Origin of the sequence: Fibrobacter sp., from assembly GCA_024399065.1 — a bacterium.
Lineage (GTDB): Bacteria > Fibrobacterota > Fibrobacteria > Fibrobacterales > Fibrobacteraceae > Fibrobacter.
In genome coordinates this window covers 173,015-230,685 of the sequence record JAKSIB010000001.1, presented here as the reverse complement: position 1 = coordinate 230,685, position 57,671 = coordinate 173,015, and the positions used below count along the sequence as shown (strand labels likewise).

The following is a 57,671-nucleotide window of genomic DNA, read 5'->3' as shown; positions in this document are numbered from 1 at the left end:
TTGTCCGGGAAGTTCTTGACGAGGCGATCACGAAGCTTGAATGCCTTTTCGTCTTCACCGGAAGCTTCCTGCACAGCAGCAGCCTGGTAAATAACGGTCGGAGTCTTGGATTCCTTCGGATACTTATCGATGTATTCGAGGAAGTAGCCGAGAGACTTCTTATGGTCAGCCTTCGGGAGCTGGTCAATGTTAGCGCACTTTGCCGGCTTGTTATCACGGTCTGCGCACCATGCTACGTCTTCTTCGTACTGAGCGTTCTTGTCCAAGAACTGCTTTTCTTCCAACTGGAACTGATAGTGACCGAGCTGCTGGAGAGCGGAAGCGCAACGTGCGTTCTGCTTACCCTTACAGTTGTTCACCTGCTTTTCCCACTGGGCGATAGCCTGACGCATACCATCTTCGTCAAGACCACCAGAACGGCAAGCCTGTTCGGCCTGGTTCTTCAAAACTTTATAGGAGCCAGCACACTGGGTCTTTTCGGGGCCCTTAGGCATAGCCTTACATTTTGCAGCCAACTTCTTGGCTTCGGCTACTTTGTCTTTACAAGGGTCGGACGCTGCAAAGGAATTACCAATCAGCGAGCAAACGATTGCACCAACAAGCATTAATTTTTTCATCTTTCTCTTTCCACCTAATAATTTAAAAAAAGGGGAAGACCTAGAGAACTAAGTTCTCCAGGTCTAAGCTTCATTCTTTTATTATTCCAGATCTAAGTCGTCATCCAAAGCGTCGAGTTCTTCAGCAGCCTGAGAACTACCAGCGCCCTGACCCATCTTGGTCTTAACGGTTGCCAAGGTAAAGCCTGCGTCATCAAGGATACGCTTACGGTTGGATTCAAAGCGGTCACTCTGAATTGCCTTGAGGTTGAAGGCAGCGTAACTTTCGATAGCGGCGTTAGCCTTATCAAAGGACGGCTTCAAAGCTTCACGCTTGCTCTGCACACGCGGAGTGGGGAGCTGACGAGCGAGATCCAAAGCCTTAGTCTGGACAGAATCAAATTCATCCTGCATGGAGTCGTATGCCTGGCGAGCACTGTCACGAGCAGCAACAGAGACAACCGGCTGTTCGGTGCGCTTTTCAGCCTGTTCAAGAGCCTTGACAGCACCGTTGTAATCCTTCTTCATGAAGTGGCAGTAACCAACCACCAAGTAAGCTTCAGAAACCAGGAAGGATTCCGGAAGGTTCTTGATGATCCACTGAGCCGGCTTCATAGCATCGTCCGGCTTGTTAACCTTGAGGAAGGACCATGCAATACCGAGCATAGCTTCATCGTAGACCGGAGAGCCAGCCTGAACCTGTGCGTACATCTGAGCTGCAGCACTGATGTCAGCCTTTTCACCAGAGAAGAAGATATGACCGAGCTTGACCTTAGCGGCATCCTGCAAGTCACGTTCAGACTGGTTGGAAACCGGCTGTTCGGTAATGTCGCGGAAGCTGTTTTCAGCTTCGTCCCACTTACCAAGGCGGCTATAAGCGATGCCCATGGTATAGCGAGCATAGAAGTAGTTTGCGTTACCCGGAAGGATTGCTGCGAGCAGGTCAACTGCTTCCTGGTAGAGGCCCTGTTCAAACTTGATCTGACCAGCAACGTAGTCAGCGTCAGCCTTAACGTCGCTTTCACCGAACTTCTGAGCAATGTTCTGGTACTTGGACATAGCTTCAGTGTACTTGCCTTCCTTGTAGTCGATGTTCATCAACTGGAAGTGGTACTTAGCACGCTGGTCACTCTGCGGATAGCGCTTGATAGCGTCTTCGTAGACAGACTTTGCAGCCTTGTGCATACGGAGGTTTTCGAAGGACTTTGCCTTATAGAAAGCAGCCTGGTCAACAAGGTGGAATGCGGGGTACTTGGTCTGAACCTTACCGAAAGCATAAGCTGCTTCGAGGAACTGACGGTTCAAGTAGAGACGCATTGCAGCACGGTAGTCGTTTTCAGGTTCGATCTTCAAGCGACGATAACGTTCTTCACCGATCTTTTCTTCACGAGTGTCACCGAAGCGGGAAGTAATCTTCACAGCCCAGATGAAGCCACGATTCTTCTTAGCATAGAGGTCATCGTGAGACATTTCGAGATCGAGAGCGAGGTAACGGAAGATGCTAACATCCTTGACGTTCACAGTAGCACCAGCAACCGGGTAGCCTTCCTTTGTGAAGCGGAGACGGACACCAAGGTGCGGGGAGAGGAAGTAGGTCAAGGTAAGGCTGAATTCCGGATTAACGCCGCTACCACCTTCTTCATCAGCATGGAAGATGTCGATGAGGGAGATTTCTGCCTTGGCTTCGAGAGTACGGTTGAGGCCGCGGTAGAAGAAGGAGACGTTGAGGTTACTCGGGATGTTGTAAGCATCGCTGCTACCACTACCGAAGAAACCCGGAACAACAAAAGTAAAGCCATCAACATCAGCAGTGCTGATACCCGGCTGAGCAACGTTCTGCAAAGCAAGGCCGATCAAGAGGTAGCCGTACTTGGAAGAAGAGAGTGCATTGACGGTAACACCGAGGTCTGCACCGAAGGTCAGCTGAGTGGTTTCATCGAACTGGTTGATGTAAAGGATAGAGAGGTCAACACCAAGGGAGACGAACTGCATCATGTTGTAAGCATAGCCAACCAAGATAGAGTATTCGCCGTAGGACTTGCCACCTTCGATGGATGCACCGTTTTCGAAAAGAGACACGCCCAAAGTGTGCTTGTAATCCCAAGGATAAGTTACACTGACATATTCCTGGCTAGCTTCACCACTAATGGAGCTGAAGAATGCAGCGCTGACTTCGAGCTGTTCGGTTTCAGCGATGCCTGCCGGGTTGACGTACATAGCGGTGTTGCCACCAAATTCTGCAAACCAGTCGTTCTGCTGATACTTATGGGGAGAATAAGTTGCATCAGCAAACAAGGAAGTGCTAGCGACGGAGAGTCCGAGAACTGCGGTTTTAATAAAATTAGAACGCATCACCTACTCCTTTACTTCATATCCGTGCGGATGAACTCGATACGACGGTTCTGAGCACGACCTTCAGGGGTTTTGTTAGAAGCAACCGGCTGAGAATCACCCATACCGTCAGTGACAATTCGGCTTTCGTCGATACCCTTTTCGACGAGGAAGTTCTTCACTGCGGCAGCGCGGTCAGCGGAAAGCTGCTTATTCTTGTCCTTGTTACCAACGTTATCGGTATGGCCGACAATCTGGAAGGTAGCATCGGTAAAGGTTTCCATGATGTCCACAACCTTCATAAGAGAGATGTAGGAGTCCGGAGTAATGGTTGCCTTACCAGATTCAAAGTTCACACCTTCAAGAACGAAGCGCTTCTTCGGCGGCTGCGGAACTTCATCCGGGCAACCATCATCGTCCTTATATTCGTTCTGGGTTTCTGCCTGTTCCGGGCAGAGGTCAACACCCTTACAGATGTGAGCGAAATTGGAGAGCATGCCCTTGGCTTCTACCCAAGGATCGCAGAGACCGTCACGGTCGTTATCGGCATCCGGGCAACCATCGTCGTCCTGATAGCCATCGAAGTCTTCAGCTTCTTCCGGGCAGTTGTCGAGACCGGTACAAATGGATGCGTACTTGTCTGCAACGCCTTCTTCAGAAACCCAAGGATCGCAAAGGCCGTCGCCATCGGTATCCGGATTACGGGTTTCTTCAACAGCTTCATCTTCCTTCACCAGTTCGGTAGCAGTCAAACCGATGTCCATCTTACCCTTACCGCGCTTGAGCATCGGAGAGGTAGACTGGCAGTAGAAGTTCGGCTTGGAAAGAGAAGCATTCATGAACTTCGGATCCAAGGAAACGTTCGTACGGTTAACCTTGATGAACTGGTTGAACGGATAATAGTTCTTGTAGATGTTGTTGTATTCCACCTTCGTCTGACCGGCAGCCGGGTCAGCAAACACACCGTAGTAGTGGTTTTCCATGAAGATGTTGTTACGGGCGACCACGTTGGTCGGTCCCTTCAAAGCAAGGCCAGAGTAGCCGTTGCGAAGGACAACGTTCTGTTCAATGTAAGCATCGAGAGACTTAGCGCCCCATGCGAGGATGCCGGACCAGCGGTTGCCGTACACCACGTTGTTGCGGAGGTGAGGCAGAGAAATGAATGCGCCGATACCAGTTGCATGGTTGTCCATCACGTAGGTGTGGTGGATGTAGGGAGCAGCGTTTTCGCAAAGAATACCTTCAAGACCGTTTCTCACAGTGAAGTGAGACATTTCGGCGCCAGAAGTACCCATGACGGTCGGACCGCGACGGCCACCATCGATGATGGTAGTGAGCGGATCTTCGCCCTTAAGTACAACACCCATGATCAAGGTGATGTTTTCGTTATAAGTACCGCGCTTAACGAAGATGGTATCTCCGGCGTCGGCGTTACCGAGAGCGTCTGCAATCTTGCTGTAATCACCAGGCACATTGATATTCTTGGCCATGGCGGTTCCGGTAAGAAGCATTGCCCCGGCCGTAATTAAGACCAGTTTCTTTAGGGTCATACTGCTACGTTTCTCCAATCATAGAACACTTTAAATTCTTCAACTTATACGCCACCCAGTTCGGGCGACATAAAATCCAAATGGGAATATACCTTCAAAAAGGGCTTTAGTCAAACGATTTTCGCAAAAACGGGCAAAAAATGTTGTGATTTTAGCACTTTGGGAGGTACCCGAAGGTTAATCTTCGGAGGCCGGTTCAGCCTTTTCGTCCTCTTTCTTAGCTCCTTGGATAGATACACGGATTTCCTGGCAGGTCTTCTTGATGTCCTGCAGGATCTTGCGAGCACGAGTTCCGGCAGACTTGTTGCCGCGAGAGAACTTGTCGTATTCGCGCTTGAAATTTTCGACTTCTTGGTCCAGATCGTTCACTAAGCTCATAAGTAAACTCCACTTAAAATATGCAGTATGGAAAATAAATAAAGTTTTTTGAAAAAATTCGCCATTTTGTAAAACAACGTTTACATTTCCATAATATTACAATAAAAATGTACAAATTCACAGTTTATTCACAATGTGATAACCGCCACAGGTTTTCTAGAGCGGCCCAACCCCTCTCCCCCACGTTTTCGGAGAAGTCATTGACGAACATATTGATGTGATCTTCCATCACCTTTTTGTCCTCGATTTGAGCCTTTTCATCAATGAAAGGTGTGACAAGTTCAGAACGACCGCGAGCAATTTTCAGACTTTCACGAATTTCATTTTCCACCAGCGCAATGGTTTCGTCGCCAAGGGAACGGCGGGCAACAGAAATGCCAAGGGGTATGGGAGTTCCCGTTTCCTGTTCCCAGAAGGCGCCAAGGTCCTGTAGCAAATGGAGGCAGTCCCGCTTCCAGGTGAAGCGATGTTCGTGGATGGTCACACCTTGTACGTAATCCTTGGAGAGGAGACCTTCGTAGACCTGATTGAACAAAGCGAACTGGAGGTCAGGTTTTCCACCAAACTTCTTCTGATACCAAAACTTGAACAACAAGGCGGCAGTGGTGTTTGCGCCCGGCAGAACCGTAGGGGCGTTTCCGTCAAAGGAATCGGCGCTAGAGGAAAGAAGCAACGGGCCGCACCCATAGCCAATAGCTCCGCCACAGCCGAGGCAACGGTAATCCTTCTCAATTTCGGGATATACCTGGGCACTAACCTTTGCCACATCCAGCTTTCCCGCCATGATCCATTCGTTCAGGGTCTGGACATCAGCAAAATGGACATCCCATTCAAAGGGAGAATTTTCGAGGCCATGAACGAGGGCTTCGTAAATGTAGGTGTCGTTGGGACAGGTGGAGATTCCGAGAGACAAGCGCATGGTTCTAGTTACGAGGTTCGAGGTTCGAGGTACGAGGTTCGAGGTACGAGGTGTGAGGTATGAAGTATGAAGTATGAAAAATTTGGGGCGATTTATTGTTGCGGCCTAGGACTGCAATTCTAGTAATTCGTAATTGGTTATTCGTAATTGAAAAGCTCCCTGAGCTTTTCTAGGGCTTCGGCGATTTCCCACTGGGATTTGTCGCGGGTCCCCACAAAGTTGCTGACAGCGCGAATTTCGTAGGCGGGAACAGCAAAGGCATTGCAGATGGAGAAGCAGGCGGCGCCCTCCATGGATTCCACGTCGGCATTGAACAAATGAGCGCGGACACGGGCGGTGGCTTCGGTTCCGGTACAGCAGTTGACGGAAATGCCCGAGGCGCCCCGCAGGTTTCGAATCCAGAGGGGAGCGGAAGACGGGTCGGCGGCATCGTACTTCTTGACTTCGCCGGAAATTTTAGACCAGGCGGTAAAGGAGCCATCAGCCTCTTCCACACCCAAGTCGCCCACCATTTCAGAGTCTACGCGGACGACATCACCCACTTGCAGGTCGCGGTCCTTAAAGGCGCCACAAATCCCCACTAGTACAACCGACGTAATTTCAAGTTCATTTTTGCGATTAAGCAAGGCGGAAAGGTTTGCAGAAAACTCCACAAGTCCCACGCCCAAGATTGCGGCGCAGCCTAGGTTCTTGCCACCCTCGGCAAGAGAAATTACTTTATCCGTAATATTGTTTGGATTTTCCGGAATAGACACTTCCGGAAACATTTTTGAGAATTCCAACGTTGACGCAAAAGCAAACAACGTCATTCGGAATTACTCCAGCTTTTCGACAGCTTCGGAAAGGGATTTTTCCAATTCGTCTACGCGATCCAGCTTGAGGTTCCAGGGACGTTCCACTTCGCAACGGGCCACAGCCACTGCAGTTGCCTTCACTAGACGTTCCTCAAAGGAAAGGTTCTGGGAATCAGCCAGGAGCCAGCCAGCAAAGAAGGAGTCGCCTGCACCGATATCGTTCTTCATCTGGATGGTCGGCGGTTGGAGCTGAATGCCCTGGAACTTGCCTTCCACAAGCCTAAAGGCGCGGACCGGAGCATCTTCATCGGTCACCACCAGATTCTTGATGGGGAGACGTTCCAGCACCGTGGTAGCGGACATCTTCCAGAACTGGGGACTGCTCATCACCAGAGGAATGCCCATACGTTCGCAAAGCTTGCAGTATTCGTCGAGGTTGATCTTGAGAAGTTCCACACCCTTGGCGAGCCAGGCGTCGATGCCTTCGATAGCGTCGATAAAGACCTTCTTGCCCGTGAAGTCCAGGGAGTTGATCTGGTCCACGTCAAAACCCTTGGGGAAAGAACCGCAAAGGGCAACGCTCTGGGTGGAAGCCCAGTACTGGTTCAAGGTCTGGATGAAGTCTTCGTTTTCCACTTCAGAAAGGAGCGGAGACGGTTCAATAAGTTCTGTAGATTCGCCTTCGCTGACGATGGTGGTGCAGATGCGGGTCGGTTCCTTGATCCACACCGGAGCCTGCTGGATACCGCAGGCAGACAGTTCGTCAAAGATTCGGGAGCCGTGCTCAGAACCCAAGAAATGCATCAGGAGCGGAGTACCGCCAAGCAACTGCAGCACGCGGCCGCAGTTGATGCCCTTACCGGAGGCGTAGGATTCCACCTTGCTAATGCGGTGGACTTCGCCCAGCGTGAACTTGTCCAGGAAGAACAAGCGCTGCCATGCCGGATTCAAACCGAGAATGAGAATTTCCTGAGCCATATTTCCCCAATCCTTGATGAACTTAGAAGTTCACCTTGTAGAACTTACGCTTACCCACCTGGATAACCATCTGGTCGCCGCCCTTGATTTCAATCTGGGCCTGAGGATCAGCCAGCTTTTCGCCACCGATCTTGACGCCACCGTTCTGGACCATGCGGCGGGCTTCACCCTTGGAGGCGAAAGCCTTGACTTCCACCAGGAGGTCGAGGGCACCGTAGGAACCGGCAGCAACAGAGCATTCGGCAGCATCGCTAGGAATTGCGTTACCGCTATGGATTTCCTTTTCCTTGGCAGCGGCTGCTTCTGCAGCTTCGGCGCCATAGTACTGAGTCACGATGTCCATAGCCAGACGATGCTTTGCTTCGTTGGGGTTCATCTTGCCGGAAGCCACGTCAGCCATCATCTGCTTGATTTCTTCCATGGGGATTTCGGTCAAGAGTTCGAACCAGTTTTCAACGATGCTGTCAGCCAGGCTGTAGATCTTGTGGTACATGACGTCGGCAGGCTCGTTGAGGCCCACGTAGTTACCGATGGACTTGGACATCTTGACCTTGCCGTCGGTACCCAGGAGGATAGGCATGAAGAGGCCGATCTGGGGTTCCATGCCTTCGAAAATCTGAAGGTCGCGACCGCGAAGCACGTTGAACTTCTGGTCGGTACCGCCAAGTTCCACGTCGGACTTGATGGCAACGGAGTCGTAGCCCTGCATCATGGGGTACATGAATTCGTGAAGGCTAATGGGGGTATTTGCAGTGTAGCGGTTGTGGAAGTCTTCGCGTTCCAGCATCTGGGCTACAGTGAACTGACCCATAAGTTCGGTAACCTTGCTGAAGTCCAGCTTGGAGAACCATTCGCCATTGTAGTGGATTTCCACCTGGTCACGGCGCACAACCTTGAAGAACTGTTCCTGGTATTCCTTTGCGTTTTCCAGAACCTGTTCGTGGGTGAGGCGTGGACGGGCCTTGTTACGGCCGCTGGGGTCACCAATCTGGGCGGTGTAGTCACCAACGATCAGAACGACGGTATGACCCAGATCCTGGAACTGGCGGAGCTTGCGCATGACGACGGTATGGCCGAAATGAACGTCCGGTGCAGTGGGGTCAACACCCATCTTGATACGGAGGGGAACGCCAGTCTCGTAGGATTTCTGGAGTTTCTTTTCGAGTTCATCCTGCGGGACAATGTCGATCACGCCGCGCATCAAAATATCAAGCTGTTCTTTAACAGGACGGAATTGCATAATTTAGGGTCTAGAGACTAGGGTCTAGGGGTTAGAGGTTTACTTTTCGGAGGGAAAGATAGAAATTAGTAGGAAGTAGGAAGTTTGAAGTAAGAAGGGATTTGTGGTTAAAAAAGTGAATTCAAGTTATTCAACTACGCGAAGAACATCGTATTTGCCATACGAACCGAAATCATTCCTACGCAGGGCATAAAAATTCCCCAAAGTATCTGAAAAGGCCCTGACGTATTCAGCACCACCGCCACACTGTTCCTTAAAATCCTTACCATTCCGTGATGCAAGAACAAACCATGAGTCAGAGCCCCCGCCTTCCCCTACAACCACTAAGACTCCTTTCGAGACAGCCAACGTGCTCCCCGCAAAATTATACTTATCGTTCACCGACTTAATTGGAATCCAGTTCTTCAAATCTTTCGAATAATAAAGGTTTCCGTTTACATGATAACTTCTATCTAACGACATTATATATAGGTCATTGAAGCGGACGAGCGAATAGGATAAACCGCCCATAACGTGATTAGTGTCCCAATTATCCATGTCCTTAGAATAAAGAAGCGCAGTATAACGGTCTGCTCGATTCTCAGCAAAGGTGAAAAAAGAAACGACAATAAAATGCGCAGAATCATTGGAGAACGCATCAAAAATAGGTTCAATCATGTCGCCGAGCTTATAGTTTATCAAGGTCCAATCTTCTGCATTTTTAGAATAATACAATTTTTCATCGTCGCTCTTGTAGAAATATTCATCGTCACAAGTTAGCCACGTCTCCCCCTGGGAGGGCGTGCAATCCCATTTTTCGGCATCCGCAGAATGGCAAATTTCATATTCAGATCCATCATAACGCTTATCTGAAGATCGAACAAATGCTAAATGATTTCCAACAATACAGATTTTGTTATCCGTCGGATTGTAGCTGTCGTTTTCCAATGCATATACGGATTGCCAAGAATCATCTCCGTTCTTTTTTATATAGATAGGCGCCGAATCCGGATCATCCTCATGACCAACCAACCACCGCTTAGAGAAATAGTATGGAACGGCAATTACATTTTCCCCATAAAAGCCGATGCTGGAAAAATAATACGACGAATCCAATTCCGAATCAACTAGGATACTTTCCACATTTTCACAGGATAGCGTAGGCGGTTCGACATACTCAACGAAGATGTCGGCATCCTCTCCAGAAGACAGTTCTTGCGAAGAAGATGAAAGCCTTGCGTCGGGGCCATTAATGTCGGAACTGTCGGAAGATTCGTCAGAGCAGGCACATACAACCACGGCAAAAAAAGCAGAAAGCAACAGTGTAGTTATTTTATTCATAGAGACCTCCAAAACATTTTTCACCGTCGCAATCCTATTTTCCGAAACCAGCGAGATCTATGCCTAGCTGTTTTATTTTGTACGTAAGAATGCGGGGCGTGGTGGAGAGACTGCGGGCAGCTGCGGCCATCTTGCCCTTGGAACTCTTGAGGGCATCGCAAATGATGTCACGTTCGTAGGCTTCCACCATCAGTTTCAGGTTGCCGGACACCTGAGTGCCGGAAGTTTCTGCGGTCTGCAATGTGGTCGGGAAGTGATGGGGGTAGATGACGTCTTCATCGGTCACGAGGACCGCGCGCTCGATGGCGTTTTCAAGCTCGCGGACGTTGCCGGGCCAGGGGTAGCTCATGAGCATGTTGATGGTGGTGCGGGCCAGACGGCGCACGTTCTTACCCACGATACGGCAATAATGTTCCACAAAGTGATCAGCCAGAAGGACGATGTCCGTCTTGCGATTGTGCAGGGCGGGAACGTAGATAGGCGAAATGTGGAGCTGGTAGTAAAGGTCTTCGCGGAAGGTGCCCTCGGCCACCATCTGCTGCAAGTTCTTGGTGGTGGCGGCAATGATGCGGACGTTCACCTTCTTTGAAAAACGGGCGCCAACACGTTCCATTTCGCCATCCTGCAGCAGGCGCAAAAGTTTCACCTGAAGGTTGGGAGAAAGTTCCGCCACTTCATCCAGGAACAGCGTACCGCCATCGGCCTGTTCCACACGGCCCGGGGTTTCCGTAAGGACGCCTACCAAGGCGCCACGTTCACTTCCGAAAAGTTCACGGTCCAGCACAGACTCCGGCATGGAGGCGCAATGGACGCGGATGTAGGGATGAGTGTTGCGGTCGGAACGATAATGGATAGCTTCGGCCACAAGGCCCTTGCCGGTGCCCACCTCCCCCACGATCAGTACGGGAAGGGGATTCTTGGAAACTTGGTCAATCTGGGCGTAGACACGCTGCATTTCGCTGGAGCGCCCGATGATATTGTCGGGCTGGAAGCGGTCCTTAAGCTCCATGGTCAAGCGTTCGTTTTCCGCCTTCAGGATTTCGTTTTCTTCGCGGGCCTGACGACGCAACTTCACTGCGCCCGCAAGCATCTGGGCGATGATTTCTAACAAACGAAGTTTTTCGGGAAGTTCCGTTTCTACAGGATCCTGAACGTCAGCACTCAAGGCGCCAATGACCTCATGTTCCATGATCACGGGAACGCAGAGGAAGGCTCGGTTTTCGTCCTTACCACGGCCAGTGCGGTCCAAGAAGTTGGGGTCTTTTCCCACAGAGGGAATGATGACCGGCTTACCGGTTTCCACCACCTTACCAGTGACACCTTCGCCCACCTTGTAACGGCCCTTACGGGCCTGGCGGCTGGACAAACCTTCTGCAATTTCAATGGAGATTTCGCCGGTGTGGCGATTATACAAAGTAAGGGTGGCATGCTGCACACCCATGGTAGATTCCAACACCTCGAGAATGGGATGAGCCACATTCTCAAAATCTAGACTCTGGTTCAAAATGGAGCTAATCTTGTAGAGCAGCTCCAATTCTTGAATTTTACTTTGTTCGCCTTGAGGCATTATTACTTGAGGGCTTCCTGGACCAGGGCGCTGACGCGCTTGCCATCGAAACGACCCTTCACCTTGGGCTGAAGTTCCTTCATGATCTTGCCCATGTCCTTGGGAGAGGTAGCGCCAGTTGCAGCCTTGATTTCAGCAATCAAAGCCTTGACTTCGTCTTCGGTCATTTCGGCAGGCATGTACTTCTTGTAGATGGCGATGACAGCTTCTTCAGCCGGAATCTTGTCCATGAAGCCACCCTTCTTGAGAATTTCGATAGCTTCCTGCTTTTGCTTCACGCTCTTAGCCAAGACATCCACGCACATTTCATCTGTGATGGATTCGGTAATCTGGGCGGGGGTTGCACCGGACTTCATAGCTTCGTTCTTGATATCAGAATGAAGGGTACGAAGAACGCTGAGGGTTTCGGAATCGTGAGCCTTCATAGAGGCTTTGACATCGTCAAGAATACGAGTAAGCAGTGCACTTGCCATATTTTATTCCTTTTGTCTATAAACACCTAATGAGCCACCAACCAGACAGTTAGCGACTCACAGATTTTCATTTGCCTTGGAAATGATCACCCAGCTACGCGTAGGCTAGGTTTGACCACCTTGCATATGTCTAATCAGGATAGACCCGGACGGGCCAACCGAATTAGTACAGACGCTTACGGTTCTGGTCAGCAATTTCCTTCAAGCGCTTGCGACGAGCAGCAGTTTCGATGCGCTTCTTTTCTTCAGAAGGCTTTTCGAAGCGCTGACGCTTCTTGACATCGGAAATGATGCCGTTCTTTTCGCAAGACTTGGTGAAACGCTTGAGAGCGCGTTCGAAAGGTTCGTTGGACTTAACAATAACGCCGATCACGATAATCCTTTGGTTAATAATTAAAAATTCAAATTTGGATAGCCAAATATATTCATTCCTGTGAGTTCCGTCAAGGGTCTTAAAAAAAGAGCGGGTTTTTATTGTAATAACTTGCGGAATATCAAAGACTTATGTATATTTTAAAAAACTTACAAAGCATAGTTTATCTTGATTTTTCAACAAAAAACGGAGATTGGGATGAAATCCTTTTCAGCTTTATCTTTAGGCTCCCTCGCCCTGGCCTGTTCCTTGTTCATGGCCTGTAACGAAGAAGAAGACCTGGTTCCGCAGATGGAACCTGCAAAACCGGCCGCCCAGGCAGCAGCTCCCGCCGCAAAGCCGGCTCCCGCACCCGCAGCCGAAGCAGCAGCTCCTGCAGCAGAAGAAGCAAAGGCAGCAGACGAACCGCAGCTGGTTCCCATCCAGTCTCTTTCCGCATCCAAGGACGAAGCCGTCAAGGAAGAAGTCCCGGCAGCCAAGGCTCCCATCGCAAATGGCGACGGTCAGTTGGACAAGGGCGACTATGTAATCCAGGTTAGCATCCAGGCTTCCAAGAAGGCTGCAGACGCTATCGTGAAGAAATTGGCAGAAAACAACGTGAAGGCCTACATCGCATCCGTAGAAAACCCGGGTGAACTGGAAGGCACCTACTACCGTATCCGCGTTGGCTACTTCGCAAGCTCCGCAGACGCCCAGAACTACGGTAAGCAGACTTTGAACCCGCTGAACTACGCTTGGTGGGTGGACAAGACCAAGAACGACGAAGTCGGCAATCCTGGTGGTGGCGAAAGCAGTTCCTATAGCAACAGCGCATCCTACAGCAGCAACACCGCTTCTAACGGTAGCTGGGACGATGACGAAGAAGAGGAAGAAGAAGTCGTAGAAATTCCGGCTTCCAAGTCCGCACCTGCAGCAGCTCCTGCACCTAAGGCAGAACCTGCACCGGCTCCCGCACCCAAGGCAGAGCCCGCCCCGGCACCGGCACCTGCTCCGGCCCCCGCTCCCGAAGCTAAGCCAGCTCCCGCAGCTCCGGCAGCACCCGCTGCCCCGGCTCCCGCAGAAGACTTCGAAGACGATTGGGAATAAGGAATCAAGACTACGAAAAAAGCTCCGTTCTTTTGAACGGGGCTTTTTTTATTGTGAGAATAAACTGAAGTTATCTGTTAAAGTCCATACTTTTCAGCATACTGATCGCAAACATCTTCCCAGCCTTCCACAGCTTCTTCAATGGAGACTTCATCGTAGTCGGAGTATGTCAAGTCATGGGTCGTGCAGTTGATATTGGTATACCAGTTGCCTCTTTTCTTTTTTTCGCATTGTTCAGACGCATCGGAAGCGGACGGGTAGTATTCCTTGTAGCTGTAATAGATCCTGTCTCCCTTGAGCGTTCCATCAGCCTGGTAGGTAGCACCGTTCAAGCCCATCTTCATCGTAACGGTAGTAGAAGTGTAGGACACGTTGCAGTAATTGCCACTAGAGTCGCTGCTTCCGGTACTGCTATCGCCACAGGCTACCAAGCCCAAAGCCATAACCATCATTGCTGCAGAAAGAGCAATTTTCATATTCATTGAAGAAGCCTCCTTTTTCCTTGTACTTATCGGTATTTAAAGCTAGAAAATCAATTGCTATATTTGACGGCATGGCTACAAAAAAACCTAAGATTTTCGTTGTCCACCTGGGTTGCTCCAAGAACCAGGTCGACGCAGAACGCCTCGTTGGAGAAATGTTGAGCGCCGGTTTCCAGACCACCGAAACCGCCTCCAAGGCAGACTTCATCCTGGTAAACACCTGCGGCTTTATCGAAGCCGCCAAGGAAGAATCCATCAATGCGATTCTCGCCCAGGTGAAGGGCAAGAAGGCCAAGCAGAAGCTTATCGTGGCCGGTTGCCTTAGCAAGCGCTACGCCGAGGAACTGGAAAAGGAAATTCCCGAAGTAGATTACTGGGTTGGCACCTACAAGCCCGGTGAACTCCTGAAGAAGATGGGCATTGACCAGCCCGCAGGTTGCAATCCGGATAAGTTGCCCCGATTGAACTTGGGCGGCCTTCCCCACCATGCCTACCTGAAGATTGCCGAAGGTTGCAACCGCCGTTGCGCCTATTGCGCCATTCCCAATATCCGCGGTCTCCAGAAATCCACTCCCATCGAGGACCTGGTGAAGGAAGCCAAGGAACTGGAAGCCCAGGGCATCAAGGAACTGACCTTGATTGCACAGGACACCACCTACTTCGGCCGCGAAAAGAAGAACAAGAGCGAGACCCTCACCAACTTGCTGAAGGCCATTCTCGCCGAAACCAATATTCCCTGGATCCGCATGCTGTACTGGTACCCCGCATTCATCGATGATGAACTGCTGGACCTGATGGCAAAGGAACCCCGTCTGGTGAAGTACATCGACATGCCCATCCAGCACAGCAGCGACAGCGTTCTGAAGAACATGCTCCGCAAGTACACCCGCAAGGAACTCGTCGACATTTTGCGCAGGATCCGTACCAAGCTGCCCGACGTTACCCTCCGCACCACAGTGCTGGTAGGTTTCCCCGGTGAAACCCACGAAGACTTCGAAGACCTGATGGACTTGCTTCAGGAAATCAAGTTCGAACATCTGGGCGGCTTTGTGTTCAGCCCCGAAGAAGGCACTCCCGTAATGTCCATGAAGAAACTGGCCCCCGTAGACGAAAGCGAAGCCCGTGCCCGCTTGGACGCCATCACTGAATTCCAGGAAGAACTTGCTGCTCAGTATGCCGAAGATATGATTGGCAAGACTGTTACCGTCATCCTGGACGAAGTGGCAGAAGAAAGCGAATACCATTTCTATGGTCGTACCGAAGGCAACTCTCTGGATACCGACGACATCGTGAAAGTCCTTGAAGGCGACGGCGAAGTGGGCGAATTCAGGAAGGCCCTGGTTGTCGATGCCGAACCTCACGAATTGATTGTCCGCCTGCTTTAAGCGACCGGACTTCACTGCAAAAAAGAGCGAACCCTATGGTTCGCTTTTTTGCTATATTGCCAGCATCCGCCCGTGTATCACAATGGATAGTGTCCTCCCCTCCGAAGGGAGTTATTCCGGTTCGATTCCGGACATGGGTATGAATCGAATAAAAAAAGACCGCTGTTAAAGCGGCCTTTTTTGTTTTAAACTTTTCGCAAACTCAAGAAATTAGCGACCAGCAGCGCCAGAACGGGCTCTTGCCTTTTCACGTTCACGACGACGCTTTTCGGTATCATCCGGGAAGAGTTCCGGCAAAGCGTAACCGATAGCGATACCGAAGACAATGCCAGTCGGGCTCATGCCTTCCGGATTCACGACGCGGGAAATGTATTCAACCCGGACATCAGTTTCAGAGTTAGGCTTTTCCTTGAAGCTGGGATTTTCAGCACCAGTCTTTTTGAGAATCGGAGCATAGTACATACCGATGGAGAACTGCAGGTAGTACCATTCATTGGTGAGGTAAGAAATCAAGAGGTCTGCCTGGTAGCCATTGATTGCAATCAAGGGACGGACACCGGTAGCCTTGTCCGGTACGATGTCATGGTCAAAGTAGACAGTACCATAGGAAAGGGAGAGGCCCAGGTGGAGCGGGTTCTTCGGGAAGAGGTACATGTTCAAACCGACCTTGTAACCGGAACCACCTTCGAAGGTAAAGTTCTTAAAGGAGTCTTCGGAACCAGTGGGAAGTTCGTTGTCGGTACCCTTGGGGAGGAAGCCCACGGAACCATAAACACCGAAATGAACCGGGATCAGGATTTCCGGGAAGATGTATTCGGCACCGATACCGAAGCTCATACCCATACCGGATTCACCCATGAAGGAGTAACGGGAACCCATACCCACCTGGAGCATGAGACGGTTACGGAGCCAGTCACGACGACGCAGAGAGTTTGCGTATTCATCCTGACGCTGTTCTTCTTCAAACTTCTTACGTTCCAGCTGTTCCTTACGCTGTGCAGCGCTCAAGCCGGTTTCGCTAGCAAATTCTTCAGCGCGTTCATCAACGTTTTCTTCGTCATCAATGGAAGCTCTAGAACCACCGGACGGAGCAGAAGCCCATTCGTCGTCTTCGTCAGCGGATTGTTCAGCTGCAGCCGGAGCAGAAATGAAGCCTTCATCATCATCTTCATCATCCTGAGCCCAGGCCAAAAAAGCGGTCAAGCAAACTGTCAAAAGCAATTTTTTAATCATCAAAAGCCTCAGATTATATAATCACTTACGGAATATAACTTATTTATGGGATTTTTTAACAAAAAGTTCTTGTAAAATGTTGGTTTATAACGAATTTCACGTTATTTTGCGGAAATTAGCTTGGCTTTGATGGAACCGAGGGCAATTTCACACTCCATGAGCACAGGGATTCTACGTTCATCGTCGGTCAACCAGATGAAAATTCGGCCCTTGGACACGAAAATTCCATCGCCATCCAGTACCGGTTCCACCTTCACCGTATTCACCTCCCCCAGCACCGTCTTCAATTTTTCACGGCCGTGGGTAACGACTTTCAGTTCATAACGCTTTTTCCCACTGACTGCGGAGAACTTGGAAGTCTCCCCCACAGTCAGAGGCATGGTTCGCACCAGGTAGAAGGCGGACATGATACTATGTTCCATGCCATTGATGGCGACCACCGTATCTGCAGAACGCTTTACCTTGCGTTTCACCGGATCGGTAAACACCGTATCGGAAAGCCAGGCCTTTTCGCCCTTTCGATCAAAACGGATGACAGACTTGTTGTGGTAGCTACCCTCGTGAAGGGTCTTTCGGAAAACTTCGGTCATCAGGCCCTTGTTGCGGACTCGGGTATAAATCGTGTCAGCCACCGGGTAAATCCTTTTGAAGGTTCCCTGGTCATGGGCCATGGTGTAGAATTCCGTTTTTCCGTCGGGAGCCTGCTTCACTTCCAAGGTGGCGGTGCCAGCCGTTATGGGACCCCAGCTCAATTTGAACTCAAGGCGTTCCCCTTTCATCCATGGCGCTTCCACCACAGGAAGATTAGGCTCACCTGCCAGTACGTTTACCGGCAGCACCATAGTCAAAAAAACCGCCGCAAGGACTGCGGCAAGCAAGCGATGAAACGTGAACCGAGAGAAAATTGACATATTAGCGGAGAGTGACGCGCCGTAATCTACGAATTATGAAGTACGAAGTACGAGAAAAAAACTCATAATTCATAAATCATAATTCATAATTGGATTTATCCTTCGATGTCGCCCAAGTCCTTGCGGTACTTGATGAGCTTAGCCTTGACTTCCGGATCGGAGAGTGCAACAATGTGAGCAGCCAGATAGCCTGCGTTCTTGCCGTTACCGATACCCACGGTTGCCACCGGAATGCCACCCGGCATCTGGACGATGGAGTGGAGAGCATCCACACCGTTCAGCGGGCCACCTGCGCAGGGCAGACCGATTACCGGAAGGATGGTGTGCGCAGCCAGCACGCCCGGAAGAGCGGCAGCGAGACCTGCAACACCGATGATGACCTGAAGACCGCGATCGGCAGCTTCCTTGGCATACTTTGCAGTTGCGTTAGGAGTGCGGTGTGCGGAATAGATATTGAATTCCCACTTGATGCCGAAGCTATCCAGCACAGCGGTGATCTTATCTACAACTTCCTGGTCGCTCTTGCTACCAGCGACAATACCAACTTTTGCATTTTCTACTTGCATCTTGCGAGACCCTTCTTACCAATGTCCTTACGATAGAACTTACCTTCGAATTCAACCTTTTCGCAAGCGGCGTATGCAACGTCCAGAGCTTCGCGAAGAGTTGCGCCATGACCTACGACGCCGAACACGCGACCACCGTTGGTGACCAGCTTGCCATCGGCCATCTTGGTACCGGCGTGGAGAACCTGAGCGCCATTCTTTTCGGCTTCTTCAATACCGGTAACCACCTTGCCCTTTTCATAGGAGCCCGGATAGCCGGCACTTGCGAGAACCACGATTGCAGCGGAACCCTTAGGAGCCTTGGGAGCGCCCAGCTTTGCCAGTTCGCCCTTTTCAGCAGCATCGAACAAAGCAAGAACGTCACCGTCGTAAAGCGGAAGCACAATCTGGCATTCCGGGTCACCGAGACGGCAGTTGTATTCCACAACCTTGGGGCCCTTGGAGGTCACCATGATACCGACGTAGAGAACGCCAGTATAGGGTTTGCCTTCGGCAGCCATACCCTTGAGGGTCGGTTCGATAATAGTCTTCTTGACTTCATCCAGCAGAGCGTCGGTAACAACCGGAGCCGGAGAGTATGCACCCATTCCACCGGTGTTGGGGCCCTTGTCGTCGTCGAAGACGCGCTTGTGGTCCTGAGCGGAAGAGAGGATGGTGTAATCCTTACCGTCGGAAACGACAAAGATGGAGGCTTCTTCGCCATCCATGAATTCTTCAATCACCACAGTCTTGCCGGATTCGCCAAAGACTGCCTTTTCGCCCAGCATTTCTTCGACGGCGTCGTTTGCTTCCTTGTCGGTCATGCAGACGATGGCGCCCTTACCAGCGGCAAGGCCAGAAGCCTTCACCACGATGGGAGCGGGATGTTCGGCCAGGAACTTCTTTGCAGAAGCCAGGTCAGTAAAGGTTTCAAATGCAGCGGTGGGGACATTGTACTTCTTCATGATGTCCTTGCTGAAAGCCTTGGAGCCTTCAAGAGCTGCAGCGCCTGCGGTAGGACCGAAGGCACGGAGACCGCGAGCACGGAATTCGTCAACCACGCCAGCCACCAGCGGAATTTCCGGTCCAATGATGGCCAGGTCAATGTTGTTGGCAACAGCGAGGTCGGCAATAGCCTTGGGGTCGGCCACATCTACGGGGATGCACTTGCCGAGGTTTGCCATACCCGGGTTACCCGGAGCGCAAATGAGGGAGTCGCACATGGGAGACTTCTTTACAGCGAGGGCAATGGCGTGTTCACGGCCACCGCTACCGACAACGAGAATATTCATACTGTGTTTCCTTTTTTATTTAAAAATCAACGCAAGAACAGAGACAGCTTTCCGAAATCGAGGATTGTGATGAACACAAAGAAGGAAATGAAGAAGGCTGCAGCAACGTTCTGAATAACAGTCTGGGTCTTTGTAGAAAGAGGCTTGCCACGAAGCTTTTCGATACCGAGGAACATCAAGAGACCACCATCGGTAATTGCCAGCGGAAGCAAATTCATAACGCCAAGGTTGATGCTGATGAGAGCGAGAAGCATCAGGAATTCCTGGAAGCCGCTCATCCAGACATTACCCATCACAGCGACGATAGACACCGGACCAGAGAAAGCATCCATCTTGACCTGACCCTTGAAAAGGCGGCCAAAGTAACGGAAAATACTGGTGGTCATTTTCAGGCTTGTAGCGCAGGTCTTTTGCAAGGCTTCAATAGGACCGCGCCGAACAAACTTCGTTTCACGGAAAAGAACGTAGCCCATCTGGACACCGATCATATAACGTTTGGTATCTTCGCTATAGACGGGAGTCATGGGAAGGGTCAAGGTATCGCCACCGCGGATCACGGTGACCTTGACTTCTTCACCCTTGGAACCATCGATATGGCGGACCACGTCTTCGTAACGGCCAATATGGTTGCCGTTGATTTCAAAGACAGTATCGTTCTGGAGGATGCCGGCCTTTTCGGCGGCAGAACCCGCCATAGGCGGCAGGCGGACAATAACGCGGTTCTGGGGATAAATGCCGATATCACCGATACCCATCTTTGTTTCGGATTCCGTAGAATCCTTGGCAGGAATCACCAGTTCTTCGGGGACCACGGTAATCATTACCGGAGCACCACCACGATGGATTTCCAGTTCCACATTGGCACCAAGGCTCACACCAATCTGTTCACGGAAATCATCCCAGCCTTGGGTTTCCTTACCGTTCATAGCGGTAATGGTATCGCCAGGGAGAATGCCAGCAACCTCGGCAGGAGAACCCTTGCCCACGAAGCCGATAATCAGTTCCTTATTGGCAGGTTCCTGCACACCCACCATGTAGAGGATCATCAAGAGAATAAATGCAAAGACGATATTGATGAAGGGACCGGCAAAGGCGATTGCTGCGCGAGCACCTACGGACTTTCCCGTAAAGTCACGTTCGCCCGGAACCTGGCCATCCTTGAAGGAATCGGGATTTTCGCCAGCCATGGCCACATAGCCACCAAAGGGAATGGCAGAGATGCAATATTCAGTTTCGCCTTTTCTAAACCTGAACAATTTCTTGCCGAAGCCCACACTGAACGTGTTCACTTTCACGTTATTCCACTTGGCCACCAAGAAATGACCCAGTTCATGGATAGTCACCAGGAAACTAAGGCCGATAAGGCCAAGAATGAACATCAAAACATTGTCAAGAATAGAACTCATTATGGGGTAATATAGAAAAAGGCGAGCCTCTAAGCCAAAAAAGGCGACCCCAAAGGGCCGCCTTGAATAGGGGTAAATCGCGATTACTTGAGGTGGTTGCCCTTCAAGTCGAAACGCTTGCCAGCCTTTTCAATGTAGACCTTCTGATCTGCAAAGCGGAGGCGGACCTGATTTTCGGAAGAAGCCCTGCGAGTTGCAAAGCTGGGCTTGATGGCGTCACCATGGCTTGCGATTGCAAAGGACGGCTTATGGCCTGCGTTCAAAGCTTCCAAGGCACCAGCGAGGTATGCAAGGGGAGCATTCCAGTTAATAGCAACTTCGTTGGTTGCGTAGCTGCAACGGTTGTCGGTATAGGAGGTTGCTGCCTGACCAGTTCTGTAGTCCTTGCATTCCCAAGTTTCAGAACCGATGTCTTCACCACCGGGCTGAGGGCCACCAACTAGCATACCCGGCACCGGATCAGAAATGTTGTCTGCGGTACTGGGACGATGATGAGGCATTCTGGGAGACTTTGTACCGTAACCAGTCAAGAAGGACATATTCAGCGGGTTCTTACCGAGGAGGTAGTCAAGAACCTTCTTAGCAGCGGTGTAGTACATTTCTTCGCCAGTCAGGTAATATGCGTGGAGAAGCCATACGCCCTGGTTTGCAGCCACTGCGTTGGAACCCCAGACGAAGTCGCTCTTCTGCATAACAACACCGAAACCAGAAGCGGTGCGATTGACGAAATCATCGGCAACCCAAACAACGCTATCATGGGCAGCATGGCCAACATCACCAAATTCTGTAGCATGAATGGCCATGTCATAAGTAGCGAGACCAGATACGTCTGCCCAGCTAGGAATATTCATGGTCGGTTCGCCAGACTTATAGGTAGCTTCGCCAGTGGTAATGAACAATTCGGTACTTGCAAAAGCCTTTTCATCCACAAGCCAGGAGTCACCATATTCACCAGTAGACACACCATTCGGATTGCTAAAGGTTATGTTGGGATTCTTGGAACCCCAAGTGTAGGCGTTCCTTGCAGCAGACAAGCATGTTGCAGCAAAGGTTGCATCGAAAGGCTTGTAGACACGAGCGGCTGTTGCCATGACTGCAGCGAAGTCGAAGGTAGCAGCAGTGCCCTTACCAATGACATAAAGCTTATCCTTATCACCGGCAGGCATAACGTCACCCGGGAAGCCGAGAGTGGTCAACTTATGGAAAACACCACCATCGGTATCCTGCATGGTAAGCATCCAATCAAGATTGTACTTGATTTCGGCCAAAAGATCCGGAAGGGCGCCTTCTGCAGGAATGTTCCACTTGAGGGCGTTGAAGTAATCCGGATAATGTTCATACAGGGAAAGCAAGGTGTAGGTGGTAATACCGGAGTTTACGATATAACGGCCATAGTCACCGGCATCGTACCAACCCTTGGTAGAAGTAATAGTGCCCGAACCTGCGGACTGATGTTTTTCCACGGTTCCATTGGTATGACCAGCAGAACGCTTCCACTGACCTGCATAAGTCTGGTCCAAAGCCATGGAGGCACGCTGGTAGTAGAACCACTTAAGAGAAGCCTTTGCCACATCTTCAAAAGTCTTGTCAGCAATCTTCAAGTCGTTACGGACAACCTGGCCACCGACCTTGATAGAGTATGTTCCCGGAGTCTTGAGGTCAGAGAAGTCAACCAACTGCACCTGCTGATTGAAAGCATCCCAAGAAGTGGCTGCCGACGGGGTAACCATAAGAACCGTTTGACCAGTCTGGTCCACAATTTCAACATTGCCGCCGTTGACGCCATCAACAACAAATTCCTTGTTGTCGGCAGGGCGATAGCCAATCTGGTTAATATAAGCGTTAGCTGCAAAGGCAGAGCTAACAAGAGTCAAGGCAGAAATTGCCAGAGGGGCAAATTGCTTAAGACCAAATTTGGAAAACATTCTCATACTCCCTAGTTAAATTTTCACAAATTTAATATACCTCAAATTTACAACAATTCTCGTTTTTTTGGGCTGTTGCCGTTTACAACTGTACCCACTGTGATATTACGCAAGAGTAACAGGGCGACAATCACAAAAAAGCCCCCAAGTTCACACTCAGGGGACTTAAAAACGAGGATTCTATCAGCTCTTTGAGCTTCCAGAAGACAATGTTCGGTATTACTTGATCAAGTCGAGAGTCAAGCGACGAGCTTCGGCGTCGGCTTCCAGAACCTGGTCGAGAGTCAAATGACCTGTCAAGTTGGGTGCGCCATTGATGATGGTTTCCACGTGACGGGGAATGTCGGTGAACTTCAGCTTGCCATCCAGGAAGCGGTCCACCAAGACTTCGTTGGCAGCGTTCATCATGGCGGGCACGATACCGCCGCGACGGCCTGCTTCGAAAGCGAGAGCCAGGCAACGGAACTTGTTGAAGTCCGGTTCGAAGAAGGTGAGCTGACCAAGGGTGGGCAGATCAAGACGCTTGGTTTCGAGGGGCAGGCGTTCCGGCCAGGTGAGGGCCACCTGAATAGGAATGCGCATGTCGGGAGCGCCCAGCTGAGCCATCAAGGAACCATCGCGGAACTGCACCAGGGAATGCACCATGGACTGGGGGTGAACCACCACCTTGATCTGTTCATACGGAATGTGGAACAGGAAGTGGGCTTCAAGAACTTCAAGACCCTTGTTCATCATGGAAGCGGAGTCGATGGTGATCTTACGGCCCATGCTCCATACCGGATGGTTGAGGGCGTCGGCCACGGTGATGTTTTCAAACTTTTCAATGGGCCAAGTGCGGAACGGGCCACCGGAAGCAGTGATTTCCAGGCATTCCACTTCCTTGTTGGGACGGTCTGCCAGGCACTGGAAAATAGCGCTGTGTTCGGAGTCGATGGGAGTGATGAATGCCTTGGGATTTTCAGCCAGCTTGTCCCAGATAACGGGGCCTGCCATCACCATGGTTTCCTTGTTGGCGAGAGCCACATGCTTACCGTGTTCAATGGCAGTAATGGTGGGAAGACAACCCACAGCACCCATCAAGGCGTTAATGATAATGTCGGCCTTGGGGTCGGCAGCAAGTTCGCAGAGGCCTTCCATACCGGAGAGCACCGGCATGTTGAGGATAGCACTCAGTTCCTTGGCAGCTTCGGGCTTGAACATGCAGACTCGTTCCACCTTGAACTTGCGGACAATTTCAGCGACCTTTTCCACGCTGGAATTGGCCGCAACAGCATAAACCTTAAAGAGATCAGAATGCTGAAGGCAAACGTCTACAGTAGAAGTTCCGATGGAACCGGTAGCACCGAGAAGAACGACATTTTTCATAATGATAGTGATTAGTGGTTAGTGGTTAGTGATTAGTGGTTGGTGGTTAGTGGTTAGTGATTCCTGTTTACTAGCCACTGTTTACTAACCACTTCTTAATATCCCTCGGGATTATTCTTCTGGAAGTTCCAGGAATCGCGGCACATATCCTCGATACCGTACTTCGCCTCCCAACCCAGTTCAGCCTTGGCCTTTGCAGGGTTGCAGTAGCAGGTAGCAATATCGCCCGGACGGCGGGGCTTGATGCTATAGGGAACCTTCAGGTTGTTTGCCTTTTCAAAGGCGTGGACAACATCCAGCACAGAATAGCCGTGGCCTGTACCCAGGTTGTAAATGGCGAGACCGCATTTACGTTCAATGGCCTGCAAAGCGCAAACGTGACCGTTAGCCAGGTCGCAAACGTGAATGTAGTCGCGAACACCGGTTCCATCCGGCGTATCGTAATCGTTACCGAACACCCCAAGTTCTGCGCGGCGGCCCACAGCCGTCTGGGTGATGTAGGGCATCAGGTTGTTAGGAATGCCATTGGGATTTTCGCCAATGAGACCGCTCTGATGGGCGCCAATGGGATTGAAATAGCGAAGCAGAACCACATTCCATTCCGGGTCGGCCTTCTGCAAATCCATGAGCACTTCTTCAAGCATAGACTTGGTCTTGCCGTAAGGATTGGTGCACTGTCCCTTGGGGCATTCCTCTGTAATGGGAATGATAGCTGGGTCACCATAAACTGTGGCAGAAGAAGAGAAGATAAAATTCTTGCAGTTGTGCTTACGCATCACGTCCAGCAGAACGAAAGTAGCGTTCATGTTGTTCTCGTAATATTCCAGAGGCTTGGCAACAGATTCACCCACAGCCTTGAGGCCTGCAAAGTGGATACAGGCATCAATGGAATATTCGTTGAACACATCGTTCATGGCAACAGCATTGCGGACATCTGCCTTTACAAAGGGAACCGGCTTTCCAATAATCTGGGAAACACGACGAAGGGATTCCTCACTGGAATTTACGAGATTGTCAACAACAACAACAGAATGACCCGCCTTGTCCAATTCAATGATAGTATGGCTGCCGATATAGCCCGCACCACCGGTGAGAAGAATATTCATTTCAATTTCCTTCTTTTCTTTTTTCCTTTCAAAATTTAGATAATTACAATTTTTAAAAGAGACCCGAAACAGAAATCGAGTCTCTTTTGTAAAAAAAGCAATAATCTAATGGGAGAAAATCACTTCAACCACTTTTCCACGTCTTTTTCCGCCTTTGCTTTTTCGTTTTGAGCTTCATGACCATAAATGGCAAGACCCATAGTCACTTTGGCGCCGGTCACTTTCTTAAGTCGGGTGACACCGCTGAGGCCGCTGCCTTCATGAGTGACGAAGGGATGGATGGTCTTCCCCTTCAAATTGTACTTTTCAAAGAAGGTAAACATAGGCATAGGCATCTCGCCCCACCACACCGGATAGCCGACGTAGATTTCATCGAATTCTTCGGGGTTGATGCTGACCGGTTTGATTTCCGGACGGGCGTCATTTGCCAATTCCTTTTTTGCAACCGCAATGCACTCATCGTAAACCTTCGGGTATTCCTTGGCGGGTTCCACCTTCAATAACGTTGCGCCTGTTTTTGCGGCGATGATTTCAGCAACGATTTCAGTGTTGCCCTTCTTGATATAGCCCACGCTATAATTTTCGTCGGCACGAGAATAATAGATGACCAGTTTCTTGGATTCAGCAGCCATGGCAGCCCCCATAAGGATTGTTAGAAGGATGAGGATAAACCTTTTCATTGAAACCTCTTTTTGATACAATATAACACTTAGAGTGAACTTGAAGTCAAGAGTTTTATTTTCAAAAAATTTCATCAGTCCCTTGACCTAGAGCTAGCTCTAGATTTTATATTTTATGTAGACATATTTATTAGACCGTGCGATGGTCAGGATCATTCAAATGAAAAAAGTCATTTTAGCCCTTGTCTTAGGAGTATTCTGCATGGCAAACGCAAAAACCGCAGTGGTATATTTCAGCGCCACCGGGACCACTAAGCAAATGGCCGAAAAAGCAGCCAAGGCTGTTGGCGCCGACCTGTTCAAAATTGTTCCTGCGCAGGCATACACTTCTGCAGACTTGAATTGGCACGACAAGAAATCCCGTTCCACCATCGAGAGCAACGATCCCAAGAGCCGCCCCGCCATCAAGAACAAAATTGACGTGAAGGATTACGATACAGTCATCCTCGCCTACCCCATCTGGTGGGGATACGCACCCAAGATCATGTACACCTTTGTAGAAAGCCAGAGCTTCGAAAAGAAGAACCTGATTACTCTCTGCACCAGTGGCGGAAGCGGACTTGGTCCCAGTGGTAAGGATATTGCAAAGGCTGCCAAGGGTTCCATCTTCAAGGGTGGAAAGGAGTTCAATTACGGTTCCGAAGCGAACATCAAGAAGTTTGTAGATGGAGACTTGAAGTAATTCTGGTCTGGGGTCGCGCCATCCATGAAACGAATTGCGAAAATTGTCATTGATGTTCTGATGTACAGTTGCTTTCTGTACCTCATGAGCTATGGCGCCATCCATGACTTGACCCGTCATGGCTACGTAGGCATTTCGCTTTTCGTTTTATTCATTGTCCATCACGTGATGAACTTCTGGTTCTATAGAACCATCAGCAAGGGCAAATGGAACGCCCGACGTATCGCCATGAACGTAACAGACTGGCTTTTGTTCGCCCTAATGATCACCATGGCGATTAGCTCCATCTTTATGACCGGACTTGTTTTTGAATGGTCTCCTATGAAAGCGACGCAGACAGCCCGAGAGGTTCACTTGGCCAGTTGCTGCTGGGGCTTTATGGTGATGCTTTTCCATTTGGGATTCCATCTTGATACAAAACTGGACAAGCTGGAAAATCTCTGCCGTAGTCGTGCCTGGAAAACGGTGTTGCTATACATCGCCTACGGGCTGCTGATTGCAGCAGGCGTCTATGGATTTATACAGTCTGAACTTTACGTGTACATGTTCGTGACTGGCGGCTGGAAAATGGCCGCAGAAAGCGTCACCGCGGCTGTACTGCAGTTGCTTGGAATTTCGGCAGGCATGTGCGTCGTTACCCATCTAGGAATGAAACTTCTAAAGAGATCCTAACCGATCCGCGATCCATAAAATTTCGGAGGAAAAATTTTCGAAATGCTCCGAGTTTGTTATTTAATAAAGACGTCTGATTAGGTAAGGACATGCAACAATGTGTATAGTACTTGTTAACGATTTGGTTAACAAAGAACTGCAAAAATGCGTTTTTTTCGAGGTTGTTTGTTAACGATTTGGTTAACAAGCGCAAGAAACAAAAATCCATGAGGAACATGAATAAGAATCATTCACTGAATTCACGGACCTAAAAAAATACGCATATCTTTAAAATTTCACAAAGGTCGTTTTATGAAAAGACAAATCATTTCCTTGGGCATTTTAAGCCTTGCAATCTCTGTTTTCGCAGAAAGCAAGATGGTACTTGTAAAGGGCGGAACATTTACCATGGGAAGCCCCGCCACGGAGCGCCAACGTCAACTGGACGAAAAGCAACATCAAGTTACCCTCGGCGATTTTTATGTGGACGCCTACGAAGTCCAGCAGAAGGATTACGAGAAAATCACTGGTAAGAATCCCAGCACATTCAAGGGCGGAAACCTCCCTGTTCAAAACGTCACCTACTACGACGCCATTGAATTTTGCAACGTCAAAAGTCGTGCCGAAGGATTGCAGGAAGCCTATAAGGTCAGTCGTGGTGAATCTGGCAAAACCCGCGACATAACCGTCACCTGGAATCGCAGCGCCAATGGCTACCGCCTACTTACCGAGACGGAATGGGAATACGCCAACCGCGCAGGAACTACAACTGTTTTCAGCACGGGAAAATGGAACCGCGTTGAAGACGCCAACTATTACGGAAGCTATCCGTATCTGATTGAAGAAAACTACATGCATCACACCAACAAGAATGTGGTGCCCGGCTCCGTCATTGACGAGCCCGTCGCAGTCAATTCCTACAAGCCCAATGCATTTGGTTTGTACAATATGCACGGCAACGTCAGCGAATGGGTCTTTGACTATTACGGCGAATATAACGAAGCTGAAAAGCAGAACCCTACAGGGCCACGCATTGGAATTTATCGAGTGAACCGCGGCGGTGCCTACAACGATTTCGGAAAGCACTTGAGAAGTGCCTACCGTTCTGCCACCAACCCGTTGGATAGCGACCAGAACCTGGGCTTCAGAATTGCACGCAACGCAGACAACACCAAGGGCACCGCGAATTCCGCCGAGATCATCGAAACAAAATTCAATTCCGAAATCAACGTCATCAGCATTCCGAAAAATCCGAAAATTCTCGTAGCCTACTTCAGTTATTCCGGCAACACCCAGAGTGCCGCGGAATACATTTCAAAGCAGATGAAAAAGAAGTACGGCGACGGAAATGTTGACCTTGTGGAAATCGAAATGGCGAAGCCTTACCGCGGTGGCATTTACGAAGTTACCCAGAAGGATTTGAACAGCGATGCCCGCCCGCCCCTCAAGACTAAAATCAAGGACATGTCCAAGTACGATGTTGTCCTGCTGGGGTATCCTACCTGGTGGGCGACCATTCCCATGCCTGTATTCACTTTCCTGGAAAGTTACGATTTCAAAGGCAAGACCGTGGCCAGTTTTTCAAGCCATGGAGGCACCCGTTACGGCGACAGCGTTTCTGATCTGAACAAGAAACTGCAGAAAAGCTATGTGGGATTTCCCTTTGAATTTTACTACAGCGGCGGAAGAGATTTGAATTCTCGTATAGATAACTGGCTTAAAAGAAACGGTCTCTAACCCACTTCTTGAACCTTCTTGTCAAAGTCGTCGGGAGAGTCGAAGAGCTTTTTCTTGAGGCATTCAATCATGCTGAGCCATCGCAAATCGGTTGTAGTATAAACACGAAGTCCCGAACTGTTCTTGGTGACAAAAGGAAGCAGGCCTTCCTTTTCGTAATAGCACAGAGTGTGGGCAGAAAGTCCGGTTTGCTTTACAACTTCGCCAATGCTAAAACCCTTGCTTTTTTCATCACGAGCGTTATTTGTTATGGTATCCCTTTTCTCTAGGTCAAGGGGAAATTCTTTGCTTATCAGTTTTCACGCTAGCCTTAAGGCCATTCAGGAACTGGTTCGCATTTTCTTTTTCACCGCTATGTTTTTTCACACCGATTGCAGGAATAAGCTTATAACCACCCGTTTCCTCACGATTAAACCTATCGAAGTTCATTTTCAACTTTTCAATGCAGTTGCTGATGTTGTTATCCTGTTGGGAATCCACCATGACAATAAATTCATCACCGGAATAACGGAGGATGGAACCCCAGCTACCCACAGATTCCCTAAGGATTTCTGCTGTCTGGCACAGGGCCTTGTCACCAACATCGTGGCCGAATTGCTCGTTGATTTTTTCAAATCCGCAAAGGCTAATCATAATGCCGCTAGCCTTACGCCCCTGCTGGGAATAAAGGAACAGCACATAATCCAGAAAGGAACGGTTGAACAGCCCCGTCAGATTGTCTCTGAAGACGCGTTCGTTCTGAAGGCTGTTGAACGCACCTGCGATAGCCACTGCAAAGCAGGGAGCCATCAGGGAAACACCATACCAGAGCGACTGAATAACCGTCGCGATGACAATGGGTACAATGTACAGCCAAATGGGGAAGAAACGTATGGAACCGTCGCGACGGTAGTTCTTGTAGTACAACGTAATGGAATTCACCACGATGCCGTAGTTAAAGGCAATGTATATCCAGTAACCAAATTCGCGGCTATAAATATTGTATTCGTTGACACTAAAGATGAAGGGCACGAAAAGGTTTATGACCAACATGAGAATCAATACAACCTTCATCACACGGAGGCTCCACTTCTGGGTATGGGTCATTTCAATCTTGAAATGTTCCCTCAGGAAAAGAAGCCAGCTGTAGGCGCAAAGGTAATTGGAGGCGTAGAGCCATGTGTTGGTGAAATAGACAAATTGCCTTGCGTATTCATGCTTGCTACCATCTGCAGCAAAAGCGAGAAGATCCGACAAGCAGCAGGAAAAGCATGTTCCAAGCATTGCGATAAGCAGCAGGCTTTCCTTGTTTTTCAGGCGCAAACGCCAGACGTTACCGATAATCATCACGACCACAAGAGTCATGCCGATAATATCGGTTCCAAGCGCCATTCGAATATCAACCGGTGATTCCATAAGCTTTCCCGAAACTTTAACTTATAACCAATATATATAAAAAAGGAGGCAAAGCGCCTCCTCATTTAAAGTCTATGGTTCAGACGTGGTATCCAATCCAGATCTTACAATACCTTTTCCATCACATCCAGCAAGATGTAGAGCATCGGTGCAGCCAGGAGGAAGGAGTCGCAACGATCCAAAACACCACCATGGCCCACGAAAAGATTGCCGGAATCCTTGGTACCGCTCCAACGTTTGAGAGCACTCATCAGGAGATCACCTGCCTGGCCAGCAACAGCAATCAGGATGCCAAGGACAATACCCTGGGCGAGACTGATATCCACATGGAATGCAGACAAGGCGGAAGAACAGGATGCCCAGTAGGCTACCCATGCAACAGTGGCGATGGTACCTGCAACAGAGCCTTCCCAAGTCTTCTTGGGGCTGATGCTGGGAGCAAAGAGATGACGGCCAAAGGGGCCCTTGCCAGCAGCGAACTTACCGAAGAAGTAGGCCACGGTATCGCAAAGCCACATGGAGGTCATCACGAGAATAAAGGGATAGCAGTTTTCCAGACCCTGGGAACCATTGCCCATCATAAGGACGTTCATACCGCCCCAGAGACCCACATACAGCGGAGCGCTGATGTGCATCACGAGCCAAGGGAAAAGAGTTTCGATATCCACCTTGGAGTAGGCCATGGCAATATAGCCTGCCAGGATAATAACGCAAGCCATACCCACAACGCCGGGAACTGCGGGCAAGCCAAAGAAGCCCCCCTTGGAAAGAGCCCATGCGAGGGTCAATGCAAAGGATGCGACAAAGGAATAGGCGCGCATATCCGGGCCCTGGTACATCTTGCGAGCCATACCAGCCCATTCCCAGGCGCCAACGCCACCCAGGAAGCACATCAGTGCAATACGTGAAATATCATTAAACCACAGGAGGCCAAACACCAAAGGAATGGCGATGACTGCGGTAATCAAACGCTGTGCTAAATTACTCATGGAGAACCTTCCCAAAGCGGCGTTCGCGAGTCTTGAAGAACTCCACCGCCTTTAAGAATTCTTCCTTGGTGAAGTCGGGCCACAACGTATCCGTTACGTAGAATTCGCTATAGGCGGCCTGCCAAAGAAGATAGTTGGAAAGTCTGAATTCGCCGCCGGTACGGATAATGAGATCCGGATCGGGAGCGCCCTTCAGATAAAGATTGTTTGCAAACAGGTTTTCATCGATGTCGTCGATCTTGACTTCACCGGCGGCGACCTGAGCGGCAATGGACTTGACTGCAGCGACAATTTCCTGACGGGCACCGTAGGAGATGGCCAGGTTCAACTGCATGCCAGTATTGTTTGCCGTAACGTCAATGGCTTCCTGGAGTTTTGCGCGAGGCTTTTCAGGAATGCGATCCATGTTGCCGATGACCTTGAGTTTCACGTTCTTTTCCATCAGGTCGGGAATTTCCTTGATGACCATCTCGATGAGAAGGCCCATCAAATATTCCACTTCCTTGGTGGGGCGGCCCCAGTTCTCGGAGCTGAACACATACAAAGTCATGTGTTCCAAGTTCAGGTTCACACCAACTTCAACAGCATCGATAGTAGCCTGGGTACCTTTGCGGTGTCCCAGGAAACGTTCGAGGCCTCGGCTCTTGGCCCAGCGGCCATTACCGTCCATGATAATGGCAACATGTCTCAGTTCATTAGCCACGCGATTCGCCCTAATTAAACCTTAAGAATGTCTGCTTCCTTAGCGGCAAGGAGAGCGTCGATCTGAGCGATAGCCTTGTCAGTAGCCTTCTGGATTTCGTCCTGCTGCTTCTTGGCTTCGTCTTCCGGCATTTCCTTGTCCTTCTTGATGGCGTCGTTAGCATCGCGGCGGATGTTGCGGATTGCAACGCGGCCGTCTTCTGCATGCTTGCGAGCGATCTTAGCCAGTTCCTGACGACGTTCGGTGGTGAGGATCGGGAGGCTGACGCGGATGGAGTTACCGTCCTTCATGGGGGTAAGACCGATGTTAGCGGCGTAGATAGCCTTTTCGATGAGGTCCACGAGAGACTTTTCCCACGGTGCGACGAGAAGCATGCGCGGTTCCGGAACGGAAACCTTGGCAACCTGAGAAATCGGGGTCGGAGTGCCGTAGTAGTCGATGCGGATGTCGTTAAGGATTGCGGGAGAAGCCTGACCAGCACGGATCTTGGTGAATTCACGTTCGGTAGCTTCAACAGCCTTAGCCATCTTTTCAGAATAATCTGCCATAATAAAACCTTTTAGAATAAAGATATGAAATGCAGTTAGTGGTTAGTAAACAGTGGTTAGTAAACAGTGGTTCAGGAGGTTTCATCTTCCCTCAAAGCTAACCACTAAACACTAACCACTTCTTACTCCATTAACAATGTACCAGTGTTCCTAAATTACCTTCAACGGCAGCCTGAGTCAAGCAGCCCTTTTCCATTTTGAACACAAAAATGGGCATATTGTGTTCCATGCACAGTGCAACTGCAGCGGTGTCCATCACCTTAAGTCCGCGGGCGATGACTTCCTGGTAGGTAATGTCGTCGAAGCGGGTTGCAGTAGGATCCTTCATGGGGTCGGCGGAATAGATGCCATCCACCTTGGTCACCTTCATGATCACGTCGCATTCGCTTTCAATGGCGCGAAGTGCTGCACAGCTATCGGTGGTGAAGAAAGGATTGCCGGTGCCTGCGGAGAAAATAACCACAGAGCCATTGGCAAGAAGTTCAATTGCGCGGCGACGGTTGAAGAATTCGCAAATGGGTTCCATACGAATTGCGCTCATGACCACAGAATTGATACCCTGCTTGTCCAGGGCGTCCTGCATGGCAAGGCCGTTCATCACGGTACCAAGCATACCCATGGCATCACCCTGGGCACGGTTCATGCCACCTGCGCTGGCGCTTACGCCACGAATCATGTTACCACCACCAATGACCAGGGCAACACCTACACCCTTACGAACGACGTCGGCAATTTCAGATGCCATTTCGTTCAGGATGTCGTTGTCAATTCCATGACCCTTGGCTCCGGCCAAAGCTTCACCGCTCAACTTGAGCAAAACTCTATTAAACTTCGCCATAATAAAACTCCGTATTGGAACTCAATATAGTAAAGATTAAACTCAAAAAAAAAGACCGCTCCCAAGGGAACGGTCCTTTTCTAAAAGGACTAGAGATTTCTCTCTACTTCTTAGTTACCGCGTTCGAAGCGGATGAAGTTCACAACCTTCAGGCTGGAGAGACCGAGCTGCTTAGCAACGACTTCCTGGAGGTAGTCCTTGACAGCGAGCTTCTTCGGGTTCTTTTCAGACATGAAGAATTCCTGGTCTTCGAGAACGATTTCCTTGAGGACCTTAGCAACGCGGCCGTCAAGCTGACGTTCAACGAATTCCGGCTTGGTAGCCTTACCAGTCTGCTGAGCCTGGAGTTCGATCTGGGCGCGAGCGATTTCGCGTTCCTTTTCGATGGTTTCAGCAGGAACTGCAGCGTCGTTCAATGCAACCGGAGCGAAAGCAGCGGCCTGCATAGCGATGTCCTTAGCAGCAGCCTTGAGAGCAGCTTCGTCGGCAGAGCCTTCGTAAGCGAGTTCGGTGATAACGCCGATCTTGCCCTTCATGTGGCTGTAAACACCGAAGACAGAGTTTGCAGACTTCTTGAGTTCAGCAAACTTACGGAAGTCGATGTTTTCCTGGATCTTCACGAGAACGTCCTGGAGCACGTCGTTGATCTTCTTGCCGTCAACAACTGCGTTCTTCAGGTCTTCGACAGAAGCGATAGCCTGAGTTTCGACAGCCTTAACAGCGAGGTCAGCGAGAGCAACGAAGTCTTCGTTGTTGGAAACCGGTTCAGTTTCGCAGGAAAGTTCGAAAGCAGCAGCCTTGTCTGCAGTTTCGATGAGGTAGATACGGCCTTCCTTAGCAGCCTTGTCTGCGCGCTTTGCAGCAACAGCAGCACCCTGCTTACGGAGGAGTTCTACAGCCTTGTCCATGTCGCCATCAGTTTCGGTGAGGGCCTTCTTGCACTGCATCATGCCCACGCCAGTCTTCTGACGGAGTTCGTTAACGAGAGAAGCGGTAATAGCGGCCATGATTACTTATCCTCACCGTTATCAAACTTCTTAACTTCTTCCTTGGACTTCTTGTCAGCGGAGCGCGGAGCAACGTTAGCGGCAATGTAGTCAACAATGAGCTTGATGGACTTCACTGCGTCGTCGTTTGCCGGAATCGGGAAATCGACGAGGGTCGGGTCAACGTTAGTATCGCAAATGCCGATGATAGGAATGTGAAGACGACGAGCTTCAGCAACGGCGATCTTTTCGTGAGCGAGGTCGGTCACGACCAGGAGGCCCGGAAGGTTCACCATTTCACGGATGCCACCGAAAACGTCGAGGAGCTTAGCGCGTTCACGGGTCTTGTCCAGAACTTCCTTCTTGGAGAGAGCCTGGAAAGTACCATCCTGTTCCATGGTGTCGATCTTGTCGATCTTCTTGATGGACTTACGGACGGTCTGGAAGTTGGTCATCATACCACCGAGCCAACGGTTGGTCACGGAGAACTGATTGCAGGAAGCAGCAGCGTCGAGAACGCACTGACGAGCAGTCGGCTTGGTGCCAACGAAGAGAACGGTCTTACCGGATTCGGAGATCTTCTTTGCAGCTGCAGCAGCGGCTTCGAGGAGGTCGCGGGTCTTGGACAGGTTGAGAACGTAGATGCCGTTCTTTTCAGCCAAGATGTAGGGCTTCATTTTCGGATTCCAGCGCTGAGTCTGGTGACCAAAGTGGGAACCTGCAGCGAGCAGATCTTCAACGGAAGGCAGATTTGCCATAGTATTATTCCTTTTTTTCGGTTGTTACTACCCGGAGTGCGACTAAGTTGCAAAGCACAGTGTGCCACCGAAGCAACTCTCACAAACCGGTGATTTGATTTACGCCCAGGCGTAATTGCCCAGGTTGGCGGTAAATTTAGTAAAAACAGGGCTAGGGTCAAAGGATTCAACATAAAGAAAGCCCCCTTTGAAGGGGGCCGTTTAGTCAAAATCCGGGGGTTACTTGAAAATAGCCTTGTAAGATGAGCCATCCTTCGGGGAGACCAGACGGGGATTCTTGGTAGAGCCATCCTCCCATTCCTTGAACTCGGCTCCATCTACAGGGACTGCTTCCAGAAGCATGTCGTTACCCTGGAAGAACGTTCCCGTGAAATTGGAACTGGGCAGTTTCATGTCATCCAGTCGAACTTCGCCTTTACCGTCGGCGGTAATAGTCACCTCGATGTCCGGTCCCAAGCCAAATTCTTCGCGGAATTCGTCACGGACAATTTCCGTGCGTTTTTTCGCATAGGAGATTAAAGTTGCACCAGTTTTGTCAAAGGCATGATAAGATCGACGGCCATTCTTGTAGTGGGCCTGATCCCTTTCCATGTCAGCAGAAGGAATCGTAGCTGTCATGGAGTTGGTCGCTTCAACCACACGATCGTAAGTCAAGTAATGGCTCAGCATCACTGCGCCATGGTTTGCAAACAGACGTCTGAAGTCAGGATTCTCAGACAGCTTGATATAAATTTCGGCAAAGCAACCTATACCGTTGCATTCATTGTGTCCACCCTGTTTGATCCAACTGAACATGTTGTGGTCAATATATTCAAAACCATTAACATGCCAGTCCCAGCCAAAGCCGTGGTCCAAGTCAAAGATGATGAACTTGAAGGGAACGCCTGGTGCTCGCCATGCACGAACATTGTTATCGGGCCAGTCGCCATTATGGTAGTATATCTCGGCAGTCATGTAGTCGGCATAATTTGCGACGTCCATGATTTCACGGATTTCTGCATAGCTTTTATTGTTCACCCCACTGAAATCGTTTGCATGAATCTTAACAAGAAGTTTCGCATATTCATCAGCAGAGCCCCCACTAACAGAGAGGGTGTCCTTCACGTGCTTGACCATATCCACAACCTTTGAATCAATACCGTAATTGGTTTCGATAAAGTGTTCATTGATACGTTCACGCAAATCGTGGATTCCGTAATACTTGCCATCGTAGAAAACCACTACCTGACGGCTGCGCTGGTAATCCACGCCGCTGCCTTCCAGAAGACTGGAGAGCATGGCATCTTCTATGTAGTCTCCCACGAAACGGTTTCCATTATTACGCAGGTTGAATCCCTTGAACTTCTTGTCCTTGGGACGGGTCTTGAAAATCGGATACTTCAGTCGGCCGTCCTGATACTGTTTGCGCATGGAAATAGAGACAGACTTCTTGTCTTCCATACGGCTCCAGGCACCCATAATGGAAAGACCTGCATCGATTTCCCAAGCCTTTCCTGCGGAACGGCTGCCGTTCTCGAAGAATTCCACATGAACAGGAAGTTCCCTGTCCTGCCAGTAGTTCGCATTGCGGCAAGGTTCTTCGTAGCAGCGTTCAGCTCCCTGTCGGTAATAGCCGACTGTTTCGTCGAACATGCTACGGTAATCAACGCTGATGGCCACCACCGGCATGGAAACTTCTTCACTCACAAAATATGTCTGGGTAGATGTTCTTACCGGCTCTCCATCCACGAATTCGGAACAACGTAACTCCATTGTTTCATTGATTTCCTGAGGTTCTTCGAAAGGCCAAGAATTCTCATACCTCTGAACCGTTTCACCATAACCGCCACAGCGAATTTCTCCGCCAAACTTCGGCGCCGGAACGGGAATCTTGAATGGCTCATAGAAACCTGCAGGGGGAAGCAAAACAGCTGAATCAACGATAGCTTCATCTTCATCGTCACCAGCATCCGGCAAGTCACTATCGTTTTCACCGGAATCTTCACGGTTCACCTTGTTGTCCATAAACCAGGAATAGAGAGAATCCTGATAGGCGATACTATCTACAACGGAAATATCAGCATCGTCATTATTGGAGCGGGACGGTTCGTCATCACCACAGCCAGAAAGAACCAGCATGGTGCTAAAGGCGAACAGTGCATACTTCATATTTTCAAGCATCTTCATATTGTCGCCCTCTGCTAGTTACAATTCTGAATCATCAAAGTGTCGCCCTGGGGCACCATGATTGTAGCAGGCAATTCGACGCCATTCAAATAGCCTTCGCAACGGTAGGATGAGAAATTGGAAAAACTTTGATAAGAAGTCTTGAACCAGCTTTCGCAGCCCACGGTGTTGGAACGAACCAGGATTTGTACCTGATTTCGGCTAGAGTAATAACAATTCTTCAGTTCATACTTTCCCGCAGTCAAGGAGCCTGAACGGAAATCAACCAATTCCTCCACCGGATTATCACTGTCTTCCACCTTGACAGATTCACAGTTGACATCCACGGTTCTGCCGTCTGCATTGGTAACATAGACCGTAGGCCCATAAGTTCCTCGAGCGGCGAAGGATCCCACTGCAGAGGTTTCGTTATCCTTTCCGAATTCATTCCAGACGTAACTCAACGGTTCTGCGCCAGCGCTTTGGCAACCTTCAATGTTCCACTTGTACTGAACCGTATTGACAGCCAGGTCATCAGAACGGGAAACCAGCGCGGGGGCTCCACAAGAGCAGCCCTCAATGGCAGCCTTTTCCACATTCAGGGAAGAACAGGTAATCAGTTTTTCTGTAGGCAGGCCCTTGTCCACAAGAAGCTTAGCCTTAATAAGACCGGACTTGTCAAACGTCATGCGGGGCTGTTCCGCGGTAGATGTCTGACCATCGCTGAACATCCAGGAATAGGTCTTGGGAGTAAAGCCGTTCATGCTGCTGGAGTACCATCTAATGCTACCGCCCTTCGGAATGGAGGATTCATAGTAGGGGCCGCAAGAGGTTGTGGCAGCTACGCAGAGCGTATCAGAATTATAAAGCAGGGCATAAGAGTACACCTTGGCGTTTTCATCCTCAATGTCCATGGTGAGAGGAGCCGGGGTTAACACAGGCAGATCGAAAGGTTCAAATTCTTCGCTAGAGCTGGACTCGGCTACCGCGACTTCTTCGCTGGAGCTAGATTCAATTTCTTCTTCGGAGCTGCTGGATTCCGGTTCAGCTTCTTCGCTGGAGCTGGATTCAGCCTCTTCTTCAGAACTGCTGGACTCCGGTTCAGTTTCTTCGCTGGAGCTGGATTCAATTTCCTCTTCGGAGCTGCTGGATTCAGGCACCACGATTTCTTCGCTGGAACTGGATTCAACAACGGGCTCTTCAGAGCTGCTGGATTCAGGAACGACAACTTCACTGGAGCTGGACTCAGGATAAGCAGACTTCACAACATAACTGTTATTGGAATAGTAAGAATACGTAATGGGTTCGCTTTCAAAATTATCGCCGACAAGCGTAAACTTCATGCTGCTACTGCCATTCGCAACATCATCAAACGAGAATGTCCAGGCACCGTCCTTCATTTTAGAGATACTGCATTGAGCAGACAATACACCGCTGAAAGACACGGACGGACAAGTCACGTTCATCAAGGAGCCGTCATTATTTCGAACTTCAACCTTCGGGGAATAGGTACCCGAATTAATGGCAATTACGGAAACTTCTGCACCGGAGCCGCGGACGTTTTTCCACTTGTAGAAAAATTCATCACCACCTTCACAACCCTGGATCGACCAGGATACTGTATCAGGAGCCTCCTCGGAAACAACCCTTGTCTTCGACTTGGAAACAGAGCAAACGCAGCTTGCAATCGGGGTTGCAATAACATTCAAGCTGGAGCAGACAATTTCATCACTTTGGGAAGGCATGCCGTCATTCACAAGAAGTCTTGCCCTCTTCACACCAGCTTTACTGTAGGACATCTTGGGAGAGGCCTTCGTGCTGACGGAATCTTCGTCAAGCAGCCAGAGGTATGTGCCAACGGTGCCGCCCATGTTGATAAAGCGCCATTTCACTTCTTCATTTTTTTCTGCGTTGCTTACGGAAGGCATACAGATACCACGGACCTTCGTGCTGTCCGTTACGACAGGGACCGTATCCTTGGAGGTTGTGTCCTTGGAAACAAGAGCCTTGCCATCAACGTACCAGGCATCATCCTTGCAGATATAGTTCTTCATCTTGCCAAGGACAAACACGCTGGAGCCATCCTTTTCGCAAGCGGGCAAGTCGGATTCAGCCACCACTTCATCCAAAAGTTCCATCCATTTCTCGAAGGAACAGGCGTAGAGTTTTTCGGAAACCTTTGCGATGCTATTCTCCAGGGACTCGTCGCAAGTGGGCAAGTCTTCCATGGAATCGGCAGAATCGCTAACAATGGCATCGATATAGCAAGCCACGTATTCCTTCTCCGTAAAGCTCTTGCTTTCGTGATCAAGCCATTCGCCGGCAACGCACTGGTAAGTCTTACGATTGTATTTCACGTAGGCGTATTTGCCATCCATGGAATCATCGCATTCCTGGACATTGCAGACACCATTGGCAAAGGCGGAAACCTTCTTCCAGGAGCCCTCGGAACATGCGTAGTAGTCTTCCTCCACTTTTGCGAAATCGCCCGACAAGCTATCTGTACATTCCGGCAAGTCATCAACGGATTCGTAATAGCCAAAATCTGCGGAAGGTTCCTTGTCCTTATTGGATGAGTCACCGGTATCGTCATCGCCACAGGCAACAAGCATCAAGAGCGGCAAAAAAGCCAATGCCGGCAAGAATTTTTCCAAACCTTTCATTCCAAATTTTCCCTTCTTAAAAAATTTTTACAAATATAATTTTTGGGATACAATTTGACTACATCTAAACTAACAGTACTTTGTTCAAAATCACAAAAAAAAGAACCCCCCACAATGCGGGAGCTTCCCTGAAATTCGCTGATGAAAAGGCCTTTGACAAAAAAAACGCCCTGCGTGAGCAGAGCGTCTTTTGAAAAGCATTCGCTTTTCCAAACGAAATCGTAAAGATTAGCGCTTGGAGAACTGGAAGTGCTTACGAGCCTTCTTGCGGCCGAACTTCTTACGTTCAACAGCACGAGCGTCGCGAGTCATGAGGCCTTCCTTCTTGAGAGCCGGCTTCACTTCTGCGTCGTTAGCAACCAGTGCGCGGGAGATGCCGAGACGGACAGCGCCCATCTGGCCAGCGATGCCACCGCCACGAGCGGTAACTTCGACGTCCCATTCTTCTGCGTTGCCGAGGATGGCGAACGGAAGATTTGCAATCATGTTCTGCACTTCAGAGTGGAAGTAATCCTTGAAATCACGACCATTGATAGTGCGCTTGCCGGTACCCGGCTTCAAAATCACAGCAGCGATAGCGTTCTTACGACGGCCAGTGCCACGGTAGATCTTCTTATTCTTTGCGGTAGCGATATAGGTATCCTCCGTTTTACAAGTCTACGACTTCAGGATTCTGTGCTGCGTGCGGATGTTCTGCACCGGCATAGATTTTGAGTTTCTTGATCATCTTGTGACCGAGAGCGCTGTGCGGGAGCATGCCCCAGATAGCGGCTTCGAGCGGTGCGGTCGGGTGCTTAGCCAAGAGATCTGCGAAGTTGATCCAGCGTTCACCAGCGATGTGGCCAGTGTAGTGGAAGTATTCCTTCTGCAGGTTCTTGTTGCCAGACACAGCAACCTTTTCAGCGTTGATCACAACCACGAAATCGCCAGTATCGACGTTCGGGGAGAAGATGGCCTTATGCTTACCCATGAGGAGACGAGCAACTTCAGTTGCCACGCGACCCATCGGCTTGTTAGCGGCGTCCACAAGCTTCCACTTGCGTTCGACGTTCTTCGGGTTTACCGTAATGGTCTTCATGTAAATCCTTTTGTTAGTTATTCCGGGGCACCCTGCCCCGTGAAATGCTTGGACAAATGTAGTAGGTTTTTCCAAGGGTTGCAAGGATAAAAAAGTTTATTTTTTGAAAAAAGTCCGTAGTTTATGGGTTTTTAGTTCTATTAATTGATATAGTTATAATAATTAACATAGCAAAATACGCTATTTAACCATCTATTGGCCCCTATTGAGTTCCGATCGCTACGCTCCAGGACGACTGGCGCATAGTGTCCATGACATGCAAGCCGAGAGCAGCGCAAAGGCACTCCCCACGCATAAAAAAACAAATGCCCTAAGACATTCGCCTTAGGACATTTTGTTTGGTGTTTTGGATTAGGTTCTTGAAGGAACTGGTCCTAAACTTTACTTAGCGATGCGGAAGGACTGCATCTGCTTGGTATCCTTATTACGGACGTAGTACGTACCGTTAGCAAACTTCACGTCGCTGTACTTGACAGTTTCGATAGCCTGGTTGAAGCTGTAAGCTCTGAGGCGACCCATGAACATGCCGTTCACATCGAACACGTCGAAGGCCTGGAGAGTTTCGAACTCATAGTCGAGGCTTACACCAATTGCCATGACAGCAGAGGAGCTAGAGCCAGCAACGCCCGGAGTTGTTCCAGAAGAGCTAGAAGTAGTGGTAGTCGGAACGTCGTTAGAGGAGCTGGAAAGCGGTTCCGGATCAGCCTCACCCTTCTTGACGAAGGTCATGTAGTCGATATCGAAATATTCCTTGGCAACAGTGAGGCGGAGGATGTGCTTGCCTGCGGTGAGGTTCACATCAGCAGAGACCTTGTTGTATTCGGTGAACACGTCGGTACCACCAACTGCTGCAGGAACGCTAATGCTTTCGGTGATAGCCTTGCCATCCATGGAGAGGGTGAATGCGCCACCTGCACCAGAAGCAACAGCTGCGTACATGGTGTAAGTACCAGTTTCAGCAACTTCTACAGTGTATTCGTACCAGTTGTCGTTGTTGTTGTAACCAATGACGACGCCAGTAGCACCCTTATAGAGGTTGGGGGATTCGTTCTTACGGTAGTCGGAGTTGCCGTTACCGCTGTTTGCAACACTGTAAGACTGGTTAGAAGTACCGTCTGCGTTAACGCCCTTACCCGGAACGTCGAAGTTTTCGGCTTCAATCTTGCCCGGAATTGCAGCAGCCTTGCCGCCATACGGGGTCTGCGGTTCAGGATCAACCACGGTGCCACCTGCGAGACCAGTGGTGTTCACACCCTTGTTGGACTTGAGATAGTTTCTCAACCAGGTCATAGCCTTACGGTCCTGACCATTCTTGATGAGACCGGAGCAACCATTTGCAGTATTGTTACAGTTGAGCCAGGTCTGACCATAGATGTAGCCCCAGAAAGTAATGCCGGCTACATAAGGATCTTCAAACCAGTAGGAGAACTGTTCCTTAATGCACTGTTCCTGAACGTTATCATCCGTGGTAGGAATGTCGTATTCAGAAATGAAAATCGGGAAGTTGTTAGTCTGGCTATGGATCTTTTCCATGGTGGACTTGAAGGTGCTGTAAGCAAGGCAAGCGCCACCGCCACCAGTACCGTTGGCGCCACCACCCTGGCTCATCAAGTCGTGAGCCTGGAGGCCGTAACCGTCAACAGGAGCGCCATTCTTTCTGATGGTGTTGATCAGGTTGATACCCTGGTCCACGTTCCACTGAATGGTGTTATAGTCGTTATAGATCAAGATTGCCTTGGGCCAACGTTCACGAGCCATCTTGAAAGCTGTGGTAAGGAAGGCGTAGTCACCATTGTTATCGCCACCCATAGCCTGGATAATCTTGGTCTTGGTATAGTTGGAATGATACTGACCATTGCCAGTACGAATAGCTTCGTTTGCCACGTCAATCATTTCAAGATCGGGATAATGCTGCTTTACAGCATCAAACCATGCGGTAATGGCCTTCTTGGTATCATCGACGCTCAAGCTTTCGAGCCAGCCAGGATACTGAGAACCCCAGAGAAGAGCATGGAACTTGAAGTGACCGCCGTTGTTCTTTGCCCAGTTATAGGCTGCATCGCAACCAGCCCAGTTGTAGCGGCCGCGGGTGCCTTCGATAGAGCCCCACTTACAGCCGTTTTCAGCAGTAGCCTGGTTCCACAGCTTGGTGTACGTATCGTTAGGACCAGGAGCGGTGTTAGACTGTGTAATGTTACCGACGAACTTTGCAGCTCCATCGGCGAGACCCGGACCAGCAAAAGCCGGCACAGCCATAGCTGTAGCCAACCCAATCGCAGCAAGAGAAATTTGTTTTTTCATACTACATCCATCCTTTTTATGGGTTTTACCCATACACCTGAATTCAAATCTATCCTCCAAAATGGAATATCGGACCCCATCTGCGCCATGGTTCTATGGACAAATTGTCCATACCGCAAAGAAACAGGCAAAATCATCGTTTTTTACATAAATTCAGGCATTTTCAGTCATTTCTAGACAACAGTAAAAAGTTTTTTCCACACAATTTATCTACGTCTATCCATAAAAAAACGACCCCTTTCTACCGAAAGGAGCCATATTTTATGGTTTTTCAAGCTTTTCGCTTACTTTGCGATACGGACGGTCTGAAGATTGCCCGTGGCCTTGGAGCGGAGGAAGTAAACACCCTTGGCCACACCAGCACCATTCTGCTTGACCGTTTCAACAGCGGCATCCATACCGTAGGCGGTAAGACGGCTTACAAAAGCACCATCCATGGTGAACAGGTCGTAGTCATCGCGGGCGACCGTGTTAAGCTGGGCATTCTGCACAACAGGCTTGATGGCTGCGGAGGGGTCCTTGGTGATGGGCTCATCATCTTCGGCATTTTCGCCGGCCTTGAAGGTGATGTAGTCGATATCCATCCAGTCCTTTTCGATGTTGAGGCGGAGGACGTGCTTACCTGCGGTGAGGTTCACGTTTGCGGTGACCTTGTTGTAGTCATCGTAGTTGTCTTCACCTTCAGCAGCCTTGGGGACCTCGATGGTCTTGGTGATAGCTTCGCCATCCATGGAGAGGGAGAATGCGGAGCCACCAGCAGAAGCCACAGCGGCAAACATGGTGTAGGTACCGGTTTCAGCCACGTTTACGGTGTATTCCAGCCATTCGCCAGCCTGGGTGTAACCGAGGATAATGCCGGTAGCCTTCTTGTAAAGGTCAACGCCAGCAGCGTCTGCACGGTAGTCCTTTACATCACCGTGGTTTTCGGAATCCTTTTCGCTGTAGGAAATGTTGCTGTTGCCAGCTTCATCTTTACCTACGCCAGACTTATCGAAGTCTTCCACTTCAACCTTGCCCGGAATTGCAATAGGAGCACCCTTGAACGGTTCCTGCGGAACGGGTTCAATAGGAGTAGCAGTTTCGTTCTTACCCTTGTCCAGGTTATTTGCGAAATATTCTTCAAGCCAAACCATTGCCGGACGCTTTCTGCCGTCCTTTTCCATGATACCGGTATTTGCAGCCCAGGTGGCACCATTGATGTAGCCCCAGATGGTGATACCGCCGATCCACGGGGTTTCCCACATGAACGGAATCTGGTTTGCATAGTCATTCTTCTGCTTCTGGTCGTCAGCTTCGCCGATATCGTATTCGGAGATCAGCAACGGAAGACCAGTTTCGTTATGGATTCGGGTGAGCTTGCTTTCGAAATCAGACTTGCTCATACCCTTACAGTCATGGGCCTGCTGGCCGTAGAAGTCGATGGGAGCGCCGTTCTTGAGCAGGGTCTGCACCATTTCGATACCTTCGTTCATCTGCCAAGAGAGGGTGTTATAGTCGTTATAGATGAGCTTTGCCTTGGGCCAGCGTTCACGGGCCATTTCGAAAGCCTTCTTCACGAAATTGTACTGGTGCTTGTTGTTGACGATGTCGTCTCCACCCAAAGCCTGAACGATATAGGTGCCTCCACATTCCGGGTCGTCGGTACTGATGCCTTCGGCACCTGCAGCAGGCTTGCTATAGCCAGAGTGATAGTTACCGTTCACCGGGTCACCAGACCAGATTGCTTCGTTAACAACATCAATGTATTCAAGATCCGGGAACTTAGCTGCCACGGCATCGAACCATTCGGTAATGTACTTCAAGGTCTTTTCCTTGGTAATGCCCGGGTTCTTCTTGGTGCAGAGGAAATTAGGCTTCTGGGAACCCCAGATCAAGGCGTGGAACTTGAAAGTACGGCCCGGTTCAGCCTTAGCCCACTTATAACCATTTTCGCAGCTATCAAAGCCGTTGAAATTGAATACGCTATTGCCATTGGCATCGGTAGAATGGATAGACCCCCACTTACAACCGTTTTCGTTGGTAATCTGGTTCCAGTAGGTTCCCATATCGGAGCGAATCTGGCTACTGGTTGTAATGTTGCCGAGGAACTTGGCGCCACCATCAGCAAGAGCTGCATGGGAAACGGATGCAGCAGCGAGACCTGCAATGGCGATAGAAATAATCTTACTCATAAATCACTCCTTTTGGGGATATCCCAAACTTCCTTTTTGTTAAAGTTATTTCACAAAGCGGCGAATTTTAGCTGTTTTTTTGCTTATCCCATGGACATTTTATCCAAAAGTGACTAAAAACAAACACAGTTGATACACTCTGTTTGTTTTAAATCTTGCAAGCGAATTCTGAGCACATAGTTCATTTTATTTTTAGACAACGTATGGGAAAAACCAAGAGAGGACACTATGAGTCTCAAGAAATTAGCCGCAGCGGCAGCAGTTTCTGTTCTTTTTATGGGTAACGCAATGGCAAAAGACTTTTCCGGCGCAGAACTTTACAGCCTTGACGAATGGATGTACGGCAAGTACGAAGCCCGTATGTACATGGGCGCAATCTCCGGAACCGTCAGCTCCATGTTCCTCTATGCCAACGGCTCCGAAATTGCCGATGGCCGCCCCTGGGTGGAAGTGGACATTGAAGTCCTGGGCAAGAATCCGGGCAGCTTCCAGTCCAACATCATCACCGGTAGAGCCGGTGCACAGGTCACTAGCGAAAAGCATCACTCTGTTAGCCCCGCAGCAAACGCAGGCTTCCATACTTACGGTTTGGAATGGACCCCGGATTATGTCCGCTGGACTCTGGACGGCAAGGAAGTTCGTAAGGATGTTGGCGGCCAGGTTTCAAACTTGACCAAGGCACAGGGCATCCGCTTCAACTTGTGGTCCTCTGAATCCGTGGAATGGGTCGGCAACTTTGCCACAGACCAGTTGCCGGTGTTCCAGTTCATCAACTGGGTGAAGCGTTACAAGTACACTCCGGGCCAGGGTCCCAACGGTTCCGACTTTACCTTGGATTGGACCGACAATTTCGACACCTTTAATTCCTCCCGCTGGGGCAAGGGTGACTGGACCTTCGACGGCAACCGCGTAGACCTTACCGAAAACAACATTTACTCCCAGGATGGCATGCTGATCCTCGCCCTCACTAGAAAGGGTCAGGAACGTTTCACCGGCAAGGTGCCCGTAGATAACGAAGCCTCCCCTGTGGCAAGCTCCAGCAGCATAGCACCGCAGCCCAAGTCTTCTAGCAGCGCTCCGCAGCCGAAGTCTTCCAGCAGTGCTCCGATGCCCGCATCTTCCTCCAGCAATACCGTATGGCCGGCACAGTCCTCCAGCAGTGTTCCGGGCATGGGCATTGAAGCCATGGGCCAGAGCGCAGCCTTCCATGCAGAGGTTAAGAACTCTTCCCTCATGCTGAGCATTCCTTCCGCTGGCGAAGTCAGCCTGGAAATCGTAAGCGTCCTGGGTAAGGTCGTGGCAAGGGAAGTAAAGAATTTTGACGCAGGCAACCACACGGTCTCCGTGGAAATGTTGCCGGCAGGTCAGTACTTCGTGAATATCAAGCAGGGCAGCAAGAAGCAGACCCTGAGATTCATGAAGAAGTAGAGCCCCAAAAACACCCAAAAACACCCCCGTACGGAGCCTGGCAACAGACTCCGTACTTTTTTGTAATGCCGAAAGTCGTTTCCAACCTGGCTTGGCATAGGCTTTCTGCAAAAAAACAAAAACCACAGAACGAATTCTGTGGTTTTCTTGTGATTGATTATGGCATTATATGTCTTTTGTGCGGTTAGCTTTACGTTCAGCCTTGGCAGCATCACGGTCAGCCATAATCGCCTTCTTGGCATCCTTGCGTTCAAAGCGTTCCTTGGCGCGATCTGCACGGGGATCTTCCTTGACAACCTTAGCTACGTCTTCGGCAACTACGGGCTGATCTACAGCAGCAATCCCAAGAAATTTTCGGGAGCATTTAGAACAACGGAACCAAAAGTTCTTTTTTTTGCAAAAAACCTCCCCCATTTCTGGGGAAGGTTTCTGGAGTGTGTATGAAAGGATCTTCTAGGCTTAGCGAATAAGCCCAAGACTACTTAACCTGCACGCGAGTTACATTGCCGTGATTTCCACGAACCATGTACATGCCGTTGGCAAAGCCTGCGTCCTTGAGGGAACTGGAGAGTTCCTGTGCAGTGGAGCCTGTGAGCTGGACGCGACCAAGGTGCTTACCGGTAACGGCGAACACATTGAATTCCTGGGATGCGGAGAAATCAAGGTTCAAGGAGCCTGCGAAACCGATAGACTGACTGTCATCTTCTTCCTTCTTTTCTTCTTCCTTACCAGGAATGGGAGAATCGTCTTCGCCATCCTTGCCCTTTACGAAGTTGATATAGTCAATATCCATCCAGCTACCCGTAACAGTAAAGCGCATGATATGTTCACCCTTAGTCAGGGTGACGTTTGCACTGACCTTATTGTAATCATCGTAGTTATCTTCGCCAGCGGTAGCCTGGGGAACCTTGATGGTATCGGTAATGTCCTTGCCATCCATGGACAGCTTGAAGCTAGAAGTATTATTTGCAGAGGCAACGGCGGCAAACATGGTATAATCACCATCTTCAGCGACGTTCACAGTGTATTCCAGCCATTCGCCAGCCTGGTTATAACCCACCACAATGCGGTCATTGGACTTTGCGTACAAATCGACGCCGGTATCCTTACGGTAGTCGGAATCACCGTGGTTCTCAGAATCATCCTTGTAGGAATCATTGTCCTTGCCTACGCCCGGAATATCGAAGTCTTCCATCTGGATGGTTCCAGGAATGGCGAGAGCCTGGCCCTTGAACGGTTCCTGGGGAACAGGCTTCACTTCAACAGTGTCAGTCCAGGAATACTGCATGCGGTCTACACCGGACTGGTTCACAATATTCAAGGTGGTGTTGGCACCTTCCCCAGAACGGGTCACCATGCTGTACCAGTCCCCATCGCGGAGGCCCACCCAGTAGAAGCTACCCATCTTCCATTGACGCAGCTGCTCGGACATGCCGCGAATGTAAGCCATGAAGTAATTCTTAGGATTGGGATCGTTGTAATCCATGATTTCGTAATGGACACCGTTCTTGTCACCAGGGCCCATGGCGCCACCCCATTCGGTAGCCACGGTGCGGTCGGCATACTTGCCCACCTTGCCCTTGAAACTGTTCATCCAGCCCTGTTCGGTGGTAATACTCATGTTCCAGAAGGTGTATTCGTGCACTGCAAAAAGGCAACCGTCAAAGCGGGGGTCGTCGGCAATATCAGGCACATTCCATGCCAGGCCGGAACCATCCAGCAAAACGTGATCGCGGGGAAGATCCGGATAACGGGCCAGCCACTTTGCGTACAAGTCACGAAGTTCAGTCTTGCTGTACATGTGGGGTTCGTTAAATATTTCAAAATAGGCATCGGGATTGCTGCCGTATTCCTTGACAACGGTATCCCACATTTTCCACCAGTCGTCCATATTCTTGGGGCCAGCGGGCTGTGCAGGGCCCCAGTAACCGATAAGCATACGGCCATGAGCCAAAATACCATCAATAATGCCCTTGTAGGCGCTCCAATTCTTGGAAGCGGTAGGTTCGTTAATAGGAATGCGCAAACTGTTGATGCCCAGTTTTTCTACAAACTGGCTCATGACACGATCGGACAGCGCATAGGCAGCCTGATAATCTTCAGTTCCGGTCATACCGGAAAGTTTCAACACATCGGAAACGAAGTTGTCGCGTTTGTCAGCCCAGTTTGTACCACGGAACTGATTTGTAACTGCGAAGGAACTGGTGGCAGATATTGCCGCAATGGAAGCTGCCACGGAGGCCGCTTTTAAAACCTTAGAAAATCCCATTTTTTTTCTCCCTATACGAGGTTTTCCCAAAAACACTCGCTAACCAAGAGGAGCCCACCACGGCAACCTCACAACATCAAAGATATTTTCATAAAGCGCCATAAAAAAGCCCTTTGCGAAAACTTCCTTTGATGATTTATCAATAGCAAAAAGTTCCGGAATTTCTCCCGGAACTTTAATGTCTTACCATGCTTCGTCAGACAATTACTTTACTTGTACCTGCATGGTCTTGAAGCCATTGACTTCGCGGACCATGTAGACACCGTTTGCAAAACCAGCGGACTTCATAGATTCTGCGGCAACTCGGCTAGAGCCAACCATATTGATGCGACCCAAGTGCTTACCGGTTGCAGAGAACACATTGAAATCGCGGGCAGAATTTGCAACAAAGTTGACTGCGCCAGAAATAGCTTGTGTACAATCAACCACGTTGCCATCGGCGTCCTTGCAAATGGGGTTCGGGTCAACACCATCACTGGTGAAGTCGATGTAGTCGATATCCATCCAGTCGCCAGTCACAGTGAATCGAAGAATGTGTTCACCCTTTGTCAGATTCACCTTGGCTTCAACCTTGTTGTAGTCATCATAATTATCTTCACCAGAAACTGCCTTCGGAACGGTGATTTCCTTGGTAATGTCTTCACCATCCATAGAGAGTTTGAAACCTGAGGTTTCGTTGGCGGAGGCAACAGCGGCAAACATGGTGTATTCTCCTGTTTCAGCAACGTTTACAGTGTATTCCAGCCATTCACCTTCCTGGTTGTAGCCAACAATGTAGCCAGTAGCCTTCTTGTAGATGTCTACGCCAGTACCTTTACGGTAATCGGTTTCGCCGTGATCTTCTGCATCTTTTTCGTAGAAGGAAGTGTTACCTGCGCCAGTACCGGAAATGTCGAAATCTTCCATTTCAATCTTGCCCGGAATGGCAAAGGGCTTGCCCTTGAACGGTTCGCGGGGAACCGGCTTTACAACAAGGCGTAGCAACACAGAACCGTGAGCAGGAACTTCTGCCGAAACACTAGATCTAGGACCAAGATCCTTCTTCTGCCAAGCATCACGGACTTCCACCTCGCCTTCTACGCCAATATCCTTAAAGTTAACTTCGATAGTCTGGGTAGAGGTATTGTCATTCAGGAGGGCTACAGCGAGGTCACCATTGCGCAAGGGCTTGGTCCAGACCTGCTTGCCGTCCACATTGGAAATGCGATGGCCCTGAACGCCCAGGGAATCCTGGTTAATGGCAATCATATCCTTGTTCAGGTAAAGGTCCTTCACCTGGTCGCTCATCTTGCGGACATCGGAACTGATCATGATAGGAGCCGCCATAATGGACCACATGGTCATCTGGGACTTCTGTTCTTCATAAGTCAGGTTTCTGTTATCCACTTCCAGCATGTCCGGGTCATTCCAGTTACCCGGCTTTGCAATCTGCCAGTACTTGTTGTTGGCGTCGATAATTTCATAAACGCCGCGGTACCAAGAGGTAGAACGCCATTCGGGGCCGATATCGAAAGTGGTACGCCACAGGTGGGCAATTTTCGGCATCCAGTCCTTATATTCCCAGGCGCAAATACTGAACACGATGTCACGGCCGGAATTACGGAGAGCCTTACTCATACGGGTGTAATCCGCTTCCTGGTTGGAACCGGGAGCCGGGTCGCAGTTATCGTACTTCAGGTAGTCAACGCCCCATTCGGCAAACTTCTTGGCGTCCTGATCTTCGTGCATGTAGGAGCCGTTTTCACTGTCCCAGTTGCTGTTATAGTGATGGCAGGTACGTTTACCGCGGTCGCCATAAACACCGAACTTGAGCCCCTTCTTATGAATGTAATCGGCCAGAGCCTTCATACCGCTGGGGAAAGTCTTGGGATGGTTCTGAAGGTCACCATTGGCATCGCGTTTGGTATCCATCCAGTTGTCATCCAAGTTCAGATAGATGTAACCTGCATCGCGAAGGCCAGAAGAAACCATGGCGTCGGCAACTTCCTTGATCTGGTTCTCGTTAATGTTTTCGTGGAACACGTTCCAGCTGTTCCAGCCCAGAGGGGGCGTAAGCACCAAGCTATCGGGGTGAGCATTTGCCTGAACCGCAAACATGGCTGCAGCTACAGCGGCAAAACTTAATGTTTTTTTCAACCCAAACATAACATCTCCTTTTATTCAACCTATGCCTAAAATTACCCGTTTATCACTAAAAAAGGCATGGCGAAACCACACCTTCTATGGACATATTGTCAATGGGATAAAAGCCGTTTTTAGGCATTTTCCCTTGATTTTTAGAATGCGGACAAGCGCAGAGACTTCTGGCGGGAACCGCAACGGACTATGGCGATATAATTGCCCCTAGGAAGCCTTTCCGATGCGCCAAATTCTACCAGGTTTGTACCGTTGGAACCAATTCCGCGGGAGACACCCACCTGGCGGCCATCCACATCCAAAAGGCGGACGGTATAGCTTTCGCCGGCAGGGGCCTTCACCATAAGGGCGACACTTGCGCGGGCCATGGGAACACGGGAAACTTCCAGGGAATTGACGCTGCGTGCGGCAACTTCCGGAATCGCCATGGGGTCGGCCTCAAAGCCGATCTTGTCCACATTCATGAGGAAGCCATCACCGTTGTAGGTAAAGCGGAGAGTCTGTTCGCCGGCAGGAAGCTCGATAGAGGCCGATTCTTCGTACCAGTCATTCCAGCCATCCGTCTTGGAGGCATCTACTGTAATAGTTGCGAGGGCCTTTCCCGCTTCGTTAGAAACAGTAATGGTGCTGTTTTCGTCGGCACCGGAAGCCACACGAACTTTCACGATATACTTACCAGCCACAGGAGCCTTCACCAGGTATTCCGACCAGTCGCCGTCTTCAATCCAGCCGATGTTAGGTTCGCCTGATTCGTCCGGTTCAATGACCACGCCATCCATGGCCACATAATCTTCCGCTTCAATAGTAGCGGGGAGAACCACAGCCTCGAAGGGTTCGTTGGTCATTTTCAGGTTACCATCAAATTCGTACTTGCCGCCAGCCATAGTGGTGGTACTGACCAAGTTGCCATTGTATTCAATATTCAGGTTATCCTTGTTGGAAGTGCTCAAACCAAGGTAGGTCAACTTGCCGTTATTCCAAGCCATGGAATCCACGGTCACGCCGCCACGGGCCTTGAGACCTGCGATGCTACCGCTCCCCCACTTGGAAGGAAGTGCCGGCAAAACGCGAATCTTGCCGCCCTGACTCTGGATAAACATTTCGTTAATGCCGGAAACAGCACCGAAGTTACCATCAATCTGGAAAGGCGGATGGGCGTCAAAAAGGTTATTGTAGGTACGGTCCGGAGTAAGGAGGTTACGAACCAGCTTATAGGCATGATCGCCATCCTGAAGACGAGCCCACAAGTTGATCTTCCAAGCCAAGGACCAACCGGTAGCATTGTCACCACGCTGGGTCAAAGTGGTCTTTGCAGCCTCGGCTTCCTTGGCAGTTCCATCCACAGAAATCTGGGCACTGGGGAAAAGGCCGTAAAGGTGGGAAACATGTCGGTGATCGCTACGGGGATCATCCCAGTCCTCGAACCATTCCATCAGCTGGCCATACTTACCAATCTGATTAGGCGGAAGCTTCTTCACTGCAGCTTCAAAATCTGCACGGAGGTCTGCATCTACGCCCAGGATCTTGGAAGCCTCAATTGCGTTGTTGAAGGCGTCGCGAGCAATCTGAATGTCCATAGTGGGGCCAAAACAGACGTTGTAGCCACCGTGGGTATTTTCCGGAGAATCGCTAGGTGCAGTGACCAAATACTTGTGACCAGAAACCGGTTCCTCCACCATGGTGGTGAGGTAGAATTCAGCGGCGCCCTTCATGGTGGAGTAGGCATCCTTCAGGAACTGCTTATCCCCAGTGAAAAGGTAATGTTCCCACAGGTGGGTGCTGAGCCAGCCTGCGCCAGAAGGCCACACGCCCCAGGAACCATCCACAGGTCCCGTGCGGTTCCAAAGGTCGGTATTATGATGGACAACCCAACCGCGGTCTGTTCCCCAAATTTCCTTGGCACTCTTAGAACCTTGAGAAACAAGAGACTTGATCTTGTCAAACAGCGGCACACCGCATTCCTGAAGGTTGGCGGATTCCACCATCCAATAGTTCATTTCCAAGTTGATGTTGGTGGTGTACTTACTACCCCAGGAAGGATTCATTTCGTTATTCCAGATGCCCTGAAGGTTAGCGGGCTGGCCACCCTTACGGGAACTGGAAATCATGAGGTAACGACCGAACTGGTAGTAAAGTTCCACGAAGGAAGGGTCGTCGGTGGTATTAAATGCCTTGACGCGGCTGGAGGTAATATTGCCTGCGTTGGAAGCGGGAGTACCCAGGTTCAAACGCACTCGGTTGTACAATTCCTGATAATCCTTCAAGTGGGCAGCCTTCAGCTGGTCATAAGTTTTTTTGCTGGCAGCAGTGACAGCAGCTTCGGCGCGTTCACCGGCGTTTGCGGAAACGTTATTGAAGGAGACAAAGTTTGTACCTGTATTCAAGATGATGTAGGCGGAATTTGCGCCTTCAACCTTGACAGAATTGTAACCTGCGGAAACCTTACCGCCGTCGGCCTTTACCACAAAGCGGGTCTGGAACTTGATGGAATTGATGGTGGCATCTAGAGTTAACGCATCGGAACCTACATTCTTGATGCTCTTGTTGGTATGGGGCGTTGTGAGGGAAGCACTAAAGTTTACCTTGCCGGTTGCGTCTGCAGAAATGCGAATGACGATGACGTTATCAGGATAGTTCGCAAAATATTCGCGGGTATACTTGACGCCACCAGAGGTATAAGTGGTCTTGGCGATGGCGGTTTCCAAATCCAGTTCACGGCGGTAATCTGTACCCGTGTGACCAAAATCCAGAACCAAGTCGCCTACAGGCTGGAACTTTGCAATGTCATAGGTAGAAAAACTACCTGTCATATCTTCAGCGGTTTTGTAATCCCCGGAGAAAAGGGCATTACGAATTTGGCCAAGTTTGCTTGCAGAACCGCTCTTGTTGTTGCTGCCGGGGCCACTGTTCCAGACGGTACCTTCGTTCAGGTTGATGACGTCCTTGCTGACACCGCCATAGACCATGCCGCCCATATAGCCGTTACCGATAGGCAATGCGTTGGTAAACGTGGTACCGGCATCACTATTGTACCAAAGTACATGGGATGTTGTAGGTGCCGCCACCACGGGAGCAACAAAACCAGGAATGGTGAGAGTCGCAAAACCCAGACCCAAACCGAACAGCAAATTTCTAGAAAACATAAAGACCTCTTTTTGCCCACATTCACAAGCATAAAGATACCCCTTCAAAACCATGATTCCAACAGCTATGAACAAAGTCTCATGGACAGTTTGTCAAAGGGTTCGCGATTCCTACAAACCATTTTTGCAAGGTTTTCAAAGGTGTAGTTTTCAAAAAGCGCGGAACTTTCCATCGACCCGGAGCATAAAAAAGCCACCGGCGAACCGGTGACTTTTTCTTCATAATCTCTAGGAAACGGGATTATGAATAGGAGCAACTTTTTTGCTAGGCGCTTATTATCGGGTCAGCTTCATAACCTGCTTGATAGCACCATTTGCACTGCGAACTATGTAGGCACCGGGCTGCATACCCATGGCCTGCATCTGTTCACGAACACCGTTCAAGTCTACAGCATTCATCTTGGTGAGCATCTTGCCCTTTGCGTTGAATACATAGAAGTCCTGAGGTTCGCTAACGTTCATTTCAACGCGGTTGTGAATAGGCAAATACTCTTCATCGAGACCAAAGCGAATCCAGTCGATATTTGCATAGGCACCTGTAATTTCAACCTTCAGCACATGCTTGCCGGCAGTAACTGCGCCAATTTTTCCATCAACAGTACCATAGGTATCCCAATCGGCTCCCTTCGGCACTTCAACAGCATCCGTTACAGCCTTGCCATCCATGTAAAGCTTAAAGCCACTGCCTTCCAGACCGCTAGCCACGTTGGCGCGGAACAGGTAATTACCGGCTTCCTTCACATCAACGGTAAATTCCAACCATTCTCCAGTCTGAGTATAGCCAATTGCCAAGCCTTCGCCAGCCTTAACAATGTCGACTCCGTCATCTTCGCGATAGAGGCCACCTTCATTCACCATATCGGCATCGTGATAGCTCAAGCCTTCGCCGCCCTTGTCGAAGTTTTCCATCTGGATGGTACCCGGGAATACGTTTTCAACAAAAGCTTCCTGCTTCACTTCGCCGTATTCAATGGAAGGATACTTCACGTTGGTAATCATGCTGGTTTCCAAGTTGGGGAAACCGATGTTTGCAAGTTCATTAGGATCTTCCATCAGGCCACGAACCGGAGTAATGCGGAACTTGTGCTTGAAGGTATTCTTTGCAAACAGTCTGTACTTGTCCAGAGGCTTTGCGCCCCAGCTGTTGATGCCGCCAAGGCCCATCTGCTGCAGGTCTACGCGGAGGGTAATATCCTTGTCACGCTTCAAATCCCAAGGCAGCTTCACGTCAGTCAACTGTTCCGGAGTGTAATGCAAAGTGTTGAATTCCATACGGGGAGAACCAACAACCATAAGGCCCTTGCCCTGCGCATTGGTCATCATCATCCACTTCACATCGCTGCGCTGGCCAGTTTCGCCCACTTCCATGTAGGGAACAAAGAAGTCATCTACATTGGCCTTGTAAACGCCTGCATAGCTACCTTCGCGACGACCCACATAGTTTTCGCTGGGACCGCGGCCATACCACTGGACCTTTTCAAAGCCGCCAGGAATGGTGAAGAGGGTACCCACATTGGGAATTGCAGGTTGTGCTGCATCCGGGGTAAAGGTGTAATCCACCAGGATATCGCCAGAACCGTAAACGGTATAGCTAAGCTTCATGGTAGAGTAGCCAGCGGAAATACCCAGGTCAAAGTCGAAGCGAGTTTCGTTATCAGAAACCTTGGTGACCTTGGAACTGTTCACCTTGCGAGTGCTACCGGCCTTGCGCCAGACACCGCTTTCCTTTTCCATGTTGTAGCCCTTATCGTTGTCGGTAGGAGCACGCCAGAAGTTAGGAACGCCACCTGCGGAAATCAGCTGCACATCTCCCAGCTTGTAATCTTCGATGGTTGCATTTGCTGTATTGATGGTAACGGAGAAATCATTGCCTTCAACAACAGCCTTGCCATTGCCTTCGGAAACCTTGTGCTTGGGCAAGCTGGTGAAATCCAACTGAGGAACTTTATCTTGACCCAGCTGCACCATGAACTGTTCGTGGGCAATGCTAAAGCCAACGTCGGCCCAATCCTGCTTGTTCTTCAACTGGAAATCAATATCCAGATAGTATTCGGAGCCAGCCTTGAGAGTGGGCTTCTTGAGATCGATGGTAATTTCCTTTTTAGACAAAGGAGCAACATCAAGCTGAGTGCTAGAAAGAGTGCCCTTGGCCACTTCCTTGCCATCTTCCTTCAGGGTCCAAACTGCAGTGGCATAGTCCTTCAGGTTCACGAAGTCAAAACGGTTTTCAATTTCAACAGCACCCTTTGCGGCTCCCTTGTCGCGAACAACTACGTTACGGTACTGGTGCTTGACTTCCCACATTTCGGGTTGCAAGGTACGATCCGGAAGAACCAGGCCATTGGCGCAGAAGTTATCGTCGTTAGGCTGATCGCCCCAGAGGCCGCCGAAATTAAAGTACTTGGTACCGTTGCGGCGCAAGCCCTGGTCGATAAAGTCCCAAATGAAACCACCGAAAACGCGGGGGTTGCTGTAGAACGCGTCTACATATTCCTTCAGTTCACCCACGGAGTTACCCATGGCGTGTTCGTATTCGCAAAGCATCCAGGGCTTGTTATTGTTGTTGTAGGTGGCGGCAGTCCAGTCGCTACAATACATGCAGCTCTGAACGTCGGCATTGTTGTTGTCGCCTTCGTAATGCACCGGGCGAGACGGGTCTGCCTGATGGGCATATTCGCGCATGGAGGCAAAAACATCACCGTAGCCGGCTTCGTTACCCAAGGACCAAATAATAATGGAAGCGTGGTTCTTGTCGCGCTGAATCATGGAGCTGATACGTTCCAAGGAAGCGGGGCGCCAGTTGTCATCGCTCTTGGGAACCTTATCGTTTGCACCGTGGGTTTCCAAGTTCGTTTCATCAAGAACATAAATACCGTACTTATCGCAAAGATCGTACATGTACGGGTCATTGGGATAATGGGAAGTACGCAAGGCATTGATATTAAACTGCTTCATGAGGAACACGTCTCGTTCCATCAATTCGCGGCTAATGGTATGGCCGTAATCCGGATCGATTTCATGACGGTCCACACCGCGCAAAATCACAGGCTTGCCGTTCACCAGGAACTGGGTAATGCCCTGGGCATTCTTCTTCAATTCCACCTTCTTAAAGCCA

Annotated in this window: 46 protein-coding genes, 1 tRNA gene and 2 pseudogenes (2 of these 49 running past the window's edge); 8 read left to right on the top strand and 41 right to left on the bottom strand. The window is 49.9% G+C overall.

Annotated features, from left to right (window positions below; genetic code table 11):
- The 12 genes from MJZ25_00980 to rpsU form a co-directional block, all read right to left on the bottom strand.
- Positions 1-617 carry the beginning of a hypothetical protein gene (locus MJZ25_00980; GenBank protein MCQ2122739.1) on the bottom strand. It extends 3,196 nt beyond the left edge of the window, so only the first 617 of its 3,813 coding nucleotides appear in the window; it begins with the start codon at positions 615-617; its stop codon lies beyond the left edge, outside the window.
- Positions 618-698: 81 nt separating this feature from the next.
- On the bottom strand, positions 699-2,948 hold the full coding sequence (locus MJZ25_00975) for a tetratricopeptide repeat protein (protein ID MCQ2122738.1): 2,250 nt from the start codon (positions 2,946-2,948) through the stop codon (positions 699-701).
- A gap of 11 nt (positions 2,949-2,959) precedes the next feature.
- On the bottom strand, positions 2,960-4,477 hold the full coding sequence (locus MJZ25_00970; GenBank protein MCQ2122737.1) for an OmpA family protein: 1,518 nt from the start codon (positions 4,475-4,477) through the stop codon (positions 2,960-2,962).
- Positions 4,478-4,654: 177 nt separating this feature from the next.
- Positions 4,655-4,855, bottom strand: a complete 201-nt coding sequence (locus MJZ25_00965; GenBank protein ID MCQ2122736.1) for a hypothetical protein — start codon at positions 4,853-4,855, stop codon at positions 4,655-4,657.
- A 124-nt stretch (positions 4,856-4,979) separates the two neighbouring features.
- Positions 4,980-5,774 (bottom strand): 1,4-dihydroxy-6-naphthoate synthase, encoded by a 795-nt coding sequence (locus MJZ25_00960; protein ID MCQ2122735.1) that lies wholly within the window; start codon positions 5,772-5,774, stop codon positions 4,980-4,982.
- A 137-nt stretch (positions 5,775-5,911) separates the two neighbouring features.
- Complete coding sequence (gene mqnB, locus MJZ25_00955) at positions 5,912-6,541, bottom strand: futalosine hydrolase (GenBank protein ID MCQ2122734.1); 630 nt, start codon at positions 6,539-6,541, stop codon at positions 5,912-5,914.
- A gap of 48 nt (positions 6,542-6,589) precedes the next feature.
- Positions 6,590-7,546, bottom strand: a complete 957-nt coding sequence (locus MJZ25_00950; GenBank protein ID MCQ2122733.1) for a PfkB family carbohydrate kinase — start codon at positions 7,544-7,546, stop codon at positions 6,590-6,592.
- A 22-nt stretch (positions 7,547-7,568) separates the two neighbouring features.
- Positions 7,569-8,786: a tyrosine--tRNA ligase gene (gene tyrS / locus MJZ25_00945; GenBank protein MCQ2122732.1), complete on the bottom strand. Its 1,218-nt coding sequence runs from the start codon at positions 8,784-8,786 to the stop codon at positions 7,569-7,571.
- Positions 8,787-8,912: 126 nt separating this feature from the next.
- Positions 8,913-10,106, bottom strand: a complete 1,194-nt coding sequence (locus tag MJZ25_00940; protein ID MCQ2122731.1) for a hypothetical protein — start codon at positions 10,104-10,106, stop codon at positions 8,913-8,915.
- A gap of 34 nt (positions 10,107-10,140) precedes the next feature.
- Entirely contained in the window at positions 10,141-11,673 is a 1,533-nt protein-coding gene (locus MJZ25_00935; protein MCQ2122730.1) for a sigma 54-interacting transcriptional regulator, read from the bottom strand.
- A 2-nt stretch (positions 11,674-11,675) separates the two neighbouring features.
- A complete protein-coding gene (locus MJZ25_00930; GenBank protein MCQ2122729.1) occupies positions 11,676-12,146 on the bottom strand; it encodes a GatB/YqeY domain-containing protein in 471 nt (156 codons plus the stop codon).
- A gap of 163 nt (positions 12,147-12,309) precedes the next feature.
- The gene (gene rpsU / locus MJZ25_00925) at positions 12,310-12,519 is read right to left on the bottom strand and encodes a 30S ribosomal protein S21 (protein ID MCQ2122728.1); all 210 of its coding nucleotides are present in this window, start codon (positions 12,517-12,519) and stop codon (positions 12,310-12,312) included.
- Between the two features lie 198 nt (positions 12,520-12,717).
- Between rpsU and MJZ25_00920 the strand changes: the two genes are divergently transcribed.
- On the top strand, positions 12,718-13,605 hold the full coding sequence (locus MJZ25_00920) for an SPOR domain-containing protein (protein ID MCQ2122727.1): 888 nt from the start codon (positions 12,718-12,720) through the stop codon (positions 13,603-13,605).
- A 77-nt stretch (positions 13,606-13,682) separates the two neighbouring features.
- On the opposite strand, the gene MJZ25_00915 is transcribed toward MJZ25_00920, so the two are convergent.
- Positions 13,683-14,087 (bottom strand): hypothetical protein, encoded by a 405-nt coding sequence (locus tag MJZ25_00915; protein MCQ2122726.1) that lies wholly within the window; start codon positions 14,085-14,087, stop codon positions 13,683-13,685.
- Between the two features lie 71 nt (positions 14,088-14,158).
- Here MJZ25_00915 and rimO point away from each other — a divergent pair, with 71 nt between their 5' ends.
- Both rimO and MJZ25_00905 read left to right on the top strand, forming a co-directional pair.
- Positions 14,159-15,472, top strand: a complete 1,314-nt coding sequence (gene rimO, locus MJZ25_00910) for a 30S ribosomal protein S12 methylthiotransferase RimO (protein ID MCQ2122725.1) — start codon at positions 14,159-14,161, stop codon at positions 15,470-15,472.
- Positions 15,473-15,540: 68 nt separating this feature from the next.
- Positions 15,541-15,612: transfer RNA gene (locus MJZ25_00905), tRNA-Arg, on the top strand.
- A 70-nt stretch (positions 15,613-15,682) separates the two neighbouring features.
- Here the strand turns inward: MJZ25_00905 and MJZ25_00900 are convergent.
- From MJZ25_00900 to MJZ25_00860, 9 genes are all read right to left on the bottom strand, one after another.
- The gene (locus MJZ25_00900; protein MCQ2122724.1) at positions 15,683-16,705 is read right to left on the bottom strand and encodes a hypothetical protein; all 1,023 of its coding nucleotides are present in this window, start codon (positions 16,703-16,705) and stop codon (positions 15,683-15,685) included.
- Positions 16,706-16,806: 101 nt separating this feature from the next.
- Positions 16,807-17,616 (bottom strand): DUF3108 domain-containing protein, encoded by an 810-nt coding sequence (locus tag MJZ25_00895; GenBank protein MCQ2122723.1) that lies wholly within the window; start codon positions 17,614-17,616, stop codon positions 16,807-16,809.
- A gap of 95 nt (positions 17,617-17,711) precedes the next feature.
- On the bottom strand, positions 17,712-18,182 hold the full coding sequence (purE, locus tag MJZ25_00890; GenBank protein MCQ2122722.1) for a 5-(carboxyamino)imidazole ribonucleotide mutase: 471 nt from the start codon (positions 18,180-18,182) through the stop codon (positions 17,712-17,714).
- Entirely contained in the window at positions 18,173-19,453 is a 1,281-nt protein-coding gene (purD, locus tag MJZ25_00885) for a phosphoribosylamine--glycine ligase (GenBank protein MCQ2122721.1), read from the bottom strand. The genes purE and purD overlap by 10 nt, the downstream gene beginning before the upstream one ends.
- A 26-nt stretch (positions 19,454-19,479) precedes the next feature.
- Positions 19,480-20,859, bottom strand: coding sequence for an RIP metalloprotease RseP (gene rseP / locus MJZ25_00880; protein ID MCQ2122720.1), 1,380 nt, complete (start codon positions 20,857-20,859; stop codon positions 19,480-19,482).
- Between the two features lie 83 nt (positions 20,860-20,942).
- Positions 20,943-22,784: a glycoside hydrolase family 9 protein gene (locus MJZ25_00875; protein MCQ2122719.1), complete on the bottom strand. Its 1,842-nt coding sequence runs from the start codon at positions 22,782-22,784 to the stop codon at positions 20,943-20,945.
- 219 nt (positions 22,785-23,003) lie between these two features.
- Positions 23,004-24,149 (bottom strand): 1-deoxy-D-xylulose-5-phosphate reductoisomerase, encoded by a 1,146-nt coding sequence (locus MJZ25_00870; protein MCQ2122718.1) that lies wholly within the window; start codon positions 24,147-24,149, stop codon positions 23,004-23,006.
- 95 nt (positions 24,150-24,244) lie between these two features.
- Positions 24,245-25,255, bottom strand: a complete 1,011-nt coding sequence (galE, locus tag MJZ25_00865) for a UDP-glucose 4-epimerase GalE (GenBank protein ID MCQ2122717.1) — start codon at positions 25,253-25,255, stop codon at positions 24,245-24,247.
- 119 nt (positions 25,256-25,374) lie between these two features.
- Positions 25,375-25,935 (bottom strand): flavodoxin, encoded by a 561-nt coding sequence (locus MJZ25_00860; GenBank protein MCQ2122716.1) that lies wholly within the window; start codon positions 25,933-25,935, stop codon positions 25,375-25,377.
- 202 nt (positions 25,936-26,137) lie between these two features.
- On the opposite strand from MJZ25_00860, the gene MJZ25_00855 reads away from it, so the two are divergent.
- The 3 genes from MJZ25_00855 to MJZ25_00845 all read left to right on the top strand — a co-directional run bounded on the left by MJZ25_00855 (position 26,138) and on the right by MJZ25_00845 (position 29,005).
- On the top strand, positions 26,138-26,617 hold the full coding sequence (locus MJZ25_00855; protein ID MCQ2122715.1) for an NAD(P)H-dependent oxidoreductase: 480 nt from the start codon (positions 26,138-26,140) through the stop codon (positions 26,615-26,617).
- Positions 26,618-26,641: 24 nt separating this feature from the next.
- Positions 26,642-27,289, top strand: a complete 648-nt coding sequence (locus tag MJZ25_00850) for a DUF4405 domain-containing protein (GenBank protein MCQ2122714.1) — start codon at positions 26,642-26,644, stop codon at positions 27,287-27,289.
- A 291-nt stretch (positions 27,290-27,580) separates the two neighbouring features.
- On the top strand, positions 27,581-29,005 hold the full coding sequence (locus tag MJZ25_00845) for an SUMF1/EgtB/PvdO family nonheme iron enzyme (GenBank protein ID MCQ2122713.1): 1,425 nt from the start codon (positions 27,581-27,583) through the stop codon (positions 29,003-29,005).
- A gap of 107 nt (positions 29,006-29,112) precedes the next feature.
- Here MJZ25_00845 and MJZ25_00840 read toward each other — a convergent pair.
- The 14 genes and pseudogenes from MJZ25_00840 to MJZ25_00775 form a co-directional block, all read right to left on the bottom strand.
- Positions 29,113-29,172: pseudogene (locus tag MJZ25_00840) on the bottom strand (MerR family transcriptional regulator).
- Positions 29,173-29,275: 103 nt separating this feature from the next.
- Entirely contained in the window at positions 29,276-30,400 is a 1,125-nt protein-coding gene (locus MJZ25_00835; GenBank protein ID MCQ2122712.1) for a GGDEF domain-containing protein, read from the bottom strand.
- A gap of 104 nt (positions 30,401-30,504) precedes the next feature.
- Positions 30,505-31,389 (bottom strand): phosphatidate cytidylyltransferase, encoded by an 885-nt coding sequence (locus MJZ25_00830; protein ID MCQ2122711.1) that lies wholly within the window; start codon positions 31,387-31,389, stop codon positions 30,505-30,507.
- Positions 31,382-32,092, bottom strand: coding sequence for an isoprenyl transferase (locus tag MJZ25_00825; GenBank protein MCQ2122710.1), 711 nt, complete (start codon positions 32,090-32,092; stop codon positions 31,382-31,384). Before MJZ25_00825 ends, MJZ25_00830 begins: the two co-directional genes overlap by 8 nt.
- A 14-nt stretch (positions 32,093-32,106) precedes the next feature.
- The gene (gene frr / locus MJZ25_00820) at positions 32,107-32,640 is read right to left on the bottom strand and encodes a ribosome recycling factor (protein MCQ2122709.1); all 534 of its coding nucleotides are present in this window, start codon (positions 32,638-32,640) and stop codon (positions 32,107-32,109) included.
- A gap of 130 nt (positions 32,641-32,770) precedes the next feature.
- Positions 32,771-33,478 (bottom strand): UMP kinase, encoded by a 708-nt coding sequence (gene pyrH / locus MJZ25_00815; GenBank protein MCQ2122708.1) that lies wholly within the window; start codon positions 33,476-33,478, stop codon positions 32,771-32,773.
- Between the two features lie 110 nt (positions 33,479-33,588).
- Positions 33,589-34,485: a translation elongation factor Ts gene (gene tsf, locus MJZ25_00810; protein ID MCQ2122707.1), complete on the bottom strand. Its 897-nt coding sequence runs from the start codon at positions 34,483-34,485 to the stop codon at positions 33,589-33,591.
- Between the two features lie 2 nt (positions 34,486-34,487).
- Positions 34,488-35,222: a 30S ribosomal protein S2 gene (gene rpsB, locus MJZ25_00805; protein MCQ2122706.1), complete on the bottom strand. Its 735-nt coding sequence runs from the start codon at positions 35,220-35,222 to the stop codon at positions 34,488-34,490.
- A 219-nt stretch (positions 35,223-35,441) separates the two neighbouring features.
- A complete protein-coding gene (locus tag MJZ25_00800; GenBank protein ID MCQ2122705.1) occupies positions 35,442-37,388 on the bottom strand; it encodes a CotH kinase family protein in 1,947 nt (648 codons plus the stop codon).
- 14 nt (positions 37,389-37,402) lie between these two features.
- The gene (locus MJZ25_00795) at positions 37,403-40,030 is read right to left on the bottom strand and encodes a hypothetical protein (GenBank protein ID MCQ2122704.1); all 2,628 of its coding nucleotides are present in this window, start codon (positions 40,028-40,030) and stop codon (positions 37,403-37,405) included.
- Between the two features lie 228 nt (positions 40,031-40,258).
- Complete coding sequence (rpsI, locus tag MJZ25_00790) at positions 40,259-40,639, bottom strand: 30S ribosomal protein S9 (GenBank protein ID MCQ2122703.1); 381 nt, start codon at positions 40,637-40,639, stop codon at positions 40,259-40,261.
- 40 nt (positions 40,640-40,679) lie between these two features.
- The gene (rplM, locus tag MJZ25_00785) at positions 40,680-41,108 is read right to left on the bottom strand and encodes a 50S ribosomal protein L13 (GenBank protein MCQ2122702.1); all 429 of its coding nucleotides are present in this window, start codon (positions 41,106-41,108) and stop codon (positions 40,680-40,682) included.
- A gap of 381 nt (positions 41,109-41,489) precedes the next feature.
- On the bottom strand, positions 41,490-43,409 hold the full coding sequence (locus MJZ25_00780; GenBank protein ID MCQ2122701.1) for an endo-1,4-beta-xylanase: 1,920 nt from the start codon (positions 43,407-43,409) through the stop codon (positions 41,490-41,492).
- 284 nt (positions 43,410-43,693) lie between these two features.
- Positions 43,694-45,580 carry a cellulase family glycosylhydrolase gene (locus tag MJZ25_00775; protein ID MCQ2122700.1) on the bottom strand — a complete coding sequence of 629 codons (1,887 nt, stop codon included), beginning with the start codon at positions 45,578-45,580 and terminating at the stop codon, positions 43,694-43,696.
- Between the two features lie 291 nt (positions 45,581-45,871).
- On the opposite strand from MJZ25_00775, the pseudogene MJZ25_00770 reads away from it, so the two are divergent.
- Positions 45,872-46,741: pseudogene (locus tag MJZ25_00770) on the top strand (family 16 glycosylhydrolase).
- 72 nt (positions 46,742-46,813) lie between these two features.
- Positions 46,814-47,008 carry a T9SS type A sorting domain-containing protein gene (locus MJZ25_00765; GenBank protein ID MCQ2122699.1) on the top strand — a complete coding sequence of 65 codons (195 nt, stop codon included), beginning with the start codon at positions 46,814-46,816 and terminating at the stop codon, positions 47,006-47,008.
- Positions 47,009-47,173: 165 nt separating this feature from the next.
- Here the strand turns inward: MJZ25_00765 and MJZ25_00760 are convergent, their stop codons facing one another.
- The 5 genes from MJZ25_00760 to MJZ25_00740 all read right to left on the bottom strand — a co-directional run.
- Positions 47,174-47,422, bottom strand: coding sequence for a hypothetical protein (locus tag MJZ25_00760; GenBank protein MCQ2122698.1), 249 nt, complete (start codon positions 47,420-47,422; stop codon positions 47,174-47,176).
- A 64-nt stretch (positions 47,423-47,486) separates the two neighbouring features.
- The gene (locus MJZ25_00755; GenBank protein ID MCQ2122697.1) at positions 47,487-49,277 is read right to left on the bottom strand and encodes a carbohydrate-binding protein; all 1,791 of its coding nucleotides are present in this window, start codon (positions 49,275-49,277) and stop codon (positions 47,487-47,489) included.
- Positions 49,278-49,481: 204 nt separating this feature from the next.
- A complete protein-coding gene (locus MJZ25_00750; protein ID MCQ2122696.1) occupies positions 49,482-51,422 on the bottom strand; it encodes a carbohydrate-binding protein in 1,941 nt (646 codons plus the stop codon).
- 131 nt (positions 51,423-51,553) lie between these two features.
- Complete coding sequence (locus tag MJZ25_00745; protein MCQ2122695.1) at positions 51,554-54,556, bottom strand: glycoside hydrolase N-terminal domain-containing protein; 3,003 nt, start codon at positions 54,554-54,556, stop codon at positions 51,554-51,556.
- 276 nt (positions 54,557-54,832) lie between these two features.
- Positions 54,833-57,671 carry the 3' portion of a carbohydrate-binding protein gene (locus MJZ25_00740; protein MCQ2122694.1) on the bottom strand. 1,052 nt of this gene lie beyond the right edge of the window, so only the last 2,839 of its 3,891 coding nucleotides appear in the window; its start codon lies off the right edge, out of view; the stop codon is at positions 54,833-54,835.

Coding starts and splice junctions, on each gene's coding strand:
- MJZ25_00975 (MCQ2122738.1), bottom strand. CDS start 2,948: ATGCGTTCTAATTTTATTAAAACCGCAGTTCTCGGACTCTCCGTCGCT.
- galE (MCQ2122717.1), bottom strand. CDS start 25,255: ATGAATATTCTTCTCACCGGTGGTGCGGGCTATATCGGCAGCCATACT.
- MJZ25_00750 (MCQ2122696.1), bottom strand. CDS start 51,422: ATGTTTGGGTTGAAAAAAACATTAAGTTTTGCCGCTGTAGCTGCAGCC.
- MJZ25_00900 (MCQ2122724.1), bottom strand. CDS start 16,705: ATGATTAAAAAATTGCTTTTGACAGTTTGCTTGACCGCTTTTTTGGCC.
- frr (MCQ2122709.1), bottom strand. CDS start 32,640: ATGGCAGATTATTCTGAAAAGATGGCTAAGGCTGTTGAAGCTACCGAA.
- rseP (MCQ2122720.1), bottom strand. CDS start 20,859: ATGAGTTCTATTCTTGACAATGTTTTGATGTTCATTCTTGGCCTTATC.
- MJZ25_00850 (MCQ2122714.1), top strand. CDS start 26,642: ATGAAACGAATTGCGAAAATTGTCATTGATGTTCTGATGTACAGTTGC.
- MJZ25_00800 (MCQ2122705.1), bottom strand. CDS start 37,388: ATGAAGATGCTTGAAAATATGAAGTATGCACTGTTCGCCTTTAGCACC.
- MJZ25_00965 (MCQ2122736.1), bottom strand. CDS start 4,855: ATGAGCTTAGTGAACGATCTGGACCAAGAAGTCGAAAATTTCAAGCGC.
- MJZ25_00760 (MCQ2122698.1), bottom strand. CDS start 47,422: ATGGGGGAGGTTTTTTGCAAAAAAAAGAACTTTTGGTTCCGTTGTTCT.
- MJZ25_00920 (MCQ2122727.1), top strand. CDS start 12,718: ATGAAATCCTTTTCAGCTTTATCTTTAGGCTCCCTCGCCCTGGCCTGT.
- rpsB (MCQ2122706.1), bottom strand. CDS start 35,222: ATGGCAAATCTGCCTTCCGTTGAAGATCTGCTCGCTGCAGGTTCCCAC.
- mqnB (MCQ2122734.1), bottom strand. CDS start 6,541: ATGTTTCCGGAAGTGTCTATTCCGGAAAATCCAAACAATATTACGGAT.
- MJZ25_00875 (MCQ2122719.1), bottom strand. CDS start 22,784: ATGTTTTCCAAATTTGGTCTTAAGCAATTTGCCCCTCTGGCAATTTCT.
- MJZ25_00780 (MCQ2122701.1), bottom strand. CDS start 43,409: ATGAAAAAACAAATTTCTCTTGCTGCGATTGGGTTGGCTACAGCTATG.
- MJZ25_00845 (MCQ2122713.1), top strand. CDS start 27,581: ATGAAAAGACAAATCATTTCCTTGGGCATTTTAAGCCTTGCAATCTCT.
- MJZ25_00755 (MCQ2122697.1), bottom strand. CDS start 49,277: ATGGGATTTTCTAAGGTTTTAAAAGCGGCCTCCGTGGCAGCTTCCATT.
- MJZ25_00765 (MCQ2122699.1), top strand. CDS start 46,814: ATGCTGAGCATTCCTTCCGCTGGCGAAGTCAGCCTGGAAATCGTAAGC.
- tsf (MCQ2122707.1), bottom strand. CDS start 34,485: ATGGCCGCTATTACCGCTTCTCTCGTTAACGAACTCCGTCAGAAGACT.
- MJZ25_00935 (MCQ2122730.1), bottom strand. CDS start 11,673: ATGCCTCAAGGCGAACAAAGTAAAATTCAAGAATTGGAGCTGCTCTAC.
- MJZ25_00915 (MCQ2122726.1), bottom strand. CDS start 14,087: ATGAATATGAAAATTGCTCTTTCTGCAGCAATGATGGTTATGGCTTTG.
- MJZ25_00950 (MCQ2122733.1), bottom strand. CDS start 7,546: ATGGCTCAGGAAATTCTCATTCTCGGTTTGAATCCGGCATGGCAGCGC.
- MJZ25_00860 (MCQ2122716.1), bottom strand. CDS start 25,935: ATGAAAAGGTTTATCCTCATCCTTCTAACAATCCTTATGGGGGCTGCC.
- rimO (MCQ2122725.1), top strand. CDS start 14,159: ATGGCTACAAAAAAACCTAAGATTTTCGTTGTCCACCTGGGTTGCTCC.
- MJZ25_00775 (MCQ2122700.1), bottom strand. CDS start 45,580: ATGAGTAAGATTATTTCTATCGCCATTGCAGGTCTCGCTGCTGCATCC.
- MJZ25_00795 (MCQ2122704.1), bottom strand. CDS start 40,030: ATGAAAGGTTTGGAAAAATTCTTGCCGGCATTGGCTTTTTTGCCGCTC.
- MJZ25_00870 (MCQ2122718.1), bottom strand. CDS start 24,149: ATGAAAAATGTCGTTCTTCTCGGTGCTACCGGTTCCATCGGAACTTCT.
- MJZ25_00940 (MCQ2122731.1), bottom strand. CDS start 10,106: ATGAATAAAATAACTACACTGTTGCTTTCTGCTTTTTTTGCCGTGGTT.
- MJZ25_00970 (MCQ2122737.1), bottom strand. CDS start 4,477: ATGACCCTAAAGAAACTGGTCTTAATTACGGCCGGGGCAATGCTTCTT.
- purD (MCQ2122721.1), bottom strand. CDS start 19,453: ATGAATATTCTCGTTGTCGGTAGCGGTGGCCGTGAACACGCCATTGCC.
- MJZ25_00835 (MCQ2122712.1), bottom strand. CDS start 30,400: ATGGAATCACCGGTTGATATTCGAATGGCGCTTGGAACCGATATTATC.
- MJZ25_00830 (MCQ2122711.1), bottom strand. CDS start 31,389: ATGAGTAATTTAGCACAGCGTTTGATTACCGCAGTCATCGCCATTCCT.
- MJZ25_00855 (MCQ2122715.1), top strand. CDS start 26,138: ATGGCAAACGCAAAAACCGCAGTGGTATATTTCAGCGCCACCGGGACC.
- tyrS (MCQ2122732.1), bottom strand. CDS start 8,786: ATGCAATTCCGTCCTGTTAAAGAACAGCTTGATATTTTGATGCGCGGC.
- rplM (MCQ2122702.1), bottom strand. CDS start 41,108: ATGAAGACCATTACGGTAAACCCGAAGAACGTCGAACGCAAGTGGAAG.
- MJZ25_00745 (MCQ2122695.1), bottom strand. CDS start 54,556: ATGTTTTCTAGAAATTTGCTGTTCGGTTTGGGTCTGGGTTTTGCGACT.
- MJZ25_00895 (MCQ2122723.1), bottom strand. CDS start 17,616: ATGTCAATTTTCTCTCGGTTCACGTTTCATCGCTTGCTTGCCGCAGTC.
- MJZ25_00960 (MCQ2122735.1), bottom strand. CDS start 5,774: ATGCGCTTGTCTCTCGGAATCTCCACCTGTCCCAACGACACCTACATT.
- pyrH (MCQ2122708.1), bottom strand. CDS start 33,478: ATGGCGAAGTTTAATAGAGTTTTGCTCAAGTTGAGCGGTGAAGCTTTG.
- MJZ25_00930 (MCQ2122729.1), bottom strand. CDS start 12,146: ATGGCAAGTGCACTGCTTACTCGTATTCTTGACGATGTCAAAGCCTCT.
- purE (MCQ2122722.1), bottom strand. CDS start 18,182: ATGCAAGTAGAAAATGCAAAAGTTGGTATTGTCGCTGGTAGCAAGAGC.